This is a genomic window from Tardiphaga sp. vice154, from assembly GCF_007018645.1.
Taxonomy (GTDB): Bacteria; Pseudomonadota; Alphaproteobacteria; order Rhizobiales; family Xanthobacteraceae; genus Tardiphaga.
This window is the reverse complement of the sequence record NZ_CP041399.1, coordinates 1-57,671: the sequence shown is the minus strand read 5'-3', so window position 1 is coordinate 57,671 and position 57,671 is coordinate 1. Positions and strand designations below refer to the sequence as shown.

Annotated in this window: 42 protein-coding genes (1 of these 42 running past the window's edge); 19 read left to right on the top strand and 23 right to left on the bottom strand. The window is 65.1% G+C overall.

The window, feature by feature from the left end; genetic code table 11:
* Positions 1-1,001, bottom strand: the 5' portion of a protein-coding gene (locus FIU28_RS00210) for an outer membrane protein (RefSeq protein WP_143571111.1). The gene continues 358 nt to the left of window position 1, outside the view; the window shows 1,001 of its 1,359 coding nt (coding positions 1-1,001); its start codon is at positions 999-1,001; its stop codon lies beyond the left edge, outside the window.
* Positions 1,002-1,311: 310 nt separating this feature from the next.
* Here FIU28_RS00210 and FIU28_RS00205 point away from each other — a divergent pair, with 310 nt between their 5' ends.
* From FIU28_RS00205 to FIU28_RS00190, 4 genes are all read left to right on the top strand, one after another.
* Positions 1,312-2,529, top strand: a complete 1,218-nt coding sequence (locus tag FIU28_RS00205; protein ID WP_143571110.1) for an ABC transporter substrate-binding protein — start codon at positions 1,312-1,314, stop codon at positions 2,527-2,529.
* 98 nt (positions 2,530-2,627) lie between these two features.
* Entirely contained in the window at positions 2,628-5,318 is a 2,691-nt protein-coding gene (locus FIU28_RS00200; RefSeq protein ID WP_246660825.1) for a ligase-associated DNA damage response DEXH box helicase, read from the top strand.
* Between the two features lie 85 nt (positions 5,319-5,403).
* Positions 5,404-6,123, top strand: coding sequence for a ligase-associated DNA damage response endonuclease PdeM (gene pdeM / locus FIU28_RS00195; RefSeq protein ID WP_143571108.1), 720 nt, complete (start codon positions 5,404-5,406; stop codon positions 6,121-6,123).
* Between the two features lie 77 nt (positions 6,124-6,200).
* Positions 6,201-7,514 (top strand): NRAMP family divalent metal transporter, encoded by a 1,314-nt coding sequence (locus tag FIU28_RS00190; RefSeq protein WP_143571107.1) that lies wholly within the window; start codon positions 6,201-6,203, stop codon positions 7,512-7,514.
* A gap of 9 nt (positions 7,515-7,523) precedes the next feature.
* On the opposite strand, the gene FIU28_RS00185 is transcribed toward FIU28_RS00190, so the two are convergent.
* The 4 genes from FIU28_RS00185 to FIU28_RS00170 form a co-directional block, all read right to left on the bottom strand.
* Complete coding sequence (locus FIU28_RS00185; RefSeq protein WP_143571106.1) at positions 7,524-8,291, bottom strand: TIGR02186 family protein; 768 nt, start codon at positions 8,289-8,291, stop codon at positions 7,524-7,526.
* The gene (locus tag FIU28_RS00180; RefSeq protein ID WP_168202819.1) at positions 8,288-9,214 is read right to left on the bottom strand and encodes a sulfite exporter TauE/SafE family protein; all 927 of its coding nucleotides are present in this window, start codon (positions 9,212-9,214) and stop codon (positions 8,288-8,290) included. The genes FIU28_RS00185 and FIU28_RS00180 overlap by 4 nt, the downstream gene beginning before the upstream one ends.
* A 271-nt stretch (positions 9,215-9,485) precedes the next feature.
* Positions 9,486-12,839: an SEL1-like repeat protein gene (locus FIU28_RS00175; RefSeq protein ID WP_143571104.1), complete on the bottom strand. Its 3,354-nt coding sequence runs from the start codon at positions 12,837-12,839 to the stop codon at positions 9,486-9,488.
* Positions 12,840-13,087: 248 nt separating this feature from the next.
* Positions 13,088-13,681, bottom strand: a complete 594-nt coding sequence (locus tag FIU28_RS00170; protein WP_143571103.1) for a TetR/AcrR family transcriptional regulator — start codon at positions 13,679-13,681, stop codon at positions 13,088-13,090.
* Positions 13,682-13,715: 34 nt separating this feature from the next.
* Here FIU28_RS00170 and FIU28_RS00165 point away from each other — a divergent pair, with 34 nt between their 5' ends.
* The 3 genes from FIU28_RS00165 to FIU28_RS00155 all read left to right on the top strand — a co-directional run bounded on the left by FIU28_RS00165 (position 13,716) and on the right by FIU28_RS00155 (position 17,321).
* Positions 13,716-14,090: a nuclear transport factor 2 family protein gene (locus FIU28_RS00165; RefSeq protein ID WP_143571102.1), complete on the top strand. Its 375-nt coding sequence runs from the start codon at positions 13,716-13,718 to the stop codon at positions 14,088-14,090.
* A 27-nt stretch (positions 14,091-14,117) separates the two neighbouring features.
* Positions 14,118-15,908, top strand: a complete 1,791-nt coding sequence (locus FIU28_RS00160) for an acyl-CoA dehydrogenase C-terminal domain-containing protein (RefSeq protein WP_143571101.1) — start codon at positions 14,118-14,120, stop codon at positions 15,906-15,908.
* A gap of 204 nt (positions 15,909-16,112) precedes the next feature.
* Positions 16,113-17,321 carry an acetyl-CoA C-acetyltransferase gene (locus FIU28_RS00155; protein ID WP_143571100.1) on the top strand — a complete coding sequence of 403 codons (1,209 nt, stop codon included), beginning with the start codon at positions 16,113-16,115 and terminating at the stop codon, positions 17,319-17,321.
* 164 nt (positions 17,322-17,485) lie between these two features.
* On the opposite strand, the gene FIU28_RS00150 is transcribed toward FIU28_RS00155, so the two are convergent.
* A complete protein-coding gene (locus FIU28_RS00150) occupies positions 17,486-18,259 on the bottom strand; it encodes an EAL domain-containing protein (RefSeq protein ID WP_143571099.1) in 774 nt (257 codons plus the stop codon).
* Between the two features lie 98 nt (positions 18,260-18,357).
* On the opposite strand from FIU28_RS00150, the gene FIU28_RS00145 reads away from it, so the two are divergent.
* Complete coding sequence (locus FIU28_RS00145) at positions 18,358-20,571, top strand: 3-hydroxyacyl-CoA dehydrogenase NAD-binding domain-containing protein (protein ID WP_143571098.1); 2,214 nt, start codon at positions 18,358-18,360, stop codon at positions 20,569-20,571.
* Positions 20,572-20,741: 170 nt separating this feature from the next.
* Here the strand turns inward: FIU28_RS00145 and gstA are convergent, their stop codons facing one another.
* A complete protein-coding gene (gstA, locus tag FIU28_RS00140) occupies positions 20,742-21,356 on the bottom strand; it encodes a glutathione transferase GstA (RefSeq protein WP_143571097.1) in 615 nt (204 codons plus the stop codon).
* A gap of 128 nt (positions 21,357-21,484) precedes the next feature.
* On the opposite strand from gstA, the gene FIU28_RS00135 reads away from it, so the two are divergent.
* From FIU28_RS00135 to FIU28_RS00125, 3 genes are all read left to right on the top strand, one after another.
* On the top strand, positions 21,485-21,979 hold the full coding sequence (locus FIU28_RS00135) for a MarR family winged helix-turn-helix transcriptional regulator (protein ID WP_143571096.1): 495 nt from the start codon (positions 21,485-21,487) through the stop codon (positions 21,977-21,979).
* A gap of 96 nt (positions 21,980-22,075) precedes the next feature.
* Positions 22,076-23,446 carry a glutamate--cysteine ligase gene (locus tag FIU28_RS00130; protein WP_143571095.1) on the top strand — a complete coding sequence of 457 codons (1,371 nt, stop codon included), beginning with the start codon at positions 22,076-22,078 and terminating at the stop codon, positions 23,444-23,446.
* A 131-nt stretch (positions 23,447-23,577) separates the two neighbouring features.
* Positions 23,578-24,141 (top strand): PAN domain-containing protein, encoded by a 564-nt coding sequence (locus tag FIU28_RS00125; RefSeq protein ID WP_143571094.1) that lies wholly within the window; start codon positions 23,578-23,580, stop codon positions 24,139-24,141.
* A 185-nt stretch (positions 24,142-24,326) separates the two neighbouring features.
* Here the strand turns inward: FIU28_RS00125 and FIU28_RS00120 are convergent, their stop codons facing one another.
* The 5 genes from FIU28_RS00120 to FIU28_RS00100 form a co-directional block, all read right to left on the bottom strand.
* Complete coding sequence (locus FIU28_RS00120) at positions 24,327-25,190, bottom strand: efflux RND transporter periplasmic adaptor subunit (RefSeq protein ID WP_143571093.1); 864 nt, start codon at positions 25,188-25,190, stop codon at positions 24,327-24,329.
* Positions 25,187-28,294 (bottom strand): efflux RND transporter permease subunit, encoded by a 3,108-nt coding sequence (locus tag FIU28_RS00115; protein ID WP_143571092.1) that lies wholly within the window; start codon positions 28,292-28,294, stop codon positions 25,187-25,189. Before FIU28_RS00115 ends, FIU28_RS00120 begins: the two co-directional genes overlap by 4 nt.
* Positions 28,294-29,205, bottom strand: coding sequence for an efflux RND transporter periplasmic adaptor subunit (locus FIU28_RS00110; protein WP_143571091.1), 912 nt, complete (start codon positions 29,203-29,205; stop codon positions 28,294-28,296). The genes FIU28_RS00115 and FIU28_RS00110 overlap by 1 nt, the downstream gene beginning before the upstream one ends.
* 170 nt (positions 29,206-29,375) lie before the next feature.
* Positions 29,376-30,032, bottom strand: a complete 657-nt coding sequence (locus tag FIU28_RS00105; RefSeq protein ID WP_143571090.1) for an OmpA family protein — start codon at positions 30,030-30,032, stop codon at positions 29,376-29,378.
* Positions 30,033-30,207: 175 nt separating this feature from the next.
* On the bottom strand, positions 30,208-31,638 hold the full coding sequence (locus tag FIU28_RS00100) for a caspase family protein (RefSeq protein ID WP_143571089.1): 1,431 nt from the start codon (positions 31,636-31,638) through the stop codon (positions 30,208-30,210).
* A gap of 222 nt (positions 31,639-31,860) precedes the next feature.
* Between FIU28_RS00100 and FIU28_RS00095 the strand changes: the two genes are divergently transcribed.
* From FIU28_RS00095 to hmgA, 4 genes are all read left to right on the top strand, one after another.
* Entirely contained in the window at positions 31,861-33,468 is a 1,608-nt protein-coding gene (locus FIU28_RS00095) for an FAD-dependent oxidoreductase (RefSeq protein ID WP_143571088.1), read from the top strand.
* A 4-nt stretch (positions 33,469-33,472) separates the two neighbouring features.
* Positions 33,473-33,727, top strand: coding sequence for a DUF2783 domain-containing protein (locus FIU28_RS00090; RefSeq protein ID WP_143571087.1), 255 nt, complete (start codon positions 33,473-33,475; stop codon positions 33,725-33,727).
* Positions 33,728-33,886: 159 nt separating this feature from the next.
* Positions 33,887-34,837 (top strand): MBL fold metallo-hydrolase, encoded by a 951-nt coding sequence (locus FIU28_RS00085; protein WP_143571086.1) that lies wholly within the window; start codon positions 33,887-33,889, stop codon positions 34,835-34,837.
* A gap of 127 nt (positions 34,838-34,964) precedes the next feature.
* On the top strand, positions 34,965-36,311 hold the full coding sequence (hmgA, locus tag FIU28_RS00080; RefSeq protein ID WP_143571085.1) for a homogentisate 1,2-dioxygenase: 1,347 nt from the start codon (positions 34,965-34,967) through the stop codon (positions 36,309-36,311).
* Between the two features lie 129 nt (positions 36,312-36,440).
* Here hmgA and FIU28_RS00075 read toward each other — a convergent pair whose 3' ends face one another.
* Positions 36,441-36,911 (bottom strand): Lrp/AsnC family transcriptional regulator, encoded by a 471-nt coding sequence (locus tag FIU28_RS00075; protein WP_143571084.1) that lies wholly within the window; start codon positions 36,909-36,911, stop codon positions 36,441-36,443.
* A gap of 124 nt (positions 36,912-37,035) precedes the next feature.
* Between FIU28_RS00075 and hppD the strand changes: the two genes are divergently transcribed.
* Positions 37,036-38,154, top strand: coding sequence for a 4-hydroxyphenylpyruvate dioxygenase (gene hppD / locus FIU28_RS00070; RefSeq protein ID WP_143571083.1), 1,119 nt, complete (start codon positions 37,036-37,038; stop codon positions 38,152-38,154).
* Between the two features lie 146 nt (positions 38,155-38,300).
* On the opposite strand, the gene FIU28_RS00065 is transcribed toward hppD, so the two are convergent.
* From FIU28_RS00065 to FIU28_RS00050, 4 genes are all read right to left on the bottom strand, one after another.
* Positions 38,301-39,416: a CaiB/BaiF CoA transferase family protein gene (locus FIU28_RS00065; protein ID WP_294935236.1), complete on the bottom strand. Its 1,116-nt coding sequence runs from the start codon at positions 39,414-39,416 to the stop codon at positions 38,301-38,303.
* 209 nt (positions 39,417-39,625) lie between these two features.
* On the bottom strand, positions 39,626-40,426 hold the full coding sequence (locus FIU28_RS00060; RefSeq protein WP_143571082.1) for an FAD binding domain-containing protein: 801 nt from the start codon (positions 40,424-40,426) through the stop codon (positions 39,626-39,628).
* 11 nt (positions 40,427-40,437) lie between these two features.
* Positions 40,438-42,792 (bottom strand): xanthine dehydrogenase family protein molybdopterin-binding subunit, encoded by a 2,355-nt coding sequence (locus tag FIU28_RS00055; protein ID WP_143571081.1) that lies wholly within the window; start codon positions 42,790-42,792, stop codon positions 40,438-40,440.
* 86 nt (positions 42,793-42,878) lie between these two features.
* On the bottom strand, positions 42,879-43,364 hold the full coding sequence (locus FIU28_RS00050) for a (2Fe-2S)-binding protein (protein WP_143571080.1): 486 nt from the start codon (positions 43,362-43,364) through the stop codon (positions 42,879-42,881).
* Between the two features lie 426 nt (positions 43,365-43,790).
* Here FIU28_RS00050 and FIU28_RS00045 point away from each other — a divergent pair, with 426 nt between their 5' ends.
* The 3 genes from FIU28_RS00045 to FIU28_RS00035 all read left to right on the top strand — a co-directional run bounded on the left by FIU28_RS00045 (position 43,791) and on the right by FIU28_RS00035 (position 48,352).
* Positions 43,791-45,851 (top strand): carbon starvation CstA family protein, encoded by a 2,061-nt coding sequence (locus FIU28_RS00045; RefSeq protein WP_143571079.1) that lies wholly within the window; start codon positions 43,791-43,793, stop codon positions 45,849-45,851.
* Position 45,852: 1 nt separating this feature from the next.
* Entirely contained in the window at positions 45,853-46,089 is a 237-nt protein-coding gene (locus FIU28_RS00040; protein WP_143571078.1) for a YbdD/YjiX family protein, read from the top strand.
* A 241-nt stretch (positions 46,090-46,330) separates the two neighbouring features.
* Positions 46,331-48,352 (top strand): methyl-accepting chemotaxis protein, encoded by a 2,022-nt coding sequence (locus FIU28_RS00035; protein ID WP_168209924.1) that lies wholly within the window; start codon positions 46,331-46,333, stop codon positions 48,350-48,352.
* A 16-nt stretch (positions 48,353-48,368) separates the two neighbouring features.
* Here the strand turns inward: FIU28_RS00035 and FIU28_RS00030 are convergent, their stop codons facing one another.
* The 6 genes from FIU28_RS00030 to dnaA all read right to left on the bottom strand — a co-directional run bounded on the left by FIU28_RS00030 (position 48,369) and on the right by dnaA (position 57,671).
* Positions 48,369-49,175, bottom strand: coding sequence for an SDR family oxidoreductase (locus FIU28_RS00030; protein ID WP_143571077.1), 807 nt, complete (start codon positions 49,173-49,175; stop codon positions 48,369-48,371).
* A 182-nt stretch (positions 49,176-49,357) separates the two neighbouring features.
* Positions 49,358-51,799, bottom strand: coding sequence for a DNA topoisomerase (ATP-hydrolyzing) subunit B (gene gyrB / locus FIU28_RS00025; RefSeq protein WP_143571076.1), 2,442 nt, complete (start codon positions 51,797-51,799; stop codon positions 49,358-49,360).
* Positions 51,800-52,037: 238 nt separating this feature from the next.
* Complete coding sequence (locus tag FIU28_RS00020; RefSeq protein ID WP_143571075.1) at positions 52,038-53,237, bottom strand: FUSC family protein; 1,200 nt, start codon at positions 53,235-53,237, stop codon at positions 52,038-52,040.
* A gap of 194 nt (positions 53,238-53,431) precedes the next feature.
* Positions 53,432-54,571 carry a DNA replication/repair protein RecF gene (gene recF, locus FIU28_RS00015; RefSeq protein WP_143571074.1) on the bottom strand — a complete coding sequence of 380 codons (1,140 nt, stop codon included), beginning with the start codon at positions 54,569-54,571 and terminating at the stop codon, positions 53,432-53,434.
* Positions 54,572-54,762: 191 nt separating this feature from the next.
* A complete protein-coding gene (gene dnaN, locus FIU28_RS00010; protein ID WP_143571073.1) occupies positions 54,763-55,881 on the bottom strand; it encodes a DNA polymerase III subunit beta in 1,119 nt (372 codons plus the stop codon).
* A gap of 362 nt (positions 55,882-56,243) precedes the next feature.
* On the bottom strand, positions 56,244-57,671 hold the full coding sequence (gene dnaA / locus FIU28_RS00005) for a chromosomal replication initiator protein DnaA (RefSeq protein ID WP_143571072.1): 1,428 nt from the start codon (positions 57,669-57,671) through the stop codon (positions 56,244-56,246).

The following is a 57,671-nucleotide window of genomic DNA, read 5'->3' as shown; positions in this document are numbered from 1 at the left end:
CAGGGCAGCGTGGCGTCGTAGGAAGCCAGTCCGGTCAGCGCGGTGGTCTTGTTGTCCTTCTGGGACGAACCCTGGAAGTCGGCTTCGACGCCGTACACGATGTTGCCGGCCTGCCAGTTGTAGCCGATCTGACCGCCGCCGATGATGCCGTCGGGCGACAGGTTGAACTGCTCGTTGACTCCCGCAACTGAGGTCAGTGAGCTGCGATCGCGGCCGGTGCCCGAACCGACGTTGCCGCCGAGGTAGAGGCCGGTCCAGTTCGCCGCAACGACCGGAGCGTACGCCGGGTTGCCGTTGATGCGGTAGTTCAGGCCGACGCGGAAGATGTTTTCGCGGATCTCGGTGCTGAAGGTCTGCGGCACGACGGCGGTGAAGGCGTCGGTCTTGTTGCCGAGGTTCAAGTAGAGATATTCGATCTTGCCGGTCCAGTTGCCGCCCAGCGCTGCTTCAACACCGGAGCCGACGGTCCAGCCGCCCTGCATGCGATCGTTCGAGAATGCGGCCACGCCGCCTTCGGTGATCGAGGTCTTGACGTTGCCGTAAGCGTAACCGCCGGTGAAGTAGCTGAGAACCGGGCCCTGCGAGAGACCGATGCGGCCGCGAACGGTGCCGAACCAGTCAACCTTGGAGCTGTAGGCGGTGCGCAGGCCGCCTGCGCCGATGACGTTGGTGCGGCCGTCGCTCATGTCGGCGCCCTGGATGTCGGCTTCGATGCCGTACACGATCGGGCCGAGCAGCGAGTCGCCCTGCCAGTTGTAGCCGATCTGGCCGCCGCCGAGGACGCCCTGCGGGGCGAGGAACAGCGAATCGCCGGTGAAGCTGTGGCCGGTGCGGTCGCGGCCGATGCCGACGCCGGCGTTGACGCCCATGTAAAAGCCGGTCCAGTTGTACACGGCCAGCACGGGTGCCTTCAGGTAGCGGGCCTTGGCGGCCATGTCAGCGGCTTGTGCGCTCACAGCGGTCGCAACAAGCATCGCTCCAGTGGCAATCATACGTTTCATGGTCGACCTCAGTTCAAATTGAACCGTTAACTTACGGGAGTCGGAGGCTGCTGGCTGTATCTAGGGGGACACAGTGACGGACATTGCGCGCCCGGGAAAGCGACGAAATTATACCTTTTTCCGCATTCAAACGCCCGCCGGCATGTTCGGAACCGTGCGCCCTTCCATGCGGCCAGAACGATGAGGCTTCGCCCCCGGACCATTGCCAAGATCCCCTGGTCCGCACAGGATGCCGGCCGGCCAGACCGCGATCAACGCGGCGGCTTTGAAGCGGCCCGCCCCGGCGGGTCAGCCCCAGGGAGAAACCTCGATGCTTTCGCGTCACCCGTCCGTCCTGTGCAGCGCGGCCGTTGCCGCTGCCCTCGTTTTCGCATCCACCGCCTTCGCCGCCGACAAGAAATATGATCCCGGCGCCTCCGACACGGAGATCAAGCTCGGCCAGACCATTCCCCACAGCGGCCCGGGTTCCCTGTACGGCGTGATCGGGCGGACCCAGGCGGCCTATTTCCAGATGCTGAACGAACAAGGCGGCATCAACGGCCGCAAGATCACGTTCCTGTCGCAGGACGACGCCTACAGCGCGCCGAAGACGGTGGAGGCGACCCGCCGCCTCGTCGAGCAGGACGAGGTGCTGGCGCTGTTCGGATCATTGGGCACCGCGCCGCAATCGGCCGTGCAGAAATATCTCAACAGCAAGAAGGTCCCGCAACTGCTGCTGAACACCGGCGCGTCGCGTTGGAACAACCCGAAAGAGTTCAAGTGGACCATGCCGGGGCTGCCGATCTATTCGACCGAGGGTCGCATTATCGCGCGCTACCTGCTGCAGAAGAACCCGAACGCCAAGGTGGCGGTGCTGTTCCAGAACGACGAATTCGGCCGCGATTACATGAATGCGTTCAAGGAGGTGCTGGTCGAGGCCGGCGGCACGGCGAAGATCGTGGCAGAAGCTTCCTACGACCTCACCGATCCGACCATCGATTCGCAGCTGATCAACCTGGCCAAGTCCGGCGCCGACACGTTCTTCAACATCTCGACCGGCAAGGCGACGTCGCAGACCATCCGCAAGGTGGCGGAACTCGGCTGGAAGCCGCTGCATCTCCTGGTTTCGACCTCGAGCGGCCGCTCGATCATCAATTCCGCCGGCGCCGAGAATGCCAAGGGGATCGTCGCGATGAGCTACACCAAGGAAGTCGGGAGCGAGAAATGGAAGAACGATGCCGACGTGCAGGCCTTCCAGGAACTGCGCAAGAAGTATCTGCCGAACGTCGATCCCGACAACACCATCGCGTTCCAGGGCTATTCGCAGGGCGTGACGATGGCCGAGATCCTGCGCCGTTGCGGCGATGAACTGACCCGCGAGAACGTGCTCAAGCACGCCACCAGCCTCAGCGGCTACCGCGCACCGGTGTTCCTGCCCGGCATCACCTACGGCTTCACGCCGACCGACTACACCACCGTCAGCGCGCTCTATGTAGGCACCTTCAACGGCAGCGACTGGGATCTGTCGGACAAACCGGTCAGCCAGTAGACCGCGCCAGCGCCGTCATTGCGACGTCTCTCGCAATGACGGCGCGCGATGACTAACTGTTTCCGGTGGCCACGAAAAAGAAAAATCCCCCGTCCGATTTGCCCGAGATCTTCACGCGCTGGTTCGCCGCGCGGGGCTGGTCGCCGCGCGACCATCAATTGGCGCTGCTGCAAAAGGCCCGTGAAAACCGTTCGGCATTGCTGATCGCACCGACCGGCGCCGGCAAGACGCTGGCGGGATTTCTGCCGACGTTGGTGGAGCTGAGCGGGGCTGACGTTTCTGCACCAATCGCTGCGCTCAGTGCCCCCTACCCCCTTGCGGGGGAGGGCCGGGGAGGGGGGGCCACAAGCGCCGTCGCCCGCGGCACCCCAACCGCCGACCCCTCGCCGCCGAGCGAAGCTTCGCTTCGCACGGGGGGAGGGGAGCAGATCGCCGTCGCTCTAACGAAGCAAAGCAAGTCCCTCGTCTCGACCGGGCGTGGCGTCACGTCGAGCCGCGGGCTGCACACGCTGTACATCTCGCCGCTGAAGGCACTGGCCGTCGATATTGCGCGCAATCTGGAGGCGCCGATCGCGCAAATGGGGTTGCCGATCCGGGTCGAGACCCGCACCGGCGACACCCCGGTGTCGCGCCGCGCCCGGCAGCGCAAATATCCGCCGGACATTCTGCTCACCACGCCGGAACAGCTCGCGCTGCTGCTATCGTCCGACGATGCGCCGTTCCTGTTCGGCTCGCTGAAGCGCGTCGTGCTCGACGAGTTGCACGCGCTGGTGACCTCGAAACGCGGCGACCTCTTGTCGCTCGGGCTGTCGCGGCTGTGGAAGCTGGCGCCCGACATGCGTATCATCGGCCTGTCGGCCACCGTCGCCGAACCGGAATCGCTGGCGCGCTTCCTGGTGCCGCAAACGGACGGCGAAGTGCTGTCCGCGGACATCGTCACGGCCGGCGGTGCCGCGGCGCCGGTGGTCGAGATGCTCGACACCAAGGAGCGGCTGCCCTGGGCCGGCCATTCCGCGCGCCATGCGCTCGGCGAGATTTACGACCTCGTGAAGGCCAACAGGACCACGCTCGTCTTCGTCAACACGCGCAGCCAGGCCGAGATGCTGTTCCAGGACCTGTGGCGGATGAACGACGACAACCTTGCGATCGCGCTGCATCACGGCTCGCTCGATGTCGGCCAGCGCCGCCGCGTCGAGGACGCGATGGCCGCGGGAAAACTGCAGGGCGTGGTCTGCACCTCCTCGCTCGATCTCGGCGTCGACTGGGGCGATGTCGACCTGGTCATCAATGTCGGGGCGCCCAAGGGCGCCTCGCGGCTGATGCAGCGCATCGGCCGTGCCAATCATCGCCTCAACGAAGCCTCGCGGGCGGTGCTGGTGCCGGCCAATCGTTTCGAAGTGCTGGAATGCGCCGTGGCCATCGATGCCGTAGCCGAGAATGCGCAGGACACACCGCCGTTGCGGACCGGCGCGCTCGACGTTCTGGCGCAGCACATTCTGGGCTGTGCCTGCGGCGCGCCGTTTCTCGCCGATGACCTGTTCGACGAAGTCCGAACCGCTGCGCCTTACACAGAGATGACCCGCGCCAATTTCGATGACACGCTCGATTTCGTCGCCTCGGGTGGCTATGCGCTGAAGAGCTATGAGCGCTTCGCGCGCATCAAACAGGACAAGCAGGGAAGGTGGCGCGTCACCAATCCCAAGGTGCGGCAGATGTACCGCATGAATGTCGGCACCATCGTCGAGGATACCATGCTGCGGGTGCGGCTGGTGCGCGGCGGCAACGGCAAAGGCAAGCGGGCCACCGGCGCGCTGGCGCGCGGCGGGCGCATGCTCGGCCAGATCGAGGAGTACTTCGTCGAGAATCTCGTGGTCGGCGACACCTTCGTGTTCGGCGGCGAGGTGGTGCGCTACGAATCGCTGGTCGAGGACCAAGTCTACGTCTCGCGGGCCAATGACAAGGATGCCCGCGTGCCGTCCTATATGGGCGGCAAGTTTCCGCTCTCTACCTATCTCGCCGAGCGCGTCCGCAAATTGCTCGACAGCGAGCAGGCATGGAAGGGGCTGCCCGACCAGGTCGCCGAATGGCTGTCGCTGCAGGCGCATGTGTCGCATGTGCCGGGCGTGCGCGAACTGGTCGTCGAGACCTTTCCGCGCGCCGACAAATTCTATCTTGTTTGCTATCCGTTCGAAGGCCGCCTCGCGCACCAGACGCTCGGCATGCTGCTGACGCGGCGGCTGGAGCGCGGGCGGGCGCGTCCGCTTGGATTTGTCGCCAATGAATATGCGCTGGCGGTGTGGGGCCTCGGCGACATGTCGCACATGATCTGCCACGGCCGCCTCGACCTCGACGCGTTGTTCGACCCCGACATGCTGGGCGACGATCTCGAAGCGTGGCTCGCCGAATCGGCGCTGATGAAGCGCACCTTCCGCACCTGTGCGGTGATCTCCGGCCTGATCCACACCCGCTTTACCGGCGCCGAAAAGACCAAGCGCCAGGTGCTGTTCTCCACCGACCTGATCTACGACGTGCTGCGCAAGCACCAGCCCGATCATGTGCTGCTGCGCGCCGCGCGTGCGGACGCCGCGACGGGATTGCTGGATATCCGCCGCCTCAGCGACATGCTGGTGCGGATCCAGGGCCGCATCGTCCACAAGGAACTCGATCGCGTCTCGCCTCTGGCGGTGCCGGTGATGCTGGAAATCGGCCGCGAACAGGTGTACGGCGAAGCCTCCGACGAGTTGCTGGCGGAAGCCGCCGAGGAACTCGTCAACGAGGCGATGCGATAATTGTAATTGATGCGCAGACCGTGCGCTCCCTCCCCCCCTTGCGGGGGAGGGTCGGGGAGGGGGGTAGATGCGGAGCTCTGATGATATGACGGCGCTCCGTGCAACCCCCACCCCCGACCCCTCCCCGCAAGGGGGAGGGGAGTCGACCGTCAGCATCGCCGGCGTCACGCTGCATGCCGATCTCTCCGGTGCGTTGTATTGGGAAGAGCAGCGGCTGCTCGTGGTCTCCGACCTGCATCTCGAGAAAGGTTCGAGCTACGCGATGCGCGGCGTGCTGCTGCCGCCGTACGATACCATTGCCACACTCGGCCGGCTCGGCGCGGTGATCGCGCGGCACGATCCACGCACGGTGATCGCGCTCGGTGACAGTTTTCATGACCGCCATGCCCACGACCGGCTGACGCTGGCGAATCGCGAGGTCGTCGCCGCATTGCAGAAGGGGCGCGACTGGGTCTGGATCGCCGGCAACCACGATCCCGCATTGTCGTCGGACATCGGCGGCATCGTCACCGACGAAGTCGCAATCGGGCCGATCACCTTTCGCCACGAGCCGACCGGCGCACAGGGCGAGATCGCCGGCCATCTGCATCCCAAGGCGCGCGTCACGACGCGCGGCCGCTCGATGGAGCGGCGCTGCTTTGCCAGCGACGGCCTGCGCGCCGTCATGCCGGCGTTCGGCGCCTACACCGGTGGGCTCAATATTCGCGACGCCGCCTTTGCAAAAATCTTCCAGACGCTCGGCTTCGTCGCCCATGTGCTCGGTGACAGACGTCTGTATGCGATTGCGGCATCGCGCTGCTGCTGAAATAGCGGTTGCCTGTTCGTATCGCAGAACGCTACCCCTGACGATGCGTTGCCGCATTTGGCGGAGAGGGGCTGGAAATGCCGGACGAAGCAGACACGATCAAAGCGAACCTCGACGCGCAGCGTCCGGAAACATTTCGCTTCAAGGGTTTCGTCAAGTCGCTCGGTCCCGGCCTGATCACCGGCGCCTCCGACGACGATCCCTCCGGCATCGGCACCTACAGCCAGGCCGGCGCGCAGCTCGGCTACGGCATCGGCTGGACCATGCTGCTGACCTTCCCGCTGATGGCCGCGATCCAGGAAATCTCCGGCCGGGTCGGCCGCGTCACCGGGCGCGGCATTGCCGGAAATGTCTGCCGGCATTATTCGTCGCTGCTGCTGAATTTCATCGTCCTGCTGCTGTTCGTCGCCAATGTCATCAATATCGCCGCCGATCTCGGCGCGATGGCCGATGCGACCAAGCTCCTGATCGGCGGCCCGGGTATCGTCTACGTCGTGGCGTTCGGCGTGCTGTCTGTCGCCGCACAGATCTTCTTCGACTACAGGCGCTACGTTTCGGTTCTGAAGTGGCTGACGCTGTGTCTGTTCGCCTATGTCGGCGCGCTCGCCGTATCCAAGGTGCACTGGGGCGAAGCCCTGTCCGGCATACTCGTGCCGCGCATCACCTGGAGCGAGGATTATCTGACCACGGTGGTCGCGATTCTCGGCACCACGATCTCGCCCTACCTGTTCTTCTGGCAGGCCTCGCAGGAGGCCGAGGACGAGCGCATCGACCCCGACAAGAAGCCGCTGATCAAGGCGCCGCTCCAGGCAGCCATGGAATTTTCGCGCATTCGCGCCGACACTATCATCGGCATGGCGTTTTCCAACCTGATCGCGCTGTCGATCATCATCACCGCCGCCGCAACCCTGCATGCCACCGGCAAGACCGACATCCAGTCTTCCGCGCAGGCCGCCGAAGCGCTGCGTCCCGTCGCCGGCGCGTTCGCTGAAATCATCTTCGCGCTCGGCATCGTCGGCACCGGCCTCCTGGCAATACCGGTTCTCGCCGGCTCGACCGCCTACGCGGTGGGCGAAGGCCGCCGCTGGCGTGTCGGCCTCGACCGCAAGCCGCGCGAGGCGGTGGCGTTCTATTCGGTGCTGGCACTGGCCGCTGCGATCGGCATCGGGCTGAACTTCACCCCAATCAACCCCATCTCGGCACTGTACTGGAGCGCTGTGATCAATGGCGTGCTCGCGGTACCCGTGATGATCCTGCTGATGGTCATGTCGCGCCGCAGGGCGGTGATGGGCCAGTTCACCATCAAGGGGCCGCTGTACTGGCTCGGCTGGCTCTCCACCGCCGCCATGACGCTGAGCGTGATCGCGATGGGCGTCGGGTTCTTCCTGTAGCGACCCTCGCTAATCTCTTCGGAACACGACGGACGCCATCCAGCCGGTCATCAGCGCCATCAGCGCCGTCACCAGGCCGTAGAACAGACCGTGGTTGCGCGCGGCATTGGCAACGAACTGCTCGAAGCCGACCTTGACGATGTCGAAGGCGGTGTCGGCCTTCGAGATCAGCGCGCCATTGGCAAACAGCTTGATCTCGATGTCATAGGTGCCGATCGGCACTTCCGCGGGCAGCGGGATGCCGGTGCGAAACAAGGTCGGCGTCAGGAATGTGACCGCAGAGGTCGCTTCGCGATACAGGCCGTGCTCGCTGCGCAACCGAACGAAAGCACTGCGGAAAGCGTCGGTCGCCACCACATCGGCATAGTCGGTGCCGACCCGCTGCGTCAGCAGCACGTTGGACAGGCCAAGCTGCTGGCGGCGTTGCACGTCAGGCGGCGCGATCGCGTCGATCGGTCGGTTGGCGAACACCGAGAGATAGGATGGCACCTTCAGGAACTGGCGGGAGTCGGTGTTGATCCAGATCCCGAAGCGGCGTTCCTTGCGCCGCGTGACGAGGTCGGCGCGCGGGCCCGAGACGGTGACGACGAGATCGTAATTGCCGGTGACCGCCGGCGTCTTGTCGTCCTTCTCGACCGAGCCGAACAGCACCAGCTCCTCGCCGGCATAATTCGGCGTCACGGTGACGCGGTGGTTCGACACCGAGACGATCAGCCGCTCGGCCTGCGCGGGCGCGGCGAAGGCCATCGTCAGCAGGATCGCGGCGAGCGCCCTCATCCCGCACCTCCGGTCTCGCGGATGGTGAACAGGTCGGCCGGCTGGATCACCAGCTCGATGGCAAAGCGGATGCCGACCGCCAGGATCAGCAGGCCGAGCAGCAGCCGCAATTGTTCGCCGCGGATCTTCTGCCCGGCGCGGGCGCCGAACTGCGCGCCGGTGACGCCGCCGACCATCAGGATCAGCGCCAGCACGGCATCGACCAGATGGTTGGTCACAGCGTGCAGCAGTGTCGCGAACACCATGGTCACCAGCGTCAGCACCATCGAGGTGCCGATCACCGTGGAGGTCGGAATTCGCAGCCAGTAGATCATGATCGGGATCAGGATGAAGCTGCCGCCGATGCCCATCACCGCGCCGATGAAGCCGATCACCAGGCCGGTTGCGACGATCGGGATCACCGACAGATAGATCTTGGAGCGCTTGAAGCGCATCTTCAGCGGCAGGCCGTGGATCCAGCCATGGCTGCCCGAACGGCGCAGCTGGATGGTCTCGCCGCGGCGTACCCGTACGATGGCGCGCAGCCCTTCCCAGAACATCAGCCCGCCGACGGTACTGAGCAGCACGACATAGGACAGGGCGATCAGCAGGTCGAGCTGGCCAAGGTTGCGCAGCAGCGTGAACACGAAGACGCCAAGCGCGGTGCCGATGATGCCGCCGGATAACAACACGGCGGCCAGCGCGGGGTCGATCGCGCGCCTCCGCCAGTAGGACAGCGCGCCGGAGAATGACGAGGCGGCGATGTGGCTGGCGACCGAGGCGACCGCGACGGCGGGCGCGATGCCGACGAAGATCAACAGCGGGGTCATCAGGAAGCCGCCGCCGATCCCGAACATGCCGGACACGAATCCCACCGCGGCGCCCATCGCGAGGATCAGGAACACGTTGACGGGAATGTCGGCGATCGGGAGATACAGCTGCACGCGCGTTCGCTTCGGAATAGGGCCTCGAGACGGGCCGAAACCGCTCACGGCATGTTTGGCGGACGCGCGGATCGCGCCGCGCTCCCTGCATAACCGATTAGCCGCCGGAGCGGATTAAGGAAATCCTCATGGACGAGGTTTTTCGGCGGGCGCGATGACGCACTTCGCAAGGTGGTGAACGGTTTTGGTGAATGCAGGTGGCCTGCGACCCCCTTGTCATTCCGGGCTCGCTCGCCGCTAACGCGCTCGCGCCCCGGAATGACAGTGCTTTCTACTTCGCCGCGCGCTTGCCGGTTGCTTTCGCGGCGTCCGGGCCGTCCCAGCCGCCGGCGGGGGCGTGGACGTTGATGGCGTCGTCGGGCTGGCCTACCGGCGTGAAGGACTGGATCGCGAGCTTCGCTGCCGCCAGCGACGACGGATCGAGGCGCTTGGCGACGTCGTCGCGCTTGCGGCCGGCATCGGCGTCGCCCTGGGCGGCGGCGAGGCTGAACCATTTGAAGGATTCGGCAAGGTTCTGTTCGACGCCGATACCGCGGGCGTAGAGAATACCGAGGTTGAACTGGCTGTCGGCGACGCCGCGTTCGGCCGCCTTGCGGAACCAGAGCGACGCGCTCTTGTAGTTGGCGCCGCGGCCCGCGCCATCGGCGTCGAGCACCGCGAGATTGTGCATCGCCTTGGCGTTGCCACGCTCGGCGGCCTGCAGGTAATAGCGGCGCGCGGCGTCGAGGTCCTTTTTGCCGCTCATGCCTTTCTCAAACAGCGTGCCGAGCCGGAACATCGCCGGCACCACGCCGGCGTCCGCCGCGCGGCCGTACCATTTGGTGGCCTCGTCGAAATTGACGGCAACGCCCCTGCCTTCGGCATAGCGTGCGCCGATCTCGAAGGCCGCGGTGGCGTCGCCCTTCAACGCCGCGCTACGCAGCGCGCCGCCGATCGCGTCGGGCAGCTTCTCGCTGGCGGGGATCGGGACCGTCGCAAGCTTCTGGCCGCTCGGCGGCAATACCGGGACGGCACCGGCCACCGGCGGCTGCGGGGGCGTAATGCTGCCGGTCACGTCCGGCGAGATGTAGGGCACGGCGGGCGCCTGTGGCACCGCTTGCGGTGCCGGCGCGGGCTGCGTGGCGGGCGCCTGGGCGTTGAGCGACTGCCGGCCCATCGGGGTCGGCGAGGTCAAGGAGGGCATGGCCGGGGCGGGCGCTGCCGGCGCGCTCTGGGGCTCCGCCGGCTCGGCTTCTTCGAGCGGCTCGGCGTCCTGGGCCTGTTGCATGAACGGCGCCGTCGAGGGGCTGTCGAGCAGCGTCATCGCCACCTTGAACGAGCCGAGCACGATTACGACCACGCTGACGCCGACCAGCAGCGAGCGGATCTTGGAACTGATGGTCGAGCCCCCGGCCTCGGTGCCGGCAGGCTTCGCGGCGGGGCGCGATCGATCGGGGGCGGACGCGGCAGCGGCCTTGGCCGCGCGGCGCGCGGCGGCGATGAAGCTGGAGGCGTTGGCCTGCTCCTTGGCGTCAACGATTTCGCTGATCGCCTCCTCGGAGGCGGCAATGCGTTCCGACGGCGTGCCGACGCGGGCCTGCGGCCGGGTTCCCGGCTCCAGCGGGAAATCCGGCGGCAATTGGGCATCGACCGCCGGTCGCGAGGCCGCCGCACGGTCGGAGGAAGGCGGTATCCGGGCGGCCGACGGCGGATCGAGAATGTCGCTGATCGCCTTCGGAATCTCGGTTTTGGGCGTTTCGGTTTTGGGGATCTCGATTTTGAGCAGCTCGTTTTTCGGCGCCGAGAAGGCGGGCGCCGGCTCGTGCGAGATGGCGGTCGCCGCGAATTCGCGCGGCGCGGCATCGAACTGCGCCACCGGACCGGACCGGGCTTGCGGCGGCACCGGGGTCGGTTCGACCGGCAGCGCTTTGGGCGGGGTGGGCTGTACGGGATTGGCCAATTGCGGGCGCGGCGGCGGCGCCATGGTGGTCGGGCTGACCGTGGCGCGCGCCACCGGCGCGTGCGGGATCGGCGGCGCGGTCTTCACGCTGCGCAGGTCGCCTTCGATCATCGCCAGGCGATCGACCACATGGCCGAGCGTGGCGTGCACGACTTCCAGCGAATCCTGGGTGTGGCGGTCGGTCTCCGACTGGCTGAAGCGCATGTCGGACAGTTCGCGCTTGATGGTATCGACCAGCGCCGGGTCCATCGTCGGCAGGCTGCGGGCCTCGGTCAGTGCTGCGAAGCTCGCCTGCTGGCGCTCCAGATGGCGCAGAATGTCCTGCAGCCCGTCCTCGACGCGGCCGAGATTGCCCGCGCGCGGATCGCTGGTGGTTTCGATCCGCTCCAGCAGATAGGAGACGCGCTGCTCGAGATGCGCAAACGCCGCCGAACTGTCATTGCCCACCGGCAGATGGTCGAGCCGGTCCGACAGCGCCTTTAATGCGCCTTCGAGATGTTCGGAATTCGGCGCGGGCTGCGGCTTGTCGCGGTTTTCCAGCGCGGTGGTCAGCGTCATGATGCGCGCTTCGAGCGCGGCAAAGGAATCGCTGTGCTGGTCGGTGCGCGCCAGCTGGTCGACCTTCATCGACAGCGACTGCACGTCGCCGGCGAGACGTCCGAGTGCCTCGTTGGAGGCGACGTTGGAGACGATCGCGCGAAGCGCGGCGATGGCGCCTTCGAGCTGCTGCATGGTGCCGGGATCGTCGCTGGAGCGCACGATCAGGTCGATCTTGCCGCCGAGGTTGCGGATCGCGTCGTCGAATCCGGCGAGCTGTTCGGCCGGCGTCAGCCTCTGCAGCGTGGCGCGGATTTCGCCGAGCGCGCGTTCGACGCCGGCCAACGCCGTATTGTCGATGCCGCTCTGCTTGCTGTCGTCGATGCGCCGGGCGAGCGAGCGGATCTCGCTCTCGAGCGACTCGATGGCGCGGCGCGGCAGCGCCTCGGTGACGACGCTGCGGATTTCGGCGAGCTCAGAGCGGAAGGCGGCGATCGACTGCTCGATGCCGGTGTCGGGGCGCTGCAGCGCGTCGATCTGGCTGGTGATATGCGATAGCTGTCGCTCGATCGCAGATGTGTTCACGACAGGCGCGGCAGCGGCAGCGCGAGCCGGTGCGATCGGCGGCGCATTCATCCGTGGCACGCCGTCGAGCTCGCTCTGCCGCGCGGTGATTTCGGAGATCGCAAAATCCAGCGAGAACGGATCGATCGGTGGCGTCGGGTTGTAGACCTTTGCGGCCGCGCGCTCGACGGTGTCGTGGCTGTGCGGCGCAGGCGCGGCTTCGTTGATCTGCGAGAGCCGGGCGTCGAGCCGCGAGATCGCGTCGTTGAGCTGGCGGGCGACGCCGGGCTCCTGGCCGACGGGTTTTGCAAATTGTTCGATCTGCCGGGTGATGGCGTCGAGCCGGTGGTGGATCTCGGCGACGTCGGCGGCTTCGCGATGCGGCAAGGCCGGGCGCGGCATCAGCGGGGGCTGGTCGGTGCGCGCGCGTTGGTTCGGTGAGGTAAAGGACGGCGGCGCCGTATCGCCGATGGTCGAGTTCAGCCAGTCGCCGAGCGACATCCCGGCGCGGCGCGCAGCCGCTTCGGCCCGCTCGCGAACCGACGGCTCGATGCCTTCTACATTCCAGGATACGCGCGAATTCATTCCGGTTCCGAGCCTTGTTCAGCCTGTTCCCGGCCCCGCACGTCCCGATGACGGAACAATTGCGAACGGCGCGGGCGGTCTGCCTCTGTCCCGGACTTTTTCCTGTTACGGTAAATAACCGGTTAAGGATCGTGGCGGATCGGCCGTAAAAGTTAACTTCCGCATCATAATTGCCGATTCAGCCGGTCAGATCAGGCGCTTAGGGCAAGGCTGCCGAGCCGGCGGGCGCGGTCGTCGACATTGCCGGACTACCGCGTGAACAAGGCGCCGAGGTCGTCGACGTCAGCTTCGGTGATGGCGGTTTGCGCCTGATGCATCACGGCGGACTGGCCGATATAGGCCCAGTAGATGAACTCGGCGCGGGGCAGCGCCTTGCGGCTCTCGACCCCGGATTCGGTCAGCAGCTTGGCGATATAGGCCACCCGCTGCAGATCAACCGACGCCACCACGGCCGCGGCCGACGGGTCGGTGGTCGCCCATGACCGGATGGCGCGGTCGAGCCTGCGATCTTCCTCAAAACCGAGCCGCATCAAGGCGGTCAATCGCGCCGGCCCGGTGAGCGTGGTGTCGATATCGCGGATCACGCGGTCGCCGACACGCTCCCGCCATTCCCGCAGCAAGGCCTGGCGATAATCCTCGATGTCCTTGAAATGCCAGTAGAAACTGCCGCGCGACACGTCCAGCCCGGCGGCCAGTGCGCCGACCTTCAGGGCCTGTTCGCCCTGGCCAGCCAGCGTCCGCAGGCCATGCTTGATCCAGTCGGTGATGGTGAGGCGATCTTTCACACCCTCACCATACACATATGTATTGACGACCGCCACCCAGTCCGGGTAGTTTTCCATGCAGGGATGTATGGAAACGACAAGAGTGTTGGCGATGACCGGTCTCGACACCTGGTACGACTACATGCGCGGGCACGACCCGGCCGTGCTGTGGGATCTGCTGCATCCTGACGCGGTGTTCGAAAGCCCCGTCGTGCATACGCCGCAACGTGGCCGTGATATCGTCTTCAAATATCTCGTCAGTGCCGAAAAGGTGCTCGGCGGCGCCGGCTTCGCCTATCGCGGCGAATGGCGCAACGATCGCAGTGTAATTCTGGAATTCGATACAACGCTCGAGGGCATCGTCATCAACGGCGTCGATATGATCACGTTCGATAGCAACGACCGCATCGTTCATTTCAAAGTCATGGTGCGCCCGCTCAAGGCCATCAATGTCCTGCACCGCCTGATGGGCGAGCGTCTCGCCTAACCGTCGACCTCCATCTAAGGAACGCTCATGCCCAGCTATAAAGCCCCCCTCGAAGACGTCGGCTTCCTGCTCAACGACGTGTTCCAGTTCGACAACTACAACAATCTGCCCGGCTTCGCCGATGCCTCGCCCGACGTCCGCGAGGCGATCCTGCAAGAGGCGGCCAAGCTGTCCGAGCAGGTGCTGCAGCCGTTGAACCGCTCCGGCGACCTCGAAGGCTGCGTCCGCCACGCCGACGGCAGCGTCACCACGCCAAAGGGGTTCAAGGAAGCCTACAAGCAGGTCACCGAGGGTGGCTGGCTCGGCCTGTCGTCGCCGGCGGAGTTTGGCGGCCAGGGCCTGCCGGTGGCGCTCTCCCAGACTGTCAATGAATTCCAGTGCTCCGCCAACATGGCGTTCTCGATGTATGGCGGCCTGACCATGGGCGCCACCGCGGCGCTGGTCGTGCACGGCAAGCCTGAGCAGAAGGCAATCTTTCTGCCGAAGATGGTGAGCGGCGAATGGACCGGCACCATGAACCTGACCGAGCCGCATTGCGGCACCGACCTCGGCTTGCTGCGCACCAAGGCCGCGCCGCAGGGCGACGGCAGCTACAAGATTTCCGGCACCAAGATTTTCATCTCCGCCGGCGAGCACGATCTGGCCGATAACATTATCCATTTGGTGCTGGCGCGCATCGAAGGCGCACCTGCCGGTATCAAGGGCGTGTCGCTGTTCGTGGTGCCGAAGGTGCTGGTTAATGAAGACGGCTCGCTCGGCGCGCGCAACGGCGTCAGTTGCGGCTCGATCGAGCACAAGATGGGCATCCACGGCAATTCCACCTGCGTGATGAACTACGACAACGCCCAGGGTTGGCTGATCGGCGAAGAGAACAAGGGCATGCAGGGCATGTTCGTGATGATGAACGAGGCACGGCTCGGCGTCGCGGTGCAAGGTCTCGCGCAGTCCGAAGTCGCCTATCAGAACGCGGTCGCCTATGCGAAGGACCGCCTTCAGGGTCGCTCGCTGACCGGGCCGAAGGCGCCTGACAAGCCGGCTGACCCGATCATCGTGCATCCCGACGTGCGGCGCACGCTGCTCACCATCCGCGCCTTCAATGAGGCGGCGCGCGCGATGGTGGTATGGACCGCGCTGAAGAGCGACGTCGCGCATCGCAGCGAAGACCCGAAGGAGCGTCAGGCCGCCGATGATCACATGGGCCTGATGACCCCGGTGCTGAAGGGCGTGCTGACCGATGGCGGCTTTGCCAATGCGGTGTCGGCGCAGCAGATGTTCGGCGGCCACGGCTACATCGCCGAATGGGGCATGGAGCAGTTCGTGCGCGATGCCCGTATCGCCATGATCTATGAGGGCGCCAACGGCATCCAGGCGCTCGATCTGGTCGGCCGCAAGCTGCCGCGCGATGGCGGCCGTGCGGCGATGGCGTTCTTCGGCGAGGTCGCGGCGTTTGCCAAGGAGCACGGCGCCGACGAGGCGATGAAGCCCTATGTCGATCCGCTGTCGGGCGCGCTCGGCCATCTGCAGCAGGCGACGATGTGGCTGATGAACAACGCCATGATGAAGCCCGACAATGCCGGCGCCGGCGCCACCGATTACATGCAACTGTTCGGCCTGACCTCCTTCGCCTATATGTGGGCGAAGATGGCCAAGGTGGCGCAGGACAAGATTGCCGCTTCGGGGGCGACGCCGTATCTCACCACCAAGCTGGTGACCGGCCGCTTCTTCATGGAGCGGATGTTGCCGGAAACCTCGGTCCATCTAGCGCGCATCCAGACCGGTGCTGCAACGACGATGGAGCTTCCGGCGGAAGCGTTCTGAAGACAATACATACTCCGTCATTGCGAGGCCAAGGAAAGTTGGCTAGCCAACTTCCCTCTTAGCGAAGCGACGCGGCAATCCAGAGAGCCACAAGCGAAAGACTGGATTGCTTCGTCGCAACGGCTCCTCGCAATGACGGCTGATAGATCTGCATAAAAATTCGTCCGGCTCGCTCGCAGCCGGGACTCAAACGGGAGAAACCGAATGCCCGAGGCCTATATCTACGATCACGTGCGTACCCCGCGCGGCCGCGGCAAGGCCGACGGGTCGCTGCATGAGGTGACCGCGCTGGCGCTCGCCACCGCGCCGCTGAAGGCGCTGAAGGAACGCAACAACATCCAGCCCGGCACCATCGACGACGTCATTCTCGGCTGCGTCGATCCGGTCGGCGAGGCCGGCGGCGACATCGCCCGCATGGCGGCGCTGTCGGCGGGCTACGGCAATGACGTGCCGGGCATCCAGATCAACCGTTTCTGTGCCTCCGGCCTCGACGCGGTGAATTTCGCCGCGGCGCAGGTGATGTCCGGCCAGCATGAGATGACGATCGGCGGCGGCGCGGAATCGATGAGCCGGATCGGCATCGGTGCCTCCGGCGGCGCCTGGCCGGTCGATCCCTCGATCGCGGTGCCGGCCTACTTCATGCCGCAGGGCGTCTCGGCCGATCTGATCGCGACCAAATACGGCTTCTCGCGCGACGACGTCGATGGCTACGCCGTGCAGAGCCAGCAGCGTTCCGCAAAATCCTGGGAAGAAGGCCGCTTCGCCAAGTCGGTCATTCCGGTCAAGGACATCAATGGCCTGACGATTCTGGCCCGCGACGAGCACATGCGCCCGACCACGACCATGCAGTCGCTCGCGGCCTTGCAGCCGTCCTTCGTGACGATGGGCCAGATGGGCGGGTTTGACGCGGTAGCGATCCAGTCGCATCCGGAAATCGAGCGCGTCAATTATGTGCACCACGCCGGCAACTCGTCGGGCATCGTCGATGGCGCCGCCGCCGTGCTGCTGGGCTCCGAGGCTGCCGGCAAGAAGGCCGGCCTCAAGCCGCGCGCGAAAATCCGCGCCTTCGCCAATATCGGCTCCGAGCCGGCGATGATGCTGACCGGCCCGGTCGACGTGACCAAGAAGGTGCTGGAGCGTTCCGGCATGAAGCTGTCGGACATCGATCTGTTCGAGCTCAACGAGGCCTTCGCCTCCGTCGTGCTGCGCTTCATGCAGGCGTTCGAGATCGACAATGACAAGATCAATGTCTGCGGCGGCGCGATCGCGATGGGTCATCCGCTCGGCGCCACCGGCGCGATGATCCTCGGCACCGTGCTGGACGAGCTGGAGCGCACCGGCAAGTCGACCGCACTGGTGACGCTGTGCATCGGCGGCGGCATGGGCACCGCCACGATCATCGAGCGGGTGTAGTTCGGTCTTCCCCTCCCCCCTTGTGGGTGAGGGTGGCTCGAAGCCCGCGAAGCGGGTTCGAGACGGGAGAGGGGGCGCCACACGCGACGGCGTTTGTGGCTCCCCCTCTCCCGCCTTCGCTTAGCTCAGGCACCCTCCCCCACATGGGGGGAGGGGAAGCAAGTTCAACCCGTCGCGCGGACGGTGATCGGCGCATTCAGCAACGGTACTTCGGGTAGTGCCATCAGAGCAGGCTTGGCGAAATGATAGCCCTGGAACAGCGAGATGCCGGCGGCGCGCAGCAAGGCGAGTTCTTCGGCGCTCTCGACGCCTTCGCCGAGCACGGTGATTTCGAGTTCGCGCGCGATGCCGACGATGCCGGCGACGATCGCCTGCTTGGCGCGGCTGAGATGAATGTCACGCAACAGTTCCATATCGATCTTGATCAGGTCCGGCTGCAACCGCGCCAGCAGGCCGAGGCCGGCGAAGCCGGAGCCGAAATCGTCCAGCGCGGTCATAAAGCCGAATTCCTTGTACGCCTCGACGACCTTCTGCACATGCGCGACGTCCGTCATCCGTTCGTTTTCGGTGAACTCGAACATCAGGTTCCGGTACGGAAAGTTGACGCGCGTCGCGGCAGCCAGGGATTTCTGGATGCAGGCGGCGGGCTCGTAGACCGCGTTCGGCATGAAATTGATCGACAGCCGCAGATGCGGCTGCTTGAACAGCGCGCCGGCGGTCTCGATCGCCAGCACGCGTGCCGCCTGGTCGAAGCGGTAGCGGGTGGCGGCGGTGACCTGGCTCAGCACCGACCAGGCCGACTCGCCATTTGGGCCGCGGACCAGCGCCTCATAGCCCCAGACGCGTCCGACATTGAGGTCGACGATCGGCTGGAACGCCATCTTGAATTCGAACGGGAGCGGAACATCGTCCCGGCATCCCTCACACTTGCCACCCATGAAACCCTAACCTTCGCCTGACCCGTCTACTATTCAGATAACGACGACAACTGAATATCGGGTAAATGGCTTGTACGAACCGAACACAGGAGCGTCCGATGAGCTACGCAAACTTCAAGATCGAGACCGATGCCGATGGGATCGCCCTTGTCACGTGGGATATTCCCGGCCGTTCCATGAACGTGCTCGATGTCACCACCATCACGGAACTCGGTGCGATCGTCGATGCAACGACCGCGGACGCGGGTGTAAAGGGCGTCGTCATCACCTCCGGCAAGGAGGCATTTTCCGCCGGCGCCGACCTGTCGATGCTGGAGGGCATGGGCCGGTTGTTCGCCGAAACCAAGCAGACGAAAGGCGAGGAAGCCGCCCAGCAGATGCTGTTCGACGAGAGTCGCAAGCTGTCGCTGACGCTGCGCAAGATCGAGACTTCCGGCAAGCCGTGGGTCGCGGCGATCAACGGTCTGGCACTCGGCGGCGCGTTCGAAGTGACTTTGGCCTGCCACTACCGCGTCGCGGCTGAAAATCCGAAGACCCGGCTCGGCCTGCCGGAGATCAAGGTCGGCCTGTTTCCGGGCGGCGGCGGCACCCAGCGCATCGCGCGGCTGCTGCAGCCGCAGGATACCATGCAGATGCTGCTGAAGGGCGAGGCGCTGAACCTCGCCAAGGCCAAGGCGATGAAGCTGGTCGATGCGGTGGTGCCCGCCGGCGAGATGATTTCGGTCGCCAAGGAATGGATCAAGGCCGGCGGCAAGGCCGTGGCACCGTGGGACGAGAAGGGCTTCAAGCTGCCCGGCGGTCCGGTCTACTCCAAGCAGGGCATGCAGATGTTCCCGGCCGGCAACGCGATCTATCGCCGCGAGACCTTCGACAACTATCCGGCCGCGCGGGCCGTGATGCAGTGCGTCTATGAAGGCCTGCAACTGCCGATGGACGCCGCCCTTCGCGTCGAGTCGCGCTACTTCGCCAAGATTCTGCAGAGCAAGGAAGCCGCGGCAATGATCCGCAGCCTGTTCGTCTCGATGCAGGAACTGACCAAGGGCGCCCGCCGCCCGCAGAACATTCCGCCTACCAAGGTGAAGAAGCTCGCGGTGATCGGCGCCGGCTTCATGGGCGCCAGCGTCGGCTTCGTCTCGGCGCGCGGCGGCATGGACGTGGTGCTGATCGACCGCGACCAGGCCTCGGCCGACAAGGGCCTCGGCCATTGCGAGGCGGCGATCGACGCGCTGATCTCGAAGGGCCGTGCCAAGGAGGCCGACAAGGCGGCTTTGATGGCAAAGATCACGGCGACCGCTGATTTCGACGTTATTCGGGAGTGCGACCTCGTCATCGAAGCGGTGTTCGAGGATCGCGCGGTCAAGGCCGAGATCTACAAGAAGGTTCAGCCGCTATTGAAGGAAGGCGCGATCATCGCGTCCAACACCTCGACGCTGCCGATCAATTCGCTGGCCGAGGAATTCACCGACCAGTCGAAGTTCATCGGCATCCATTTCTTCTCGCCGGTGGAGAAGATGATGCTGGTGGAAATCATCGTCGGCAAGAACACCGGCGACGTCGCGCTCGCCACCGCACTCGATTATGTTCGCGTGATCGGCAAGACGCCGATCGTGGTGAACGATTCCCGCGGCTTCTTCGCCAATCGCTGCGTGCTGCGCTTCACTGCCGAAGGCCTGGAAATGCTGATGGAAGGCGTACCGCCGGCGATGATCGAGAACACCGCCAAGATGGCCGGCATGCCGGTCGGGCCGCTGTCGCTGTCCGACGAGATCGCGCTCGATCTGGTCTTGAAGATCATGAAGGCCACCGAGGCGGATCTCGGTTCGCAGGCGGTCGACCAGGCGCAGAAGAAGCTGATCGTCGAGATGGTCGAGAAGCAGGAGCGCTTCGGCCGCAAGAACGGCAAGGGCTTCTACGAGTATCCGCCGAAGGGCAAGGGGTCCAAGAGTCTGTGGCAGGGGCTTGGTGAGTTGATCCCGGCCTCGGTCGATCCCGACACGCTCGACATCGAGGAGTTGAAGCAGCGCTTCCTGGTGGTGCAGGCGGTAGAAGCCGCACGCACGGTGGAGGACCATGTCATCACCGATCCGCGGGAGGCCGATGTCGGCTCGATCCTCGGCTTCGGCTTCGCGCCGTTCACCGGCGGCACGCTGAGCTATATCGACTTCATGGGAACGAAGGAGTTCGTGGCATTGTGCCAAAAGCTCGAAGCCAAATACGGCTCGCGCTTCACGCCGCCGAAGCTGCTGGTCGAGATGGCGGCGAAAGGCGAGACGTTCTACGGTCGATTCCCGCCGAAGAAGCTCGCGGCTTGATCGTTCTTGCTTCCCCTCCCCCCTTGTGGGGGAGGGTGGATCGAACGCACGAAGTGCGTTCGAGACGGGATAGGGGGCGCCACAAGCTGTGGCGTTCGTGGCTCCCCCTCTCCCGCCTTCGCTTCGCTCAGGCACCCTCCCCCACAAGGGGGGAGGGGAAGATCAGAGTCTCACGCCGCCTTCATCAGGCCTTCCTTCGTCATCGCTTCCATGACCTTCGGGCGCGCGCCGACGCGGTCCTTGTAGGCGGCGAGGTTCTTGAATTCGGTGAGGTCGAGGCCCATCCGGTCGGCCCATTTCAGCATCACGAACAGATAACCGTCGGCGACGCTGAAATCCTTGCCAAGCAGGTAGTCTTTGCCCGCCAGCGCGCCGTCGATATATTTGAACTTGGCGGTCAGGCGGGTCTTGAAGAAAACCTTCACCTCGTCGTCGAACACCGGCTGGAACAGCGGTGAAAAGTTCTTGTGCAACTCGCCATTGATGAAGCCGAGCCATTCCTGCAAATGGCGGCGGGCGTCGCTGGCGATGGCCGGCGCGAGATTCTTGGCAGTGGCCTGATCCGCGATATATTGCACGATCACCGGACCCTCGGTGACCAGCTCGCCGCTGTCGAGGCCGAGTGCCGGGACCTGGCCCTTGGGGTTGATCGCCAGGTAATCGTCGCCATTTTCGAGCTTCTTGGCCTTGAGGTCGACCTTGATCAGATCGTAGGGCAGGCCGGCTTCCAGCAGCGCGATATGCGGCGACAGCGAACAGGCACCGGGCGAATAATACAGCTTCATCGAAATTCCTCCCTTGGGATCATTGGTTTGACCAACCAAGTGACTAAATGCAGCTGCATGGAATAGTCAATATTGATGCAGCTGCATTCAGTGGCTAGGGTGCCGCTCCATTTGGACGACGTGACGCCATGAAACGCAAACCTTCGCTCGAGGCGACCGCCGCCTGGATCCGCCTGATGCGAATCCAGAGCCGGGTGCTGGACGCCGTCGAGCAGGACCTCAAGCGCGCCGGCTATCCGGCGCTGGCGTGGTTCGACGCCCTGCAGGAGTTGGCGCGGTCGCCTGCCGGAGAGATGCGCCCGGTCGAGCTCGAAAAACAGATGCTGATCCCGCAATATTCGACCTCGCGGCTGATCGACCGGCTGGTCGATGAAGGTCTGGCGGTGCGGCGCGAATGCAAGATGGACAAGCGCGGCCTGTTCGTGGAGATCACCGAGGTTGGCCGCGAACTGCACAAGAAGATGGCCTGCGCCTATTCCACGGCGATCGAGAAACATGTCGGCTCCAAGCTGACCGATGCGGACGCCGCGAAATTATGCGGCCTGCTCGACCGGCTCGGTTGCGCGTGCCATGAGAGTCCGGCTATCCCGGTCGCGACCGCCAAAGACGCCGCGACCAGATGAACCTGATTTTACCTCCTGCGCCGTCGACCGTTCTGGTCCGCCGGCGTCCCCGACACTGCGCGCGATGGATCGCAGCGCCCTTCAATCGGATTTTTCATGGCGCGTGACCAGATCGATATGACGCCGCTACATTCGCGCGACGAACTCGTGGCGTGGCTGGAGGAGGGCGTGAAGCCGCCATCCGCATTCCGCATCGGCACCGAGCACGAGAAGACGCCGTTCACGCTTGAGGGCCTCAACCCGGTACCTTACGAAGGCGCCCGCGGCATCGAGGCCCTGCTGCTCGGCATGAAGTCGCTGCTCGGCTGGGAGCCGATCATGGAAGGCGACCACATCATCGGCCTGTATGACGTGACCGGCGGCGGCGCGATCTCGCTGGAGCCGGGCGGCCAGTTCGAACTGTCCGGCGCGCCGGTCGAGACCATCCACCAGACGCAGTCGGAGCTGATGGCGCATCTGGCGCAGGTGCGCGAAGTGGCCACCCCGCTCGGCATCGGCTTTCTCGGCCTCGGCATGACGCCGTCATGGTCGCGCGCGCAGATCCCGGTGATGCCCAAGGGCCGCTACAAGATCATGACCAACTACATGCCGAAGGTCGGCCAGTACGGTCTCGACATGATGTACCGGACCTGCACGGTGCAGACCAATCTCGACTTCTCCTCGGAAGCCGACATGGTCAAGAAGCTGCGGGTCTCGGTCGCGCTGCAGCCGATCGCCACGGCGCTGTTCGCCAATTCGCCGTTCACCGAAGGCAAGCCCAATGGCTATCAGTCGTTTCGCTCCGAGATCTGGCGCGACACCGACAATGCCCGTTCCGGCATGATCCCGTGGGCGTTCGAGGACGGCATGGGCTTCGAGCGCTGGGTCGATTATGCGCTCGACGTGCCGATGTATTTCGTCAAGCGCGGCGATGACTACATCGACGTTTCCGGCTCCTCGTTCCGCGACTTCTTCGACGGCAAGAACGCCAAGATGCCGGGCCAGCGGCCGACCATTTCGGACTGGGCCAATCATCTCTCGACGATCTTCCCGGAAGTGCGGCTGAAGCGTTATCTGGAAATGCGCGGCGCCGATGGCGTGCCGTGGAACCGGCTGCCGGCGCTGTCGGCGTTCTGGGTCGGGCTGCTGTATGATGACGCCGCGCTGGATGCCGCCTGGGATATCGTCAAGAACTGGACTGCCGCGGAGCGTCAGGCGCTGCGCGACGACGTGCCGAAGCTCGGCTTCAAGTCGCGGATCAAGGACCGCTATCTGTTCGAGATCGCCAAGGAATGCGTCGCGCTGGCGCATGGCGGGTTGAAGCGCCGCGCAAGGCTTGACCAGGGCGGTCGCGACGAGACGCGGCATCTGGAGCCGCTCGAACGCATCCTGGCGCTTGGCAAGAACCCCGCCGAGGAGATGCTCGACAAGTACAACGGCTCCTGGCAGGGCTCGGTGGATCCGGCCTACAAGGAATATTGCTTCTAGATCAGCGGCTTGATCGGATCGGTGATTTCTGAAGGCTTGTTCATCGGGCGTACAGGTGACGCGCGGTCAAATGGCCGTCGCGCTGCATCTTTGCAGACCCCGCAGCTAGAACCCGCTGAAAGTCATTCCGGATGTCGAGGAGCCGCCTGTTTAGAGCGTGTCTGGCCGCCCTTGCCCTCTGCGCGGTGCTGGCCGGGGCCCGACCGGCTGCCGCCCAGGCCAATTTCGATCGCCCCGGGGCGGATTATTCGCGCTCGCTGTCGCAATCCGGCGATCCCGCCGAATGCGCGCTGCTGTGCGAACGCGACAAACGTTGCCGGGCCTGGAGCTTCAACTATCCCGGCGACGCTTCAGAAATTGCCGTGTGCTGGCTGAAGGACAAGGTGACGCCGCGGGTCGAGAGCTATTGCTGCGTCTCCGGGGTTCGCGGCGCCGGCGTCATCGAGCCGCGTTCCGGCCCGGTGGAGACCGCGATCGACCGTTTCGGCGGCGACTATCGCAGCTTCGAGATCAAGAACGACGACAAGGCCGAACGCGGCGACGCCTGTCGCGACGCCTGCCAAGGCGACCATAAATGCCGTGCCTGGACCTTTGCCCGCCCCGGCTACGCCGGCAAGGGCGCACGCTGTTTCCTGAAAAACGACATCAAGCCGCCGCGGCGCCGGCCGGGATATCTGTCGGGCGTGGTGAGGTAGAGTTCTTCTTCCCTCTCCCCTTGTGGGAGAGGGTGGATCGACCGCGAAGCGGTCGAGACGGGTGAGGGGTGCCACGCACTCCTCTGCCCAGTAACCCCTCATCCGTCGCGGACTTCGTCCGCGCCACCTTCTCCCACAAGGGGAGAAGGGACGATGGAGCCGCGTGGCCGGGGATAAGTGGCCTGCTACTTCCCCACCTCCGCCTGCACTGGGCGCACCGGATCGCCTTCGCGCAGCAGCGCGCCGGCGCGGGCGACGACGACGTCGCCCTCGTTCAAGCCCTCGCGAATTTCGACGCGGCCGCCCGACATCAGCCCGACCTCGACACGGCGGGCCTCGACGCGCTGGCGGCGGACGATCTGCACCACGGTGGCGCCGGTGCCGTACAGGATCGCGGTGAGCGGCACCGCAATGCCGCAGCTCTCGCCGGTCTTGATCATCGCGCGGGCATAGGCGTTGCTCATCAGTCGCCGCGGCGACGTGATCGAGATCGTTACCTGGCCGAGCTGGCTGTTCGGCTCCACGGTGGAGGCGACTCGGCGGACCCGGCCGTCCATCTCGCCGGCGCCGATCACCCGGATCCGCACCATCTGGTCGATCTTCAGCTTCGGCAGGCTGGCAGTCGGTACCTGGCCGATGAAATCGAATTCGCTGCGCGCGATAATGCTGAACAGCGCCTCGCCCTTGCCGGAGGCGACGGCGCCGATCACCGCGGTCGAGGCGCTGACCAATCCTGCGGTGGTCGACTGGATCTGCAGCGTGCCGCCGTCCGGCGTCGTCAGCCGCGCCAGGATCTGGCCCGCGGTAACGGTTTCGCCGGCATCGACCAGCACGTCGGCGACCTTCAGCCCCGGGCGATCCGGGCGGATGGCGATCTCCTCCTTCGGCACCAGGATGCCGGAGACGTCGACGATATCCGAGAAGCAGGATTTCGCCGCCGTCAACACCGTGACCGCGGCGCCGTTCGGCGCTTCCGTCCCCTCGGCGGCCAGCGCTGGCTGCGCCAGCAGCCATCCGAGCGCCACGGCGGCGTGCGCGAGTCTGTTCATGGTTTCACCTTCGGGCCGGTCAGCGGCAGTTCGGGGTGATCGTCCTCGCCGGTCGAGGTCAGCAGTTTCTTGCCGTAGCGCCACGACAGGGCGCCGACATCGTCCATCATCATGAACATCGCCGGCACGAAGATCAGCGACAGCAGCGTCGAGAAGATCAGCCCGCCGATCACCGCCAGCGCCATCGGCGAGCGGAATTCGCCGCCGGCGCCCCATGCCAGCGCCGACGGCATCATGCCAGCGGCCATCGCGATGGTGGTCATCACGATCGGTCGCGCCCGCTTCATGCCGGCGTCGATGATCGCAACCTCGCGCGGCTTGCCGTCGCGGATCGCCTCGACCGCGAATTCCACCAGCATGATGGCGTTCTTGGTCACGATTCCCATCAGCATCAGGATGCCGATCCATACCGGCGTCGTCAGTTGCTTGCCCGTTACCAGCAGCGCCATGATCGCGCCGCCGATCGACAGCGGCAGCGAGAACAGGATGGTGATCGGCTGCAGGAAGGTGCCGAACAGCAGCACCAATACCGCATAGACCATCATGAGCCCGGCCGAGATCGCGGTGGCAAAGCCGGCGGACAATTCGTTGAGGCTCTCGGCGTCGCCTGATTGCTTGACGCTGACATTCTTCGGCAGGCTCTTCATCACCGGCAGGTCGTAGATCTTCTTCATCGCGTCGCCGAGTGCGGCGGTGCCGACCAGATCGGCCGCGACGGTGGCCTGTCGCTCGCGATCGTAGCGGTTGATGCTGGTCGGGCCCTGGTCGAGCTTGATATCGGCCACTACCGACAGCGGCACGCCGCCGCGGCCGCCGCCGAGCGGCACCCGCAACTGCTCCAGCACGGAGAGATCGCCCCGCGCGGAATCCTCCAGCTGCACGCGAATAGGTACCAGCCGGTCGCCGGCGTCGAATTTGGCGAGCGCGGGGCCGACATCGCCGATGGTGGCGACGCGGATGGTTTCCGACAGGCTTTCGGTGGAAACGCCGAGTCGGGCGGCGAGATCGGCGCGGGGCTGCACGCGCAGTTCCGGCCGGTCGAGCGAGGTCTCCGAGATCACATTGGCGATGATCGGAACCCGCTTCATCTGCGTCGCCAGCTCGTTGGCGACGTTGCTGACGATGTTGATGTCGGTGCCGGTCACCACCAGCGAGATCGCGCGCAGCCCGTTCTCGTCGAGGAACCAGTAGCGGATATCGGGCACGCTCTCGAGCTCGCGGCCGATGTCGAGTTCGAGTTCGCGCTGGGTGGTCTTGCGATCGCCCTTCGGCGTGTAGTTGATGATCAGCGAGGCGCGGCGCACTTCCTGCAGGCCCGGCGGCACGCGACCGCCGTCGACGAACACGCTGCGGATTTCCGGCCGATTGCGCAGCCGCTGCACGATTTCTTCGGTGGTCTTTTCGGTGAAGGCGAGCGGCGAGCCCGGCGGCAGTTCCATCGCCAGCAAGGACCGCGCCGAATCCTGCGCCGGCAGGAAGCCCTGCGGAAGCAACTGGATGCTCCAGATCGACAGCGCGAAAATGCCGATACCGATCAGCACCGTGAGATAATAGTGCTTTACCGACAGCGTCACGAGGCGCGTGTAGCTGCGCAGGATGCGGCCCGGCGGCGGATCGTCGTGCGGATGGTCTTTCAGGAAGTAGGCCGCCAGCACTGGCGTGACGAAGCGCGCCGCCAGCAGTGAGAAAAAAACCTGCACCGAAACGGTGATGCCGAACTGCTTGAAGAACTGCCCGGCGATGCCGTCCATGAACGAGGCCGGGGCGAAGATCGCGATGATGGTAAGCGAGATCGCGATCACCGCAAGGCCGATCTCGTCGGCGGCTTCGAGCGCTGCGCGGTACGGTGATTTGCCCATCCGGATGTGGCGGACGATGTTTTCGATCTCGACGATGGCGTCATCGACCAGGATGCCGGTCGACAGCGTGATGGCGAGGAAGCTGACGAGATTGAGCGAGAAGCCGAGCAGGTCCATCACCCAGAACGCCGGAAAGATCGACAGCGGCAGCGAGATCGCGGCGATCACGGTTGCGCGGAAGTCGCGCAGGAACAGGAACACGACGATGACCGCGAGGATGGCGCCCTCGAACAGCGTGTGCATCGCGGCGTCGTAATTGCCCTTGGTGAAATCCACCGAGGTGTCGATCAGCTTGAGATCGACGTCGGGGTACGAATCCTTCAGCGCGTCGATGCGCTTCTGCACGGCGGCGGCGACGACGACGTCGGAGGCGCCCTTGGAGCGCTTGATGCCGAGCGCCACCACCGGCTCGCCGTTGAAGCGCGCAAAGGTGCGACGGTCGGCGATGGTATCGGTGACGGTGCCGAGATCTTCCAGCCGGACTTCGCCGCCGGACGGCAGGCTGATCATGGTGCCGGCGAGTTCGTTCAGCGTCTTGGCGCCGGCCAGCGTGCGGATCGCCTGGTCGTTCTTGCCGATTTCGGCGCGGCCGCCGGCGAGATCGACATTGGTGCCGCGCAGCCGCCGGGACACATCCACCGCGGTGAGGCCGGCGGCCTGCAGGCGATCGGGATCAAGCGACACCAGGATCTCGCGCTCGACGCCGCCGATGCGCTCGACTTGCGCCACGTTGCGCACGCCCTGCAGCGCGCGTTTGACCACGTCATCGACAAAATAAGACAGCTGCTCCGGCGTCTTGCCGGGCGAGATCGCGGCATAGGTGACGATCGGCAGGCCGATCACGTCGACGCGCTGGATCAAAGGCTCGTTGACGTTCTGCGGCAGGTTGCTGCGGACGCGCGTGATGGCGTCCTTGACGTCGTTGAGCGCGCGGTCGGTGTTGGTCTCCAGCGCGAACTGCACGGTGGTCACCGACAATCCGTCGGTGATCGAGGAGGCGATATGGCGCACGCCTTCGACGCCGGAGACGCGGTCCTCGATGGTCTTGGTGACCTGCGCTTCCAGCTCGGCGGGTGCTGCGCCGAATTGCGAGACCGCGACCGAGATCACCGGAATGTCGGCCGAGGGCAGCCGGGTGATCGCCAGTTTGGTGAAACTGATCCAGCCCAGCGCCAGCAGGATGATGGAGAAGACGATCGACGGCAGCGGGTGGCGGATCGACCAGGCGGAGATATTCAGGGACATCAGCGCACCCGCGATCGGTCGAGTTCATCGACAAGCATGCTTCTCACCTGGTCGCCATCGTGCAGCGAGGTGCCGGCATCGGCGACGACGAGGTCGCCGACCTCGACGCCTTCGAGGATTTCGGTGGCCGTATCCGAGGTCAATCCGACCCGGACCTTGCGGGTTTCGATGGCGCTGCCTTTCACCACCTGCACCGTGAGGTGGTCGATGGCCGAGCGCGGCACCGACACGCCGCAACTGCGCCTGGCGTCGATCGCGGCACGGGCGAAGGTGCCGACCCGCAGGCCGGGATTGGACGCAAACGACAGCCGGACGTGGCCGAGCTGGGTGGTGCGATCGATCTGCGGCGATACCAGGCGCACCTTGCCGGGAACGTCGGAACGGTCGTCGCGGCTGATCCGCGCGCCGGCGCCGGCGCTCAGCTTCATGACGTGGATGCTCGGGACTTCGGCATCGAGTTCGATGTCGCCGCCGACGGCAATCTTGAACATCGGCCCCGCGACCGGCGAGGCCGGCGCGCCGGCGATCGTATTGACGGATATGACGAGGCCGGCGGCCGGCGCGCGCAGGCTGGAGGCCCGTCCGGCGCCGGCCACCAGCGGAACCAGCCTCGCCAGTTCCTGGTTCTCGGTGACGCTGTCGCCCTCGCGCACCAATAGTTCGGATACTTTCGAACCCTCGCCATCGACGCCGGCAACGGCTTCCCGGCGTGGCACGATGAAGCCGGTCACGCGGACCGTGTCGGAGAAGCAGGCATTGGTTGCCTTGACGACCTGCACCATCGCGCCACCGGGTGTCACCGATCCACTCGGCGAGGAACTGTCGGCGGCGCTGGCCGCGCTGCTGGCGGGAACTAGGCTGGCTGCCAGGGCCAGGGCGGCAAAAGGAGCGAAGCAGGCAAAAGGCTTCATGCGGGATCGATCCACCGGAAAAGGCGCGCCCCGCGGGGCCGCAAGCGGGAGGTCATCTCAATCTCAAGCCGTTCTATACAGGAACGGCCGTCATCGCCAAACAAACAGGGTCGGTGCCGGGCCGGACATCGGGGTGCGGCCATCGCCATATCCGGCGGCAGGTCAGGCGCTCACTTGGAGGCCGTCGTCTTGTTCGCCATGTTGACGACCTGGACCCGGCGGTTGGCGGGGTCCATCGGGTTGGCGGCCTGCTTCGGCTTGCTCTTGCCATAGCCGACGGTGACGAGGTCGGCGGCGGCGAGGCCGTATTTTTCCGTCAGGTAACGCTTGATGGCCTCCGCGCGCCGTTCCGACAGGTCCTGATTGTAGCCGTCGCTGCCGACGCCGTCGGTGTGGCCGGCGACCACGAAGGTCGATCCCTTGAGGTCGTCGTTCGACAGCGCCTTGCCGAGCGCCTCGACGGCAGGTTTGGCCTTCTTGCTGATGTCAGCCGAATTGTAGTCGAAGGTGATTTCGAGATCGATGTTCGGCTTGGTCGAGGCGAGGCTGGCGATCTGCTCGCGCTCGACAATCGACAGCGATCTCGAGTTGCGATTGCGAAGGCTGTCGACGAACTTGCCCTCGGCGGCATTGACCGCAGGTTCGGCGGGCGGCGTCATCGACAGGCCGCGGGTGACCGGCTTGTTCGGCGCCAGCGCCCGCACGATCTGGTCCGAGGTCACCGCCTCGGCGGCGGCAGCCATTCCGGCCGAAACGGTGAGCGCGACACCGATCAGGGCCATGGCACGAAGGGTCGTGAGATTGCGGTGTCCGGCGATGATCGACATGGCTGCATCCTTCCATGAACTGGTTGCAAATTCGCTTCAATCCCGGCCGGCGGAGCCCCGCTCTGCGGCCTGTCCTCAATAGTGTCCTGCCGCGCGCCCCGGGTTCATGCGCCCTGCGATTAATTGCAGGCTTGCGGCGCAGGATCTATCGCACGCCGTGCTAACGCACGCGGTGCTATCGCACGCCGTAACCGGCGAATTCCTTGACGATGTCGGGGTCCATCGCCTTGGCATTGTTGATATCGAGGTCGCCTTCGGCGACCGCCCCGGAGCGCTGCTTGGCGAGACCGCGGCCATATAATGAGGAAGTCAGGCGTGGATTGATCTTCAGCGCGTCGTCGAAATCGGTGATCGCGTTCTTGCTCTGGCCGTTCTTGAGGTTGACCAGCCCGCGGCTATCGAGCGCATCGACGAAATTCGGCCGCAGCCGCAGCGCCTCGTTGCAATCCTTCAGCGCAGCGGCGAGCTCGTTGAGCACGGCGCGGACCCAGCAGCGGTTATTGAGCGCCTCGACATCCTTCGGATTGAGCCGCAGGGTCTCGTCGAAATCCTTCGCGGCCAATTGATAGGCGCCCTTGCTGGCATAGACCTGGCCGCGGCGATACAGCGCACTGAGGTCCTCGGGATTCTCGACCAGCTTGGCGTTCAACGACTTCACGGTCGGATCCTCGGCCAGCGCCAGCGCGATCTTGGCTTCGTCGCGCGGCGCTTCGGCGGCGGGCGCGACCGGCGTCGATGGGGGCGTCGCTGCAGCCGGAGCGGCGGGGGCCGCCGTCCCTGGGGCCGGCGGGGTCACGGCGACCGGCGGTGATGGCGCCGCGACAATGGCGGACGCCGGCGCCGGCCGAGCGCCGGGGACGAAGGCAAAATCCTCCGCCAGCGACGACGAGATCCACGGCACCTGCTCGCTGCGCGACGCCTTGGTGACGTTGACGCGGGTGCGGTTCAGCGCGTCCTCGGCGGTGAGATCCGGTGATTTGATCTCCTTCAGGAGTTCGCTGACGAACAGGCTGTGTGCGGTGCCGGCGTCGCTGACCACCGAACTCAGCGCCGCCGAATACATCACCAGCGTGCCGCCTGGCGCGATCACCGGCGCGAGGCCGGCGGAGAAGCTGCGGAACCGGCGCTCATAGGGGTTGCGCCGGGAGGCATCCAGCAGCGCGATCTTGACGCCGGCGCCGCGGCCATTGATGTCGTTGAGGATGGTCTCGAGGCTGAAACCGTCGCGGCGCACGTCGGGCTCGGTCCAGATCTGCGCATCGACCGGCAGCAAATAGCTCTGCCGCGCCGACTGCACGCCAAAACCGCTGAAGAACACCAGCGCGACCGATCCAGGCTTGAGCTTGCCATACAGCCTGTCGAGCGCGCGGCGCATCGCCTCGCCGCCCAGATTCTCGCCGATATCGACCTCGAAGCCGCTACGCTTTAGCTCGGCAGCGACGTCGCGGGCGTCGTTGACCGGTTCCTTCAGCGGCGCCTCGGCGTCGGGATATCTGGCATTGCCGATCACCAGGGCGAACCTGCCGGCATTGTCGGCGGCCAGAGCCGGCGTCGCAGCGAGCACGAGCATGGCGAGCAGGCCGGCGATGGGAAAACGCATTCTCATGTCTGGCCGCCCATCCCCAACGCGCAAATGGCCGGCGCCAACCGGGCCGTCTCGCGCATTATCAAACCGGCCGCGCGGTCGCTGTCAACCGCACGACACCTGGTGCGTTCTGCGACATGTCGCGGCGCAGTCGGCCTGAGTTGACGCCTGGTCACGCGAGGCGTTTAGTTGCGCCAAATCAAGGGCGCGGAATAGCGCCGGGCGTCAGGGAGAGACCGCCGCATGGGGCAGATCGCCACACAATTCGGCTATCGTCGCCACCCCGATCAGGACCGGGCTGAAGCGGCGCGTCACCCGGTGGTCGTGGTCGGTGCGGGTCCCGTCGGACTGTCGCTGGCGATCGATCTGGCGCAGCGCGGGCAGGCCGTGGTGCTGCTCGACGATGCCGACCGGATCGGCGACGGCTCGCGCGCGATCTGCTTCTCGAAGCGCTCGCTCGAACTATGGGACCGGCTCGGCGTCGCCGACCGCATGCTCGACAAGGGCGTGGTCTGGAAGGTCGGCAAGATCTTTTGCGGCGAAGGCCTGCTGTACCAGTTCGACCTGCTGCCCGAAGCCGGCCACAAGATGCCGGCCTTCATCAATCTGCAGCAATATTACGCCGAAGCCTTCCTGGTCGATCGGGTGCAGCAATTGCCGGAGATCGACCTGCGCTGGCGCAACAAGGTGATCGCGCTGCGGCAGCATAATGACCACGCCGAACTTACGATCCAGACGCCCGACGGCGACTATAGTTTGCGTGCTGACTACGTCGTCGCCTGCGACGGCGCGCGCTCCGGCTTGCGCGGCATGGTCGGCGCGGATTTTTCCGGCGAACAGTTCGAGGACCAGTTCCTGATCGCCGACGTGAAGATGAAGGCGAAGGACATGCCGACCGAGCGTTGGTTCTGGTTCGATCCGCCGTTCCACAGCGGGCAATCGGCGCTGCTGCACCGCCAGCCCGACGACGTCTGGCGCATCGACTTGCAGCTCGGCCCTGACGCCGATCCTGCTGTCGAGCGATTGCCGGAAAACGTCCGGCCGCGGATCGCGCGGATGCTCGGGCACTCCAATTTCGCGTTCGAGTGGATCTCGATCTACAAGTTCCAGTGCCGCCGCATGCAGCGCTTCTGGCACGAGCGGGTGATCTTCGCCGGCGATGCCGCGCACCAGGTCTCACCGTTCGGCGCGCGGGGTGCGAACTCCGGACTGGAAGACGCTGAGAACCTTGCCTGGAAACTGGCGATGATCCTGCGCGGCGAAGCGCCGGCCGCATTGCTGGCGAGCTATGATGCGGAACGCGGCCAGGCCGCCGACGACAATATCCGCGCCTCGACGCGCGCCACCGATTTCATCGCGCCGCATTCGAAGCAGGAGCAGCGGTTGCGACAGGCGGTGCTGGCGCTGGCCAAAGAGGCGGATTTTGCGCGGCGTATGGTCAATGGCGGACGGCTGTCGGTGCCGTCGGTCTATGCGTCGCCGCTGTCGACACCGGACGATGCCGCGTGGCCCGCCGGTCCGCCGCCCGGCGCGCATATGCCGGACGCGCCGCTGGTGAGTGACGACGGCGCACACGTCTTTCTCTCGGAATGTTTCACCGAGGCCGGCCGTGGCTTCACGCTGCTGCAGTCGGATGGCGCTTCGATCGAATTGCCCGCAGGCGTGGCGCGTCTCGTCGTCGGCGATGATGCGAAGCTGCGCGACCCGACCGGGTTGTTCAAGGCACGCTACGGCGCCGATCCCGGCGCAGCCTGGCTGCTGCGGCCGGATGGCTACGTCGCGGCGCGGTTCCGGTATCCGGCGCCCGGCGCGGTGGCCGGCGCCGTGGCGCGCGCCAGAGGGAGGGCGTGAGGCGATGGCGTTATCGACGCAATCCAATTTTGCCGATCCGGATACGGCCTATCGGCTGATCGTCGAGGCGCATCGCGGGTTGAGCGACGCGCAGAGCGCCGTGCTCGATGCCGCGCTGGTGCTGGTGCTGGCCAATCATATCGGCGACGCCGACGTGCCGCGGGACGCCATCGCGCTGGCCAAGCGGCGATTGCCTGCCCCAAGTTGTCATTCCGGGGCGCGAGAGCGAAGCTCGAGCGAACCCGGAACCTCGACATGAGACCGTCATTTCGAGGAGCCCTTGCGACGAAGCAATCCAGTACTTGCCGAGCTTGTGGCTCTGGATTGCCGCGTCGCTTCGCTAAGGGGAAAGCTGAACGGCTTTCCCTGACCTCGCAATGACGGCTTTGAAGTCTGAGACAAACAAGGGACTGACTGAATGACCAAAGGCTTCGCATCGACCACCGACATGGCGGAGAAGAAGATCACCTTCTCCGAGATCGGCCCCGACCTCTACGCCTTCACCGCCGAAGGCGATCCGAACTCGGCGGTGATCGTCGGCGACGACGGCTGCATCGTATTCGACGCGCAGGCGACGCCGGCGCTGGCGAACAAGGTGATCGAGCGCGTCCGCACCGTCACCGACAAGCCGATCAAATATGTCGTGCTGTCGCATTATCACGCCGTGCGCGTGCTCGGCGCGTCGGCGTTCCAGGCGGAAGCGGTGGTGGCGTCCACCGAGACGCGCCGGCTGGTGGCGGAGCGCGGGCAGCAGGACTGGGATTCCGAATTCGGCCGCTTCCCGCGTCTGTTTCAGGGCTCCGAGAGCATCCCCGGCCTGACCTGGCCGACGCTCACCTTCGAGGGCGAGATGTCGCTCTTCCTCGGCAAGCGCGAGGTCCGGCTGATGCAACTCGGCGCCGGCCATACGTCGGGCGATATCGTCGCCTGGGTGCCGGATGCCGAGGTGATGTTCTCCGGCGACCTGATCGAGTATCATTCGGCGTGCTATTGCGGCGATGCGTATTTGCGCGAATGGCCGGCGACGCTCAACGAGATCCTCGAATTCAACCCCAAAGCCATTGCGCCGGGCCGCGGCGACGCGCTGAAGGGCACGGCCACCACCCGCGAGGCGATCGCCATGACGCGCGATTTCGTCAGCACGCTGTACGGCGCGGCGGAACTCTCGGTGGCCAAAGGCCGTTCGCTGAAGGAGACCATGGCGGCGTGCCGCGAGGTGATGGATCCAAAATTCTCCAGCTTTGCAATCTATGAGCATTGCCTGCCGTTCAACGTCTCGCGCGCGTTCGACGAGGCCTCGGGCATTGACGATCCGGTGATCTGGACCGACAAACGCGACCGCGAGATGTGGGCCGCGCTACAAGGATGAAACAATTCTAACGGTTTTCGCCGTCATTGCGAGGAGCGAAGCGACGGCAATCCAGAGGGCCACAAGCAAAGACTGGATTGCTTCGTCGCAAGGGCTCCTCGCAATGACGGTTGCCAAGGAGGATGACATGAACATCAAGACCTCAGCCGATCTGATCGGTCGCAGCGTGACCGGCGTGACACCGGGCTACATGTCCGGCTTCGGAAATGCGTTCGAAACCGAGGCGCTGCCCGGCGCGCTGCCGGTGGGACGCAACTCGCCGCAGCGCCCGGCCTACGGCCTCTACGCCGAGCAATTGTCCGGCTCGCCCTTCACCGCGCCGCGCGGCAGCAACGAGCGCTCCTGGTTGTACCGCATTCGCCCGTCGGTGAAACACTCTGGGCGCTTTGCCAAAATCGACGCCGGGTTGTGGCGCACGGCGCCGTGTCATGAGCAGGAAATCAGCATCGAACAGTTGCGCTGGGACCCCGCGCCGATCCCGAAGGAGGACATGACCTTCCTGCAGGGCGTGCAGACCATGACCACCGCGGGCGATGCCGGGACGCAGGCCGGCATGGCAGCGCATGTCTATCTGATCACGCAATCGATGGTCGATCAGCACTTCTATAATGCCGACGGCGAGATGATGTTCGTGCCGCAGCAGGGGGCGTTGCGCTTCGTCACCGAATTCGGCGTGATCGACGCGGAGCCGGCCGAGATCGTGGTGATCCCGCGCGGCGTCAAGTTTCGCGTCGAACTGACCAATGGCCCGGCGCGTGGCTATCTCTGCGAGAACTACGGCGGCGCCTTCACGCTGCCGGAGCGCGGCCCGATCGGCGCCAACTGCCTGGCGAATGCGCGCGACTTTCTGACGCCGGTGGCGGCCTATGAGGACAGGGATACGCCGACCGAGCTTTATGTGAAATGGGGCGGCGCGCTATTCAAGACGACGCTGCCGCATTCGCCGATTGACGTTGTGGCATGGCACGGCAATTACGCGCCGTACAAATACGATCTGCGCACCTTCTCTCCGGTCGGCGCGATCGGCTTCGACCATCCAGATCCGTCGATCTTCACGGTGCTGACCTCGCCGTCGGAAACCCCCGGCACGGCGAATATCGATTTCGTGATCTTTCCCGAGCGCTGGGCGGTGGCGGAGAATACGTTTCGGCCGCCGTGGTATCACATGAACATCATGTCGGAATTCATGGGGCTGGTCTACGGCGTCTACGACGCCAAGCCGCAGGGCTTCACGCCGGGTGGCATCAGCCTGCACAACATGATGCTGCCGCATGGCCCCGACCGCGAGGCGTTCGATCATGCCAGCAACGGCGAGCTGAAACCGGTCAAGCTGACCGGCACGATGGCCTTCATGTTCGAGACCCGATATCCGCAGCGCGTCACGGCGCATGCGGCAAACTCAGCAACGCTGCAGAGCGACTACGCGGATTGCTGGAAGGGGCTGGAGAAGCGGTTCGATCCGAACAAGCGGTGAGGTGTCATTCCGGGGCGCGAGCGCGTTGCGCGAGCGAACCCGGAACCTCGAAATATTCATCCATCTGGGGATTCCGGGTTCGCTCGCAGCTGTCGCTGCGCGCGCCCTCCGGAATGACCGCGAGTAATGCTACCGTGCCGCCTTCAGCGGCAGCCTGGTCGTCTCCTTCAGTCGGTCGAGCACGATCGACGACCGTACATGCGCCACACTCGGATGCGGCATCAACACTTGGTTGACGAGCTCCGACAGGCCCTTGAGATCGCGCAGCACCGCTTTCAGCACGTAGTCGGCGTCGCCGGTCAGCGAATAGGCCTCCTGGATCTCGTCGACCCGCGCGACCAGCGCGCGAAACTTGCGGGCATTGTCCGGCGAATGCGCCGCCAGCGTAACCTGGATAAAGGCGATCACGCCGAAGCCGAGCGCCTCGGCGGACAGATCGGCGTGGTAGCCGGAGATCACCGTCTCCTCAAGCCGCATCCGCCGCCGCGAACATTGCGAGGCGGAGAGGCCGGCGGCGTCGGCGAGCTGCTGGTTGGTCAGACGGCCGTCGTCCTGCAGCGCGGCGAGGATACTGAGGTCGAAAGCGTCTACCGGGATCATGCGCCGAAACCCTCATTCATGCATAAAGCGTGCACAAATATTGCATAATCCGGCGGGCTTTGCATGCACCTTGCGCCCGCAATGACCGACACTCCCTGCAACAGAACCTTCATGGGAGAGCAGCATGGGTCCGTTTCCGCACGACGCGCCGCCGGCGAAAATCACCGCCGACAACCCGATGGGCACCGACGGTTTCGAGTTCGTCGAATACGCCCACCCGAATCCGGCGGAATTGCATGCGCTGTTCAAGTTGATGGGCTACACGCCGGTCGCGCGCCACAAGACGAAGAACATCACGCTGTATCGCCAGGGCGACATCAACTATCTCGTCAACGAGGCGCCCGGCACCCATGGCTTCGATTTCGTGGCGGCGCATGGCCCGTGCGCGCCGTCGATGGTCTTCCGCGTCGTCGATGCGAAGCTTGCTTACGCGCGCGCGCTCTCGCTCGGCGCCGAACCTGCCGATGTGACGTCGGCGCAAAAAACGCTCGACGTGCCGACGATCAAGGGGATCGGCGGCAGCCTGCTGTATTTCGTCGATCGCTACGGCGCCAAGGGCTCGGCGTTCGATGCCGAATTCGAGTGGCTGGGCGAGAAAAACCCGCGGCCCGAGGGCGCCGGGCTGTTCTATCTAGATCACCTCACCCACAATGTTCATCGCGGCCGGATGGATGTCTGGACCGGCTTCTATGAAAGACTGTTCAACTTCCGCCAGATCCGTTTCTTCGACATCGAGGGCCGCGCCTCCGGCCTGTTCTCGCGCGCGCTGACCAGCCCGGATGGCAAGATCCGGATTCCGATCAACGAGGACGCCGGCGACGCCGGGCAGATCGAGGAATATCTCACCATCTATCGCGGCGAAGGCATCCAGCACATCGCCTGCGGCGTGAAGGACATCTATCGCACCATCGAAAAACTGCGCGCCGACGGCCTGCCGTTCATGCCGCCGCCCCCGGAAACCTATTTCGCGAAAATCGACGCGCGGCTTCCGAAGCATGGCGAGGACGTGGCGCGGCTGCAGAAGAATGGCATCCTGATCGACGGAGAGGGCGTCGTCGAAGGCGGCGAGACCAAGGTGTTGTTGCAGTTGTTCTCGGCCAATGCGATCGGGCCGATCTTCTTCGAGTTCATCCAGCGCAAGGGGGATGACGGTTTTGGCGAAGGCAACTTCAAGGCGCTGTTCGAGTCGATCGAGGAGGACCAGATTCGCCGCGGCGTGCTGCACATGAAGGGCGCGGCGTAATATCGCAAAGTGCGGCGGACGCTGTAGCTCCCCTCCCCCCTTGCGGGGAGGGGTCGGGGGTAGGGGTGCCACAAGCGACGGCGCCTGCGGCTACCCCCACCCTAACCCTCCCCGCAAGGGGGAGGGGACTATAGCGTGCGGGGTATCTACGGGGCGCCCCACCCCTTCACCACGTCCGTCAACTCCTTCGCTTCCGGCGGCCTTACGCTCGACGGCGTGCGCGAAAAACGCGGGGCGGGCGCGGGCTGGGTGTGGCCGTCATGCTGGATGAACACGTCGCGCGCGACCATATGCGGATGTTTTGTCGCCTCGGACATCGTCAGCACCGGCGCGAAGCAGACGTCGGTGCCTTCCATGATTGCAGACCATTCGTCGCGACTCTTCGTCTTGAACACCGCGACGAGTTTTTCCTTCATCGCGGCCCAGTTCGCGGCATCCATGTGATTGTCGAAGCAGGCCTCGTCGAGGCCGGCCAATGCGCGGAGTTGGGCGTAGAATTGCGGTTCGATCGAGCCGATCGAGATGAAGTTGCCGCAGGTGCATTCGTAGACGCCATAGAAATGCGCGCCGCCGTCCAGCATGTTGGCTTCCCGGCCTTCCTTCCAGCGCCCGGCCGCGCTCATGTCGAAGAACATCGTCATCAGCGACGCCGCGCCGTCGCACATCGCGGCATCGACCACCTGGCCTTGGCCGGAGCGGCCGGCCTCCAGCAGGGCGGCGAGCAGGCCGACTACCAGATACAGTGCGCCGCCGCCGAAATCGCCGACGAGGTTCAGCGGCGGCACGGGCTTGTCCTTGCCGCCGATCGCGGCCAGCGCGCCGGTGATCGATATGTAGTTGATGTCGTGGCCGGCCGCCTGCGCCAGCGGCCCATCCTGGCCCCAGCCGGTCATGCGGCCATAGACCAGCTTCCGGTTGCGGGCCTGCACGATGTCCGGGCCGAGCCCGAGCCGCTCCATCACGCCGGGCCGGAACCCCTCGACTAGCGCGTCGGCGCCGTCGAGCAGCGCCAACACCTGCGCGACGGTGTCCTTGTCCTTGAGGTCTACGGCGACAAGGGTGCGGCCGCGTGACGAGGCGCCCCTGGGCTTCTGGCCGGGCCGCACCAGCGTGATGATTTCGGCTCCCATGTCGGCGAGCAGCATGGCCGCGAAGGGGCCGGGGCCGATGCCGGCGAATTCGACGATCCGCATTCCGCTGAGCGGACCGCTTCGGCGCGGCTGGCTGGCGGATGTCGGCTGGGCGGTGGCGGTGTCCTGCACGTGCGTTTCCCATCATGGCGCGTCGCTTGGGCGACGATTGTTCTTGGGGAAACTCTCTATGTTGACGTCCGTCCGTGCAAGGCTGCCTTCGCGCATGCGGCTATGCGAGATGCTCTGTCGTCGTCACAAATTCCGTGTCGTCCCCGCTTTCGCGGGGACGACTGTGGAGAGGGGCGTGCCCTGCCGCTGCTATCTCACTTGCAGAGCCGTCAACCCGCTTCGGTCACGGCGCGCTGCGCCATCACCTTGATTAGATTGGCTCGGTAGTCCGAGGAGCCGTGGATATCCGCCATCAGCCCGTCGGCGGAGACGGTGACATTGTCGAGGGCGGCTGCCGACCAGTTCGACTTCAGCGCGGCCTCGATGGCCGGCACCCGCGTCACGCCGCTCTGTGACGCGCCGGTGGCAGCGACGCGGACCTCGCCGGCCTTCGTCTGCGCCACGAACACGCCGGTCAGCGCGAAGCGCGAGGCGGGGTGGCGCATCTTGGCATAGGCGGCTTTGGCGGGAATCGGGAACGACACCGCGGTGATGATCTCGTCCTCGGCGAGCGCCGTCGAGAACAGGCCCTGGAAGAATTCATCGGCCGGGATCAGCCGCTTGTTGGTCATCACCGTGGCGCCCAGCGCCAGCACCGCGGCGGGATAGTCCGCGGCGGGATCGTTGTTGGCGATCGAGCCGCCGATCGTGCCGCGATAGCGCACCTGGGGATCGCCGAGCACCGACGTCAGATGAACGATCGCGGGGATCGCTTTCTTGGCCGCGCTGCTCTGCGTGATGTCGAAATAGGTCGTAGCTGCCTTGATGATCAGCGCGTCGGCGGTCGCTTCGATGCCGACCAGATCCTTGATTCGGCCGAGGTCGATGACGTCGGAGGGTGCCGCCAGCCGCTGCTTCATCACCGGGATCAGCGTGTGGCCGCCGGCGAGATATTTGGCGTCACCGCCTTTGGCAAACAGCGCCGCTGCTTCATCGATGCTGGACGGGCGATGGTATGTCGTTTCGTACATGACTATGCTCCCTATTCCGCCGCCTGCTGCAGCTGCATCGCGTGCCAGACGCGGTCCGGCGTGGCGGGCATCTCGATGACATTATGTCCGATCGCGTCCGTGATGGCGTTGATGACCGCGGGCGAGGAGCCGATCGCGCCGGCCTCACCGCAGCCCTTCACGCCGAGCGGATTGCCCGGACACAAAGTCGTGGTGTGCGACAACCGGAACGACGGCACGTCGTCGGCGCGAGGCATGGTGTAGTCCATGAACGATGCCGTCACGAGCTGTCCCTGGTCGTCATAGACCGCGCCTTCCAGCAGCGCCTGGCCGATGCCCTGCACCAGCCCGCCATGGACCTGGCCCTCGACGATCATCGGATTGATCAGCCGGCCAAAATCGTCGGCGGCGACGAAATCGACGATCTCCGTCTTGCCGGTGCCGCGATCGATCTCGACCTCGCAGATGTAGCAGCCGGCCGGGAAGGTGAAGTTGGTCGGATCGTAGAACGCGCCTTCCTTGAGGCCGGGCTCCATGCCGTCCGGCAGATTATGCGCGGTGTAGGCGGCGAGCGCGACCATCGGGAGTGCGATCGACTTGTCGGTGCCGGTCACCTTGAACTCGCCATTCTCGATGACGATGTCCTCCTCCGAGGCCTCGAGTTGATGCGCGGCGATCTTCTTGGCCTTGGCCTCGATCTTCTCCATCGCCTTGAAGATCGCGGACATGCCGACCGCCGCCGAGCGCGAGCCGTAGGTGCCCATGCCGAACTGTACCTTGTCGGTGTCGCCGTGCACGATCTGGACCTGATCGACCGAGATGCCGAGCCGGCCGGCGACGAGCTGCGCGAAGGTCGTCTCGTGGCCCTGGCCGTGGCTGTGCGAGCCGGTCAGCACCTCGATGGTGCCGACTGGATTGACGCGGACTTCTGCGGATTCCCACAGGCCGACGCCGGCGCCGAGCGAGCCCACGGCCTTCGACGGTGCGATGCCGCAGGCCTCGATATAGCAGGAGAAGCCGATGCCGCGCAGTCTGCCTTCGGCTTTCGCCTTGGCCTTGCGCGCCGGGAAGCCGGCATAGTCGATCGCTTTAAGTGCTGCATCGAGCGAGGCGCCGAAATCGCCGACATCATAGGTCATGATGACCGGCGTCTGGTGCGGAAACTGGGTGATGAAATTCTGACGCCGCAGTTCGGCCGGATCGACCTTGAGCTGCCGCGCCGCGGTCTCCATCAGCCGCTCCAGCAGATAGCTGGCCTCCGGCCGCCCTGCGCCGCGATAGGCATCGACCGGCGTGGTGTTGGTGTACACGCCGATCACTTCGGCATGGATAGCCGGGATATTGTACTGGCCGCTTAACAGCGTGGCGTAGAGATAGGTCGGCACCGACGACGAGAACAGCGACATGTAGGCGCCGAAATTGGCGTGGGTTTTGACCCGCAGAGCCAGGATCCTGTTGCCGGCATCGAACGCCATCTCGGCATGCGAGATGTGGTCGCGGCCATGGGCGTCGGTGAGGAAGGCCTCGGAGCGGTCGCCGGTCCATTTCACCGGGCGACGTACTTTCTTGGACGCCCACAGCGCTACCATCTCCTCGGGATAGATGAAGATCTTGGAGCCGAAGCCGCCGCCGACATCGGGCGCCACCACCCGCAGCTTGTGCTCCTGCGCGATATTATAGAATGCCGACAGCACGAGGCGCGCGACATGCGGGTTCTGCGAGGTCGTGTGGAGCGTAAAGTGCTCCTCGGCCTCGTTGTACTCAGCGATCGCCGCGCGCGGCTCCATCGCATTCGGCACCAGCCGGTTGTTGGTGAGGTCGAGCGACACCACATTGGCCGCTTTGGCAAAAGCGTCGTTCACCGCTTTGGCGTCGCCGATCTCCCAGTCATAGACCTGGTTGCCCGGTGCCTCCGGGTGCAATTGCGGCGCGCCGGGCGCGATCGCTGCCTTGATGCCGGCCGCGACCGGCAATTCCTCATAGGTGACGACTACCGCCTCGGCGGCGTCGCGGGCCTGGTTCTTGGTCTCGGCGATCACCACCGCGACGGCCTGTCCGGCAAAGCGCACGATGTCCGGCGCCATCGCGGGCCAGGCGCCCATCTTCATCGGCGTGCCGTCCTTGGACGACACCGCCCAGCCGCAGATCAGGTTGCCGATCTTGTCGTCGACCAGTTGCTGCGCGGTGAGGATATCGACTACGCCCGGCATGTCCTTCGCGGCGGCCATGTCGATGTGTTTCACCCTGGCATGGGCATGCGGGCTGCGGATGAAATGCGCGTGGGTCAGGCCCAGCACCTTGATATCATCGACATAGCGGCCGCGGCCGGTAATGAATCGCTTGTCTTCCTTGCGTACGACGCTCGCGCCGATGCCTTCCACGCCCATGATCGTCTCCCTGCCGGGCCGCATGGTCGGCGCGAAGCGCCGCTGCGGCCGCTTGTTGTTTCAGCAAACCAGATCAGCGTCGCAGGTCACTCCGCTGCGACGGACACTTTCATCCGCGTGGCCGCGTCGAGCACCGATTTGACGATGTTATGATAGCCGGTGCAGCGGCAGATATTGCCTTCGAGCTCTTGCCGCACGGTGTGCTCGTCGAGCTCGCCGCCATGCCGGTTCACGATGTCGATCGAGGCCATGATCATGCCCGGGGTGCAGAAGCCGCATTGCAGGCCGTGATTGTCGCGGAACGCGGCCTGCATCGGGTGCAACTCGTCGCCCCGCGAAATGCCTTCGATGGTGGTGACATTGGCGCCATTCGCCTGGCCCACCAGAACGGTGCATGATTTCACCGGGCGACCATCGATATGTACGATGCAGGCGCCGCACTGGCTGGTATCACAGCCGACATGGGTGCCGGTGAGGTTCAGGTTTTCGCGCAGCAGGTGGACTAAAAGAGTTCTGTCTTCGACATCGACAGATACAGACTTGCCGTTGACCGTCAATTTGATGATGGACACGCAGACCTCCCGAACTTTTTAATTAGTCCGATTAGAAACGCGCTCTGGAAACTTTGCAATGGGGATTTTAGGTGGGCTGTTCGAATGCCGCTGCGAAATGCCGCCGAGGTGCAGGCGACCGCCCGCCCCGACCTGGTTAGCTGCAGTGCACGGGGTGGTGCAGGCGCCGCGGATTCTTGACCTCGGCGGGTGCCGCCCGTCGCCGGCCGGAATCGGCGGAGCGGCCGGCAGGATGCCCCGGTCATTGCTCCGTCACACTTTGAGGTCACGCAAACGGCGCCTCGACCAATTGTGGCATCAATTTGGCTGCGCGGGGGGGGGGGGGGCCGCAAGACATGCTGACGGCTAGAGTGCTAGGTAGTGCCACCGGGCCTGACGGATCGAGCCTCCGGAACACGACTGCTCTTTTCTTTGGAAATAACGAACATGAATGGCATCAAGTCACATCTGCCGTGGGTCGCCCTCGGCACTATCGGGGGCGTTTGTCTCGCCTTCATCTCAATCGAACGCGGCGAGCCGGTGAACGCGCTGTGGATCGTCATCGGGGCGATCTGCACCTACCTGGTCTCCTACCGCTATTATAGCCTGTTCATCGCCACGAAGGTGATGCGGCTCGATCCTAACCGGGCGACGCCCGCGGTGCGCCTGAACAACGGCCTCGACTACGTGCCGACCGACAAATTCGTCCTGTTCGGTCACCATTTTGCGGCCATCGCCGGCGCCGGACCTCTGGTCGGCCCGGTGCTTGCCGCCCAGATGGGCTATTTGCCCGGAACGCTGTGGATTCTGGCTGGCGTCGTGCTGGCGGGCGCGGTGCAGGACTTCATGGTGCTGTTCATCTCGATGCGCCGCGACGGCCGCTCGCTCGGCGAGTTGATCCGCGGTGAAATGGGTGTGATCCCGGGCGTGATTGCGCTGTTCGGCACCTTCATGATCATGGTGATCATTCTCGCCGTTCTGGCGCTGATCGTCGTCAAGGCGCTCACCGGCAGCCCGTGGGGTACCTTCACCGTCGCCGCGACCATCCCGATTGCCCTCTTCATGGGCGTCTATACGCGCTACATCCGTCCCGGCCACATCGGCGAAGTCTCGATCATCGGCTTCATCGCTCTAATGCTCGCCATCGTCTACGGCCAGTCCATTGCCGAAAGCCCGGCCATCGCTCCGTTCTTCACCTTCACCGGTACCGAATTGTGCTGGATTCTCATCGGATACGGCTTCGTCGCCTCGATCCTTCCGATCTGGCTGCTGCTCGCCCCGCGTGACTATCTGTCGACCTTCCTGAAGATCGGAACGATTGTCTGCCTGGCTCTCGGCATCTTCATCATCGCACCGCAGATGCAGCTTCCCGCCATCACCAAATTCGTCGATGGAAGCGGTCCGGTGTGGGCGGGCAGCCTGTTCCCGTTCCTCTTCATCACCATCGCTTGCGGCGCGGTTTCGGGTTTCCATGCTTTAATCTCGTCCGGCACCACGCCGAAGATGATCGACAATGAAACCAATACCCGCTTCATCGGCTATGGCGGCATGTTGATGGAATCCTTCGTCGCCATCATGGCGCTGGTTGCAGCCGGCGTCATCGAACCGGGTGTGTACTTCACCATGAACAGCCCGGCCGCCATCATTGGTACGACCGCGGAGAGTGCATCGGCAGCCGTGACCGCCATGGGCTTCCCGGTCTCGGCGGAAACGATCACGCAGACCGCCATCGATGTCGGTGAAAGCTCGATCGTTTCGCGTGCGGGCGGCGCTCCGACGCTGGCCGTTGGCATGGCGCATATCCTTTCCAACACGATCGGTGGAAAGGCGATGATGGCGTTCTGGTATCACTTCGCCATCCTGTTCGAGGCGCTGTTCATCCTGACGGCGGTCGACGCCGGAACCAGAGCCGGTCGCTTCATGCTGCAGGATCTGCTCGGTGTGTTCGTGCCCAGCTTCCGCAATACCTCGTCCTGGGCCCCGAATATCGTGGCCACGGCGCTGTGCGTCGCGGCATGGGGCTTCATTCTCTATCAGGGCGTGACCGATCCGCTCGGCGGCGTGAATACGCTGTGGCCGCTGTTCGGCATCGCGAACCAGATGCTGGCCGCCGTGGCTCTCGTCCTCGGCACGGTCGTCATCTTCAAGATGAAGCGTGAGCGCTATGCTTTCGTGACGATCATCCCGGCAGTCTGGCTGGTCGCCTGCACCATGACGGCAGGCTTCGAAAAGGTCCTGTCGAGCGATCCGAAGGTGAGCTTCATGGCCCACGCGAACAGCTTCTCGAAGGCCATCGCAGAGGACAGGGTTCTGGCTCCGGCCAAGAGCATGGCGCAGATGAAGCAGGTTCTCATGAACGACTACATTGATGCCGGGCTCTGCGTGCTCTTCATCTTCGTGGTGATCAGCATCATCCTGTTCGGCATTAATGCCTGCATCAAGGCCTATCGCGAGAATGGCTGGACGGCCCGGGAGATCCCCTCCATTGCCGCCGTTCCGGCAGAATAGCATGGGTGACGTCAAGCCATCCTCCGACACCACCCTGAGGGGGCGCTTCCGCTCCCTCAGCCGCTGCTTCTGCGACAGCGCGCTGCTGATGGTCGGCATGCCCAACTACGACAACTACGTGGCGCATGTCCGCGCCACGCATCCGGATGGGCCGGTCATGACCTATGAAGAGTTCTTCCGGGACCGGCAGGACGCCCGGTATGGGGGCGGCGGACGCGGCGGTTTCCGCTGCTGCTGAAGCCGGGGCCCCGCCCTTGCCGACAAGCCGGCCAGTTCACCAAATGAGCTGGCCGGCTTTCTTTTGCCGATCGCGCTGCAAATAAATCATCCTGGCTAGTACGGGCGTACAACTGCACGCAGTACATTTTCCTGCAAATTTACTCGATCTTATCCAATCAGCCCTACAGTGGTACCGGGGTCATCTGCACAAGCGGATGATCGACTGCACTTGGAAGCTAATGGGGGCCGCGGTGGGATTCATGAGTCTAGTTCGGCTGCGGCCGATGTCGCTGCGGTTTCGCGCCAAGGTCACCCTCGGTTTTGCGGCAGTGCTGGTTATTTCTGCGCTCAGCATGGCGATGGCCTACATCGGGTACGAACGCATTTCGGAAGGGGTCGTCTCGTACCGGACCAGCGTTGCCGAATCGGGGCTTGCCCGCAACATCGACCGGGAGCTGACCGCCTACCAGGCGCTGACGCGCTATTACGTGATCACCGGCAAGGAAATCGACGCCAAGGCTGCAAAGGCAGCCGAGTCCAGCCTCAAATTCGCGATCGACGATTCGGTGAAGGCGACGACGGACGCCGCCCGTCTCGACAAGGTCACCCGGTTGGTCCGGGAGTTTTCCGACTTTACCAAAGTGTTCGCCGACATTCTGGCGGTGAAAGGCGAAAACGACGTCATCGGCGCCACCCAGCTGACGCGGTTGAGCATCCTGCTGCGCAGCAAGATCGACGACCTCGGCGACTCCGCCACGATGGCCGCTATGCCGGCGACTGAAGAACAGGTCAAGGATATCACCACCCAGTTCGTGACGGCGACCTCCGTGGTCAACACCTATATGGCGATGGCCGACGACAAGACCGCCAGCGCCGCGGCGTCCCGCATCAAGTTCCTGGACAACGCGATCGCGGGCATCTTCGCGAATAATGAAGGCATTCTGAAGAAGGCGAAGGCGATCGGCGCCGACGTGAAAATCTATCAGGGCGCCTTCGCAAAATACGTCGAGAACTCCAAGAAGGTGGAGGGGCTGTCGCAGAAGATGACCGCGATTGCGGAAACGATCGTCGCCCTGTCGACGGCGCTGAAGGCGGACATGCTGACCGAGCAGCAGCGGCTGGAGTCCGAGTCCGATACCACGATCAACCAGACCAAACGCCTTATCGTCATGCTCGGCGTCGGCGGGCTGATCGTCGGCGCCGTGCTGGCCATGTTGCTGGGCCGCAGTATCGCCCGGCCAATGCTTGCGATGTGCGCCGCCATGCGCAGGCTCGCCGCCGGTGATTTCGACGTGGTGCTGCCGGGGCTCGGCCGCCGCGACGAATTGGGCGACATGGCCTCCGCCGTGGAAGAGTTCAAGGTGCAGGCGATCGCCAAGGCCGAGCGGGACGCCGAAAGCCAGGATGCGCAGAATCGCAGGGCCGGCGAGGCCCGTCGCGCCGAATTGATCCGCTTCGCCGATGATTTCGAAGGCGCGGTCGGCGGCATCGTCTCCAACGTCGCGGCTTCGGCCGAGCAGCTCGAAACCGCGGCCGACACGCTGACCCGGACGGCGGAAACCACCGAGAGCCTGTCCGGCCAGGTGGCCGGTGCCTCGGAGGAGGCGTCGTCGAACATGCAGTCGGTGGCAACGGCCACGGAGGAGCTGTCGCTGTCGGTCAGCGAGATCGGCCGCCAGGTCGAGGCGTCCTCGCGGATCGCCGACAGCGCGGTCCTGCAGGCCGAGCAGACCGACGTCCGCATCACCGAACTGTCCCGCGTCGCCCAGCGCATCGGCGACGTCGTCAATCTGATCACGGCGATTGCCGAGCAGACCAATCTGCTGGCGCTCAACGCCACCATCGAGGCGGCGCGCGCCGGCGATGCCGGGCGTGGCTTCGCCGTGGTGGCGTCGGAGGTCAAGTCGCTGGCCAGTCAGACCGCAAGGGCGACCGACGAAATCTCGACGCAGATCGCCGGCATGCAGAACGCGACGCAGGAATCGGTGACCGCGATCAAACAGATCGGGGCCACCATCGGGCAGATTTCCAGCATCGCCTCGGAGATCGCCAGCGCGGTGACTCAGCAAAGCGCGGCGACCCGCGAGATCGCGCAGAACGTTCAGCGCGTGGCTCACGGCACCCAGCAGGTCGCCGGCAACATCACCGCGGTCAACCGCGGCGCCACCGAAACAGGCGTGGCGTCGGAGCAGGTGCTGAATTCCGCACAGACGCTGTCCTCCGAAAGCACGCGCCTGCGCGCCGAGCTCGACCGCTTCATGCAGAATATCCGCGCGGCGTAACCCGCGCGGCGCCGGCTCAGTCCCAGCCGTCGCCTGGGATGCCGGGATTGGCGTAGACGATGCCACCATCGACGGCGATGGTGGCGCCCACCACATAGTCACCGGCGCGCGAGGCGAGATAGATCGCAGCCCCCGCCATGTCCTCATCGGTGCCGATGCGCCCCGCCGGAACCCGCGTCGAGACCTCGTCGGCATTGTCGCGCGCGGCCTTGTTCATGTCGGACTTGAACGGCCCCGGCGCGATCGCCGCGACCACGACATGGTCCTTGATCAGCCGCACCGCCATCCGCCGTGTCAGGTGGATCAGGCCGGATTTGCTGGCGGCGTAGGAATAGGTCTCCAGCGGATTGACGAAGATGCCGTCGATCGAGGCGATGTTGATGACCTTGGCCGGCTTCTCGACGCTCGCTGCCGCGCGCAGCATCGGCGCCAGCGCCTTGGTGAGGAAGAATGGCGTCTTGAGATTGAGCGTCATCACCTTGTCCCAGCCGCTCTCCGGGAATTCGTCGAAATCCGCCCCCCACGCCGCGCCGGCATTGTTGACGAGGATGTCGAGCTTCGGCTCGCGCTTGCCGATCTCGGCTGCCAGCATGTCGATTCCCGCCATGGTCGAGATATCGATCGGCAGCGCGATGCATTCGCCGGCATATTCGCCGGTCAGTTCCTGCGCGGTCGCCTCGCAGGCCGCGGCCTTCCGCGCAGTGATGTAGACCTTTGCCGCGCCCTGGCTGAGAAACCCCGCCGCGATCATCCGCCCGATGCCGCGCGAGCCCCCCGTCACCAGCGCGACGCGCCCGGCCAGCGAAAACAGATCCTTGAACATGCCGTCTCCCTTTGTTTTGCCGATTGTGTGCTGGCGGGAGATACAGGGTCAAGCAGGGAGGTGACCAGCCAGCTATCGTCATTGCGAAGAGCGATGCGACGAGGCGATCCAGAATCTCAAGTTCGGCAACGAACCGATTCCGTCTTGCAACGGATCCCCGCATTGGCGGAGAGCTGTTCTAATTACACATCCACATTGGCACTCAGCGAATTCTCCTGGATGAAGTCGCGGCGCGGCTCGACCACGTCGCCCATCAGCTTGGTGAAGATGTCGTCGGCCTCGTCGACTTCCTTGATCTTCACCTGCAGCAGCGAGCGCTCGTTGGTGTCGAGCGTGGTTTCCCAGAGCTGGCCGGGGTTCATCTCGCCGAGGCCTTTGTAGCGCTGCAGGGCGACGCCCTTGCGGCCGGCGTCGGTGACGGCTTCGAACAGGCTGACCGGTCCGTGGATCGGGAATTCGATGTCCTTGCGGCGCAATACACCCGGCTTCGGATAGGCCTCCTGCAGGCCGGCGGCGTATTCGTCGAGCTTTCGCGCGTCGGCCGAGCCGAGCAACGCGTCGTCGATCACGCCGACATCCTTGACGCCGCGGATGGTGCGCTCGAAGAAATAGCCCTGGCCCTCGCGGAATTCGCCGACCCAGCCGCGTTCGACCTCGTCGGCCAGCGCGTCCATGCGGCGCGCGATATAGGCGGCAGCCTCGTTGGCGGCGGGCAGGTCGCCCGTCACCTTCGGGCTCAGCACGCCGGCGATCGCGGCCTGCTCGACGATCGAGCGGTTATAGCGGCTGTGCAGATTGTGCAGCGTCCCGCGGATGTTGCGGGCGACTTCGACCAGCGCCAGGAGGTCGCGGCCGCCGCGCTCTTCGCCGGAGGCGAGCTTGTAGACACAGTCGTCGAGGCCGGTCGCGATCAGATAATCTTCCAGCGCGCGCTCGTCCTTGAGGTACTGCTCGGACTTGCCGCGCGTCACCTTGTAGAGCGGTGGCTGCGCGATATAGAGGTAGCCGCCCTCGATCAGCGTCGGCATCTGCCGGAAGAAGAACGTCAGGAGCAGTGTGCGGATATGCGCGCCGTCGACGTCGGCGTCGGTCATCAGGATGATCTTGTGATAGCGAAGCTTCGCGATGTCGAAATCGTCGCGGCCGATACCGGTGCCGAGCGCGGTGATCAGCGTGCCGATCTGTTCGGAGCCCAGCATCTTGTCGAAGCGCGCGCGCTCGACGTTGAGGATCTTGCCGCGCAACGGCAGCACGGCCTGGAATTCGCGGTTGCGGCCCTGCTTGGCGGAGCCACCTGCGGAGTCACCCTCGACGATGAACAGTTCGGACTTGGCGGGATCGCGCTCCTGGCAGTCGGCGAGCTTGCCGGGCAAGGAGGCGATATCCAGCGCGCCCTTGCGCCGCGTCAACTCGCGCGCCTTGCGGGCGGCTTCGCGGGCGGCGCCGGCCTCGATCACCTTGCCGACGATCACCTTGGCTTCCGCCGGATGTTCCTCGAACCAGGTCGCCAGCGCCTCGTTTAGCACGTTCTCCACGACGGGACGGACTTCCGAGGACACCAGCTTGTCCTTGGTCTGCGACGAGAATTTCGGGTCCGGTACTTTCACCGAGAGAACGGCGGTGAGGCCTTCGCGGCAGTCGTCGCCGGTCAGGACGATCTTTTCCTTCTTGGCGATGACGTCGGCATAGCCGTTGACCTGGCGCGTCAGCGCGCCGCGGAAGCCGGCCAGATGCGTGCCGCCGTCGCGTTGCGGAATGTTGTTGGTGAAGCACAGCACGTTCTCATGATAGCTGTCGTTCCACCACAGCGCCGCCTCGACATTGATGCCGTTGAGGTCGGCGGAGACGAAGATCGGCGAGGGCACCACGGCCTTCTTGTTGCGGTCGAGATATTTGACGAACTCGATGACGCCGCCCTCGTACATCATCTTCTCATGCCGCTCGACCGGGTGGCGCAGGTCGGACAGCAGGATGTTGACGCCGGAATTGAGGAAGGCGAGTTCGCGCAGCCGGTGCTCCAGCGTGGCGAAGTCATAGTCGAGCGTCGTGAAGGTTTCGGCGGAGGCATAGAACGTCACTTCGGTGCCGCGCTTGCCGTTGGCGTCGCCGACCTCGATCAGCGGGGCCACTGCGTCGCCATGCGCGAACTCGATGAAGTGTTCCTTGCCGCCCCGCCAGACGCGCAGCACCAGCTTGCTGGACAGCGCGTTGACGACGGAAACGCCGACGCCGTGCAGGCCGCCGGAGACCTTGTAGGAGTTCTGGTCGAATTTTCCGCCGGCGTGCAGCTGGGTCATGATGACCTCGGCCGCGGAGATGCCTTCGCCCTTGTGGATGTCGACCGGGATGCCGCGCCCGTCGTCGCGCACCGTCACCGAGCCGTCGGCATTGAGCGCGACTTCCACCGCGGTGGCATGGCCGGCCAGCGCCTCGTCGATCGCGTTGTCGACGACCTCGTAGACCATGTGGTGCAGGCCGGAGCCGTCGTCGGTGTCGCCGATATACATGCCCGGCCGCTTGCGCACGGCGTCGAGGCCTTTCAGTACCCGGATCGATTCCGCACCGTATTCGATGGGCACGGCAAGTTCGGTTTCGGCGATCGGCAGCCGGGCGGGTTCAGTCATGCAGGGGCCTTCGAGGTGTGTCGAATCAGCGCGAAAAACGCGAGGCTGAATCCAGCTATTTGTGCCATGAAAACGGCAACGCGCCTAGCGCAAAGTCTCAGCGTTCAAGTTGTTGTTTAAATGGGATTTTTCGGCCGTTTTTCAAGCTGCCGCGGGATCATTTTCCGGGCTGGGTCAAGCGCCGGTTGCGAGCCTGCCGGAATGCCCTTTTGCAGCCGGCCGGAAGCGCGCTGCGACGCTACTTTTTCACTAACTCAGTGATCGACGGCGGCGCTTCCCTGGGGTGGCGGCGGCGCCAGATCGCATGCGCGACCAGCACCACCGGTTCCAGCAGCACCATGCCGAACAGAATGCCGAACAACCGGTCAAGGCCGGGCGCCAGCGCCGCTTGGGCGTAGTCGTCGGGCACCAGCACCACCAGGAAGGCCAAAGTGAACTGCAGGCCGCCATAGCTCATCAAAGCCGGGCCGTTTTCGATATGGCGGCCGAGGATCACGCCGATGCACAGGCCGATGGTCATCAGCGCCGGCGAATGGTGGCTGAGCCAAAGCACGGCGCTGGCCAGCAGGCCGCCGGCGACGCAGCCGACCAGCCGCTGCATCACGCGCGACGACACCGGACTGAGCAGGCCCTCCGCCAGCGACGCGGCCGGTACCAGCATGACGACGAAGATGGTGATGCTGGACTGGCTGAGCGACTCGATGCCAAGCCATAGCCATGCCCAAGGGATCAGGGCCAGCGCGATGCCGCCGGTCAAAGCGTGGACGGCCACCCGCTTCTGCCAGCGCGCGGCCGGTCCCGCGGGCTCGGCGCGCATCGCGTTGTCCGGGCTCGGCAGCTTGCGGCGCACGGTCCAGGTCGACAGCGCGCTGACCAGGACCGCGGACATGGTGCCGGCCAGCACTTCGAGAACGCGGGTCGAGGCGAAGCGCTGGATCGGCTCCTGCGCATGGGCCAGCGCTTCGATCAGGATCATCATGAAGGTCAGGCCGGTAAACAGCCAAGCATAGGCGCGGCGGCCGACGATCGCGAAATACATGGTGACGCTGCCGACCACCAGCAGCGCCAGGCTGGTCGGAAGCGGCAGCGGCAACACCAGCGGTGCCAGCAGCAGGGCTAGTAATGCGCCGGCCCCGGTGCCGACGATTCGCAGCACGCCGCGGGTGAAACTCTCGGCGACGTGGGAGCGCATCACCATGTAGCCGCTGAACGCCGCCCAGCCTACATTCTCGGCGCCGATCGCATGGGAAAACACGATCGCCAGCAGCACCGACAGCACGCACGCGACCTCGTCGATCATGCGCGCGCCGGGAAAAGGCAGGGTGCGCAGTTCGGCCCAGAACGCGCGGCCGAAGCGGGCCAGATGAAGGGATACGAACAGCAGCATTGGTGGATGTTTGGAGTTATTGCGCGCGACCATCAAGAGACGATTGCTCATGGCGAGCTGCGCGGGCCCACTGTCGTTCCGGGATGCATCAGACGGCGGAGCCGTCTGATGCAGACCTCAGCCAAGCCAATTGGCGTGGCGGGGAACGTTGAGATGTTCATCGTCCCATATCGAGGTTCCCGCCGCTCCGAGTGGAGCGGCTGAGGTTCGCTCGAGCTGCGCTCTTTCGCCCCGTAATGACAGCCTTATCCCCGCTTGCTGACGCGCCCGTCGGCGACGTCGAACAACTCGCCGGTCGGGCCGATTTCGGCGAAGGCCGCGGGATCGGCGCCGGTCATCCAGACCTGCGCGCCGAGCTTCGACAACTCGCCAAACAGCGCGCGGCGGCGGTCGGGATCGAGATGCGCCACGACTTCATCGAGCAACAATAGCGGCGTGATGCCGGTCATGTCGGCGACCAGCGTGGCATGCGCCAGGATCAGCCCGATCAGCAGCGCCTTCTGCTCGCCGGTGGAGGCATCGCGCGCCGGCATGTTCTTCGGCGCGTAGATCACCTGCAGGTCGGTGAGGTGCGGGCCGTCAAGCGTGCGGCCGGCGGCGGCGTCACGCGGACGGCCGTCGCGCAAAATCTGGCGGTAACGGTCTTCCACGGCGGTGGCGGGCTCATTCACCAGCGCGTTCTCCATCCAGCCGTCCAGCATGATTCGCGCCGAGGGAAACACCGAGGCTTCTTCGCGCGCGCGCAGCATCGCGGCCAGCCGCGTCACGGTCTGGCCGCGCATCGCGGCGACGGCGACGGCGAGTTCGGCGGTCTCGCGCTCGATCGCGTCGAGCCAGTGGCCGTCATAGTTGCGTTCCTCGAGCAGGCGGTTGCGCGAGCGCAGGCTCCGATCCAGCGCCGAGACGCGGCTGGAATGGTCCTTGTCGATCGCCAGTACCAGGCGATCGAAGAACCGCCGCCGCTCGGAGGCCGCGCCCATGAACAGCTGGTCCATCGCCGGCGTCAGCCAGACCATGCGCAAATGATCGCCGAACGCGGTCGCCGAACTGACCGGCTCGCGGTCGATGCGGCAGCGCCGGCTCGACGCGGCGGCCTCATTGGCGGGCGGATCGATGCCGGTGCCCAGCGTGGCCAAGCCGACTTCGCCCTCGACTTCCGCAGAAACCGCCCAGGAGCCGTCGCCCTGCAAATCGGCGACGTCGTCGAGCGTGGCGCGGCGCAGCCCGCGGCCCGGCGACAGAAAGGAGATCGCCTCCAGGCAATTGGTCTTGCCGGCGCCGTTCGGCCCGACCAGCACCACCATGTCGCCGCGCGTGTTGAGCGACGCCGCGCGATAGTTGCGGAAGTGGGTGAGCGTCAGGCGATGGATGCGGGAGGCGGTCATGAATCGATCATTGGTCCGCAGCGGCGGCCGCGCTCCTGCTTCCCTCTACCCTTGTGGCAGAGGGTGGATCGAACCGCGAAGCAGTTCGAGACGGGTGAGGGGTGCAGCGGAGCTCCGTCATACCCCTCATCCGGCACGGACTTCGTCCGCGCCACCTTCTCCCACAAGGGGAGAAGGAAGGAAGAAAAAGCCTACACTCGCATCGGCATCAGCACGTAAAGCGCGCCTTTGGAGTCCTTGTCCTGCACCAGAGTCGGCGAACCGGGGTCGGCCAACCGCAGCACGGCGACCTCGCCTTCGATCTGCGCCGCGATGTCGAGCAGATAGCGCGAGTTGAAGCCGATATCGAGCGCATCTGAGGCGTATTCGACTTCGAGTTCTTCTGTGGCGCTGCCGGAATCCGGATTGGTCACCGACAGGATCAGCTTGCCCGGCGACAGCGCCAGCTTGACGGCGCGGCCGCGCTCGCTGGATATGGTCGAGACGCGGTCCACGGCGTCTTCGAACTGCTTCTTGTCGACGATCAGTTCCTTGTCGTTGTTCTGCGGGATCACGCGGCCATAGTCCGGGAAGGTGCCGTCAATCAGCTTCGACGTCAGCACGACATTGCCGAGCGTGAAGCGGATCTTGCCCTGCGACAGCTCGATGCCGACCTCGGCTTCGGCGTCTTCAATCAGCCGCTGCACTTCGCCGACGGTCTTGCGCGGTACGATCACGCCGGCCATGCCCTCGGCGCCCTTCGGCATCGCGAGGTCTACCTGCGCGAGGCGATGGCCGTCGGTGGCGACGGCGCGCAATGTCGCGGCGGCGGCGGTGCCGGCGGCGTGCAGGTAGATGCCGTTGAGGTAGTAGCGGGTCTCTTCGGTGGAAATGGCGAACTGGGTGCGGTCGATCAGGCGTTTGACGTCGGACGCCGGCAGCACGAAGGAGTGCGTCATCTCGCCGGCGGCGAGATCCGGGAAGTCGTTCTCCGGCAGGGTCTGCAGCGTGAAGCGCGAGCGGCCGGCGCGGATCGCCAGCACCGAGCGGTCGCCGTCGGCCTCCAGCACGATCTGCGATCCATCCGGCAGCTTGCGCACGATGTCGTAGAACATGTGCGCCGGCACGGTGGTGGAACCGGCGGTGCCGATTTCGGCGGGCAGGGTTTCGGTGACTTCGAGGTCGAGGTCGGTCGCCTTCAGCGACAGCTTGGAATTTTCAGCGCGGATCAGCACGTTGCCGAGGATCGGAATGGTATTGCGGCGCTCGACCACGCGGTGGACGTGGCTCAGCGATTTCAGCAATTGCGCGCGTTCGACGGTGACCTTCATTGCAAACTCGCCCGATCCGATTCGACATCGTGTGTGGAGTGCCTGGCCACCCGGTCGGGCGCCACGGCGATAGACGCCCGCCCTGCGCGCAGGGTTTGCGCGCGCGAGCGGGGGTCCGCAAGGTGGCGTGAATGGGGCGTGAGTGCAAGGGGAGAGCAGCTGAGGTCCCCACGTTTTGGCGGCCTACAAGATGCGCGCCGCCGCTAGTGGCTCCCCTCCCACCAGGCGAAGCGAAGCTTCGCTAGGTGGGGGAGGGTGGCGCGTAGCGCCGGGAGAGGGGCCACAGGCGACGTCGCCCTAGCCACCCCTCTCCCTGACCCTCCCCCACAAGGGGGGAGGGGACACTATTGCCGGTGCTTCAGTTACTCCTGCAGCTGGCGCTTCAGGCTTTCCACTTCGTCCTGCAAAGCGACGTCCTTGCCGACCAGCGCCTCGATCTTTCGCACCGCGTGCAGCACCGTGGTGTGGTCGCGTCCGCCGAAGCGGCGGCCGATTTCCGGCAGCGAGCGCAGCGTCAGCGTCTTGGCGAGATACATCGCGACTTGGCGCGGACGCACGACATTCGCGGTGCGGCGCGACGACAGGAGGTCCGAGCGGCTGACATTGTACTGCCGGGCCACTACGCGCTGGATGTCCTCGATCTTGATGCGCTTGGGCTCCATCGGGCGGATCAGGTCGCGCACTTCGCGCTCGGCCATTTCCAGCGTCACCGGCGTGGCATTCAGCTTGCTGTGCGCCAAGAGGCGATTGATGGCGCCTTCGAGGTCGCGGCCGTTGTGGGTGATGGTGCGGGCGAGATAGTCCAGCACCGGCAGCGGCACTTCAAACGTCGCGTGGTGCGAACGAGCTGCGGCGACGCGCGACTTCAGGATGCCGAGGCGCAGCTCCTCGCCGAGCGTTCCGATCTCGACGACGAGGCCGCCGGCGAGCCGCGAGCGGACCCGCTCGTCCAGGCTTTCCAGGTCCGACGGCGGACGGTCGGCGGCGATCACCACCTGGCGGCCGGCATCGATCAGCGCGTTCAGCGTGTGGCAGAATTCGGCCTGCGTGGTCTTGCCCTGCAGGAACTGCAGATCGTCGATCACCAGCACGTCGATGCCGCGCAGCGCTTCCTTGAAGGCCAAAGCGGTCTGCGTCTTCAGCGCGGCGACGAAGCCGTACATGAATTTTTCGGCGGTTAGATACAGCACCTTGCGCTCGGTGCCGGAATTGCCGGCCCAGGTCACCGCCTGCAGCAGATGGGTTTTGCCGAGGCCCACGCCGGCATGGATATAGAGCGGGTTGAACATCACGCTGTCGCCGCGGCGGCCTTCGGCGACCTGGCGGGCGGCGGCGTGCGCCAGCGTGTTGGAACGGCCGGTGACGAAGCTGCCGAAGGTGAGGCGCGGATCGAGCGGCGAGCCGCCGAGCGCTTCATGGGTGGCGGAGACCGGCGCGATCGCGGTGGCGCGCAGCTCGGACGAGGCGCGACCGTCGCGGCCCTCGGGGCGCGGCGCGATCGCGGTCGGCGTTTCCTTGGCGGGCGCCGCCACGCGCATCGCGGTGCGGACGGTGACATCGACGCGATGCACTTCCGGCATCTCGGCCTGCCAGCAGGTCAAGACGCGCTCGGCATAATGCGCCTGGATCCAGCTCTTCAGGAACCGCGTCGGAACCGACAGATGGACGCTCTCGTCCTGCACGCTCTCCAGGTCCATCCGAGCGAACCAGCTGGAATAGACGTCCTCGCCGACGCTCGACCGCAGACGGCCCTTCACGCGAGACCAGCGATCCTGTTCCATGTTTGACAT

What these genes read in the sequence shown, in the direction of transcription:
- pdeM (WP_143571108.1), top strand. Translation starts at nt 5,404, where the DNA reads ATGACGGCGCTCCGTGCAACCCCCACCCCCGACCCCTCCCCGCAAGGG.
- FIU28_RS00170 (WP_143571103.1), bottom strand. Translation starts at nt 13,681, where the DNA reads ATGGAAAACTACCCGGACTGGGTGGCGGTCGTCAATACATATGTGTAT.
- FIU28_RS00045 (WP_143571079.1), top strand. Translation starts at nt 43,791, where the DNA reads ATGAATGGCATCAAGTCACATCTGCCGTGGGTCGCCCTCGGCACTATC.
- FIU28_RS00165 (WP_143571102.1), top strand. Translation starts at nt 13,716, where the DNA reads ATGACCGGTCTCGACACCTGGTACGACTACATGCGCGGGCACGACCCG.
- FIU28_RS00090 (WP_143571087.1), top strand. Translation starts at nt 33,473, where the DNA reads ATGGCGTTATCGACGCAATCCAATTTTGCCGATCCGGATACGGCCTAT.
- FIU28_RS00175 (WP_143571104.1), bottom strand. Translation starts at nt 12,839, where the DNA reads ATGAATTCGCGCGTATCCTGGAATGTAGAAGGCATCGAGCCGTCGGTT.
- hmgA (WP_143571085.1), top strand. Translation starts at nt 34,965, where the DNA reads ATGAACATCAAGACCTCAGCCGATCTGATCGGTCGCAGCGTGACCGGC.
- FIU28_RS00190 (WP_143571107.1), top strand. Translation starts at nt 6,201, where the DNA reads ATGCCGGACGAAGCAGACACGATCAAAGCGAACCTCGACGCGCAGCGT.
- FIU28_RS00150 (WP_143571099.1), bottom strand. Translation starts at nt 18,259, where the DNA reads ATGGGTGGCAAGTGTGAGGGATGCCGGGACGATGTTCCGCTCCCGTTC.
- FIU28_RS00125 (WP_143571094.1), top strand. Translation starts at nt 23,578, where the DNA reads ATGTCGAGGAGCCGCCTGTTTAGAGCGTGTCTGGCCGCCCTTGCCCTC.
- FIU28_RS00105 (WP_143571090.1), bottom strand. Translation starts at nt 30,032, where the DNA reads ATGTCGATCATCGCCGGACACCGCAATCTCACGACCCTTCGTGCCATG.
- FIU28_RS00030 (WP_143571077.1), bottom strand. Translation starts at nt 49,175, where the DNA reads ATGTTCAAGGATCTGTTTTCGCTGGCCGGGCGCGTCGCGCTGGTGACG.
- FIU28_RS00085 (WP_143571086.1), top strand. Translation starts at nt 33,887, where the DNA reads ATGACCAAAGGCTTCGCATCGACCACCGACATGGCGGAGAAGAAGATC.
- FIU28_RS00060 (WP_143571082.1), bottom strand. Translation starts at nt 40,426, where the DNA reads ATGTACGAAACGACATACCATCGCCCGTCCAGCATCGATGAAGCAGCG.
- gstA (WP_143571097.1), bottom strand. Translation starts at nt 21,356, where the DNA reads ATGAAGCTGTATTATTCGCCCGGTGCCTGTTCGCTGTCGCCGCATATC.
- dnaA (WP_143571072.1), bottom strand. Translation starts at nt 57,671, where the DNA reads ATGTCAAACATGGAACAGGATCGCTGGTCTCGCGTGAAGGGCCGTCTG.
- FIU28_RS00100 (WP_143571089.1), bottom strand. Translation starts at nt 31,638, where the DNA reads ATGAGAATGCGTTTTCCCATCGCCGGCCTGCTCGCCATGCTCGTGCTC.
- FIU28_RS00055 (WP_143571081.1), bottom strand. Translation starts at nt 42,792, where the DNA reads ATGGGCGTGGAAGGCATCGGCGCGAGCGTCGTACGCAAGGAAGACAAG.
- FIU28_RS00095 (WP_143571088.1), top strand. Translation starts at nt 31,861, where the DNA reads ATGGGGCAGATCGCCACACAATTCGGCTATCGTCGCCACCCCGATCAG.
- gyrB (WP_143571076.1), bottom strand. Translation starts at nt 51,799, where the DNA reads ATGACTGAACCCGCCCGGCTGCCGATCGCCGAAACCGAACTTGCCGTG.
- FIU28_RS00155 (WP_143571100.1), top strand. Translation starts at nt 16,113, where the DNA reads ATGCCCGAGGCCTATATCTACGATCACGTGCGTACCCCGCGCGGCCGC.
- FIU28_RS00120 (WP_143571093.1), bottom strand. Translation starts at nt 25,190, where the DNA reads ATGAACAGACTCGCGCACGCCGCCGTGGCGCTCGGATGGCTGCTGGCG.
- FIU28_RS00035 (WP_168209924.1), top strand. Translation starts at nt 46,331, where the DNA reads ATGAGTCTAGTTCGGCTGCGGCCGATGTCGCTGCGGTTTCGCGCCAAG.
- FIU28_RS00185 (WP_143571106.1), bottom strand. Translation starts at nt 8,291, where the DNA reads ATGAGGGCGCTCGCCGCGATCCTGCTGACGATGGCCTTCGCCGCGCCC.
- FIU28_RS00145 (WP_143571098.1), top strand. Translation starts at nt 18,358, where the DNA reads ATGAGCTACGCAAACTTCAAGATCGAGACCGATGCCGATGGGATCGCC.
- FIU28_RS00205 (WP_143571110.1), top strand. Translation starts at nt 1,312, where the DNA reads ATGCTTTCGCGTCACCCGTCCGTCCTGTGCAGCGCGGCCGTTGCCGCT.
- FIU28_RS00075 (WP_143571084.1), bottom strand. Translation starts at nt 36,911, where the DNA reads ATGATCCCGGTAGACGCTTTCGACCTCAGTATCCTCGCCGCGCTGCAG.
- FIU28_RS00135 (WP_143571096.1), top strand. Translation starts at nt 21,485, where the DNA reads ATGAAACGCAAACCTTCGCTCGAGGCGACCGCCGCCTGGATCCGCCTG.
- hppD (WP_143571083.1), top strand. Translation starts at nt 37,036, where the DNA reads ATGGGTCCGTTTCCGCACGACGCGCCGCCGGCGAAAATCACCGCCGAC.
- dnaN (WP_143571073.1), bottom strand. Translation starts at nt 55,881, where the DNA reads ATGAAGGTCACCGTCGAACGCGCGCAATTGCTGAAATCGCTGAGCCAC.
- FIU28_RS00040 (WP_143571078.1), top strand. Translation starts at nt 45,853, where the DNA reads ATGGGTGACGTCAAGCCATCCTCCGACACCACCCTGAGGGGGCGCTTC.
- FIU28_RS00115 (WP_143571092.1), bottom strand. Translation starts at nt 28,294, where the DNA reads ATGTCCCTGAATATCTCCGCCTGGTCGATCCGCCACCCGCTGCCGTCG.
- recF (WP_143571074.1), bottom strand. Translation starts at nt 54,571, where the DNA reads ATGACCGCCTCCCGCATCCATCGCCTGACGCTCACCCACTTCCGCAAC.
- FIU28_RS00130 (WP_143571095.1), top strand. Translation starts at nt 22,076, where the DNA reads ATGGCGCGTGACCAGATCGATATGACGCCGCTACATTCGCGCGACGAA.
- FIU28_RS00110 (WP_143571091.1), bottom strand. Translation starts at nt 29,205, where the DNA reads ATGAAGCCTTTTGCCTGCTTCGCTCCTTTTGCCGCCCTGGCCCTGGCA.
- FIU28_RS00020 (WP_143571075.1), bottom strand. Translation starts at nt 53,237, where the DNA reads ATGAGCAATCGTCTCTTGATGGTCGCGCGCAATAACTCCAAACATCCA.
- FIU28_RS00160 (WP_143571101.1), top strand. Translation starts at nt 14,118, where the DNA reads ATGCCCAGCTATAAAGCCCCCCTCGAAGACGTCGGCTTCCTGCTCAAC.